The sequence below is a fragment of the Streptomyces sp. NPDC046727 genome, from assembly GCF_040645635.1.
Taxonomy (GTDB): Bacteria; Actinomycetota; Actinomycetes; order Streptomycetales; family Streptomycetaceae; genus Streptomyces.
This window is the reverse complement of record NZ_JBEYYR010000020.1, coordinates 1-57,671: the sequence shown is the minus strand read 5'-3', so window position 1 is coordinate 57,671 and position 57,671 is coordinate 1. Positions and strand designations below refer to the sequence as shown.

Genomic DNA, 57,671 nt, shown 5'->3' with positions numbered 1-57,671 from the left:
CCTTCACCCGTATCGTCCTGGACGACGACCCGAGTGCCGGCGTCCCGGACACCCCCGTCGGCGACGACGAGCGGCACGGCACCCTGCTGCCCGGCCACCCGGCCTATGTCATCCACACCTCCGGCTCGACCGGCCGCCCCAAGGGCGTGGTCGTCAGCCACGCCTCCGTACTGGCCCTGACCGACTGGGCGGCGGCCGAGTTCACCGGCCGCGGACTGGCCCACGTGGTGGCCTCCACCTCGCTCAACTTCGACGTGTCGGTCTTCGAGATCTTCTCGCCGCTGCTGGCCGGCGGCTGCGTGGAGGTCGTCCGGGACCTGTTGGCCCTCGCCGAGCGCCCCGGGCCCTGGCGGGCCGGACTGCTCAGCGCGGTGCCCTCGGCCCTGGACCGGCTGCTAGCCGAGGACGCCGTGCGGATCACCGCGGACACCGTCGTCCTCGCGGGAGAGGGGCTGCCCGCCCGGACGGTACGCCGGGTCCGCGCGGCCGTCCCCGGATGCGCGGTGCGGAACATCTACGGCCCCACCGAGGCCACCGTCTACGCCACCGCGTTCACCTGCGACCCGGCCGACCCCGACCGCGACCCTCCGATCGGCCGGCCGCTCGGCGGCGCCCGCGCCTACGTCCTGGACGAGCGCATGCGCCCGGTGCCCGTCGGCGCGCCCGGCGAGCTGTTCCTCGCCGGAACCGGCGTGGCCCGCGGCTATCTGCGCCGGCCCGGCCTCACCGCGAGCCGCTTCCTGCCCGACCCGTTCGGCCCGCCCGGCAGCCGCATGTACCGCACCGGCGACCTCGTCCGCTGGACCGCCGACGGCGACCTCGTCTACCTCGGGCGCGGCGACGACCAGGTGAAGGTACGCGGCTTCCGCATCGAACTGGGCGAGGTGGAAGCCGCACTGGCCCGCCACCCGTCCGTCGCCGCGGCGGCGGCCCGAGTGGTCGACCACTCCGGCCACCGCCGCCTGATCGGGTACGTGGTGCCCCACGCGCGGGACTCCGCCGGTGATGTGGTGCCCCGCCCGGGCGGCCTTCCCGACCCCGCCGAGCTGCGTGACTTCCTGGGCCGCAGTCTCCCCGACCATCTCGTCCCCGCCCTGATCGTGCCGTTGGAGCGGCTGCCGCTCGGGGCCACCGGCAAGCTCGACCGACGGGCGCTGCCCGCACCGGAGTGGGCCGTGCCCGCCGTGGGGGAGGCTGGCCGGCCGCCGCGTACCGAGGCCGAGCAGGTCCTCGCGGCCATCTGGTCCGAGGTGCTCGGTGTGCCCGAAGTCGGTATCGATGACAACTACTTCACGCTCGGCGGCGACTCCATCCTCGGCATCCAGATCGTCTCGGCGGCCCGCCGGGCCGGGCTCGCCCTGACCCCCCGGCACCTGTTCACGCACCAGACCCTCGCCGAACTGGCCTGCGCCGCCGAGCGGTTGCCGGTGGCCGCCGTGACCGCCGAGCAGGGCCCGGTGACCGGCGACGCCCCGCTCACCCCCGTACAGCACTGGCTCCTCGACACCCTCGCCGGTGATCCCGCGCACTTCAGCCAGACGGTCTCCTTCGAGCTGGCGGCGGAGCCCGACGAGTCGCTGCTGCGGGCCGCCCTGGCAGCCGTACTGGAGCACCACGACGCGCTGCGGCTGCGCTTCGAGCAGGCCGGTGACGGGCGCTGGCGGCAGTACGGCACCGCGCCCGACGGCACCCCGCACCTGGAGGTGCATGCGCAGGCGGCGCCCGGCGAGGTGGCCGACGCCCTCGCCGCGGGCTTCGACCTGGCCGCCGGACCGCTGCTGCGGGCCGCGCTGTGCCGGCCGGCCGACGGCGGGCGGCCGGTGCTGCTGCTGGCCGCCCACCACCTGGTCGTGGACGCCGTGTCCTGGCGGCTCGTCCTGGAGGACCTGGACACCGCCTACCGCGCCCTGCGGCACGGCGAGCGACCCGCCCTCGCCCCCAAGAGCACCTCGTTCCGGGCCTGGGCCCGGCGGCTCGCCGCGCACACCGCGGCGGGCGGCTTCGACGGCGAACTCGCTCACTGGCGGAGCCTGGACGCCGGCACCGACCTGCCGGCCGACCACACCGGCGGCGCGAACACCGTCGCCGTCGAGGAGACCCTGACCGTCGGACTCGACGCCGAGGAGACCCGCCGGCTCCTCCAGGACGTGCCGGACGCCTACCGCACCCGGGTCAACGACGTCCTGCTGTGCGCCCTGGGGCGGGTCCTGGCCCGCTGGACCGGCCGGGACCGGGTGGCGGTGACCCTGGAGGGCCACGGCCGCGAGGAGCTGTTCGAGGACGCCGACCTCGCCCGGACCGTCGGCTGGTTCACCACCCTGTACCCGGTCGTCCTGGACGTGCCCCGGGACGCGGATACAAGCACGGCGCTGAAGGCCGTCAAGGAGAACCTGCGGGCCGTACCGCACGGCGGACTCGGCTACGGCGCGCTGCGCCACCTGCACCCCACGGCCGGCTCCGAACTGCCCGCCCTGCCGCCGGTCTGCTTCAACTACCTGGGCCGGCCGGACGCGACACCCGCCCCGGGCGGACTGCTGCACGCGCCCCTCGGCGGCCTCACCGGCGGCATGGACCGCTCGGCGGAGCGCCCGCACCTCCTCGACGTGCTCGGCCGGGTCATCGACAACCGGCTGGAGTTCACCTGGTCGTACTCCCGTGAGGTGCACCGGCGGGAGACCGTCGCCCGGCTGGCGGCCGAGCTGGCCGACGAACTCCGCGCGATCGTCCGGCACTGCGCGGAACCCGGCGCCGGCGGCCGTACCCCCTCCGACTTCCCGCTCGCGCCGCTGGACCAGACGGCCGTCGACCGGCTCGTCGGCGGCGGAGGGGACGTCACGGACGTGTATCCGCTCACGCCCACCCAGACGGGCATGGTGATGCACGGCCTGGACGAGGCCGCACACGGCCTGTACGTCGAGCAGATCACCTTCGTGGCGGACGGCGCCCGTGATCCGCGGACCCTGGCCGCCGCCTGGCGGCACGTCGTGGACCGCACGCCCGTACTGCGTACGTCCGTCGCCCTGCACGGCGTACCCGTGCCGCTCCAGGTCGTCCACCGGGACGTGACCCTGCCGGTCACCGAACACGACTGGAGCGGGATCCCGGCGGACCGGCGCGACGCGGAGCTGGAGCGGCTGCTCGCCGACGAGCGGGCCCGGGGCCTCGCCCTGGACCGGGCCCCGCTGCTGCGGCTCGCCCTGGTCCGGCTCGGCCCGGACGCGGTCCGTGTGGTGTGGACGTTCCATCACGTCCTGCTGGACGGCTGGAGCGTCTTCCACGTCCTGTCCGACGTCATGGCCGCGCACGCCGCCCTGGCCCGAGGCGAGCGGCCCCGGCTGCCCGAGCGCAGGCCGTTCGCGGACTACGCCGCCTGGCTGGCCGCCCGCGACACCGGCCGGGCGGAGGAGCACTGGCGCGCCGTCCTGGCCGGCCTGAGCAGCCCGACCCCGCTGCCGTACGACCGACGGCCCGCCCCTGACGCCACGGCCCGCTCCGGCACCTGGCTGTCGCGGCGGCTCGGCGCCGACGAGACACGGCGGCTCCAGGAGTTCGCCCGCCGGCACCGGCTCACCCTCAACACCCTGGTGCAGGGCGCCTGGGCGCTGCTGCTGGCGCGGTGGAGCGGGGAGCGGGAGGTGTGCTTCGGCACCACCGTCTCCGGGCGGCCCGCCGACCTGCCCGGCGCCGACACCATCACCGGCCTGTTCATCACCACGCTGCCCGCCCGGATAGACGTCGACGGCGCGGCCCGCTGCGACACCTGGCTGCGCGCGGTGCAGGAGGCCCGGGCAGAGGACCGCCGGCACGACCACATGCCCCTCAACGCGCTGCACTCGTTCAGCCAACTCCCGGCGGGTACACCGCTTTTCGGCAGTCTGGTGGTCTTCGAGAACTACCCGGTCGGCGACGCCACCGCGGGCGCGCACGGCCTCGCCCTGCGGGACCTGGACGCGCGGGAGGCCACCAACTACCCGCTCACCGTCGTCGTCTCGCCCGGCGACCGGCTCGCCGTCGAACTCGGCCACGACCCGCGGTACTTCGACCGGGCCACCGCCGAATCCCTGGCCGACCGGCTGCTGCACACCCTGCACACCCTGGCCGCCTCGGACGGCACCGCCCGTCTCGACGACATCGACGTACTGCCGCCCGCGCAACGGGACCGGCTGCTGCGCGGCCCGGCCCGGCCCCCGCTCGGCCCGGTGCCCGCCGCCCCCCTGCCCGCCCTCGTCGAAGCCGCCGTGGACCGGTGGCCGGACGCCCCCGCGCTCGACGCGGCCGGAACGACGACCGGCTTCGCGGAGGTGGAGGACCGGGCCAACCGGCTCGCGCACCGGCTCATCGCCCGGGGCGCCGGACCCGGCGACCTCGTCGCGCTGCTGCTGCCCCGCTCGGCGGACATGGTGCTGGCCCAGCTCGCGGTGGCGAAGACCGGCGCCGCGTTCCTGCCCGTCGACCCCGCCCACCCCGAGGAGCGGATCGCGCTGATGCTGCGCGACGCGGCCCCCGCCCTCACCCTCGACGCCAAGGAGATCGCCGGCCTGCTCGCCGCCCCGCCGGACGACGTCCCCGGACACCGGCCCACCGACGCCGACCGGACCCGCCCGCTCGACCTGGACGACCCGGCGTACGTCATCTACACCTCCGGCTCCACCGGCACCCCCAAGGGCGTCGTCGTCACCCACCGCGGGCTCGCCGCGTTCTCCGCCGCCGAGGCCGCCCACTACCAAGTGGCCGCGGGCGACCGGGTGCTGGCGTTCGCCACGCCCAGCTTCGACGCCTCCGTGCTGGAGCTGTGCATGTCCCTGCCGCACGGCGCCCGGCTCGTCGTACCCCGCCCGGGCCCGCTGCTCGGCGCCGAACTGGCCGACACGCTGCGGGCCGAGCGCATCACGCACACCCTGCTGCCGCCGGCCGCGCTCGCCACCCTGCCCGCCGACACGCCCGGCACGCTGCCGGACCTGAAGACGCTGATCGTCGGCGCCGACGTGTGCGGGGCCGAACTCGTCGCCCGCTGGGCCCCGCACCACCGCATGGTCAACTCCTACGGCCCCACCGAGGCCACTGTCGTCGCCACCTGGTCCGCGCCCCTGGAGGCGGACGGCACCGCACCGCCCATCGGGCGCCCGCTGCCCGCCACCGGCGCCCACGTCCTCGACGCCCGGCTGCGGCCGGTCCCCGACGGCGCCACCGGCGAACTGTGGCTGAGCGGACCGGCGCTGGCCCGCGGCTACCTCGGCCGGCCCGGACTGACCGCGTCCCGGTTCCGCGCCGACCCGTTCGGGCCGCCCGGCACCCGCATGTACCGCACCGGCGACCTGGTGCGCCGCGACAGCGGCGGCGAGCTGCACTACCTGGGCCGCACCGACCACCAGCTGAAGCTGCACGGCCACCGCATCGAGGCGGGCGAGGTCGAGACGACCCTGGTCCGCCACCCTGGGGTGCTGGACGCCGTGGTGACCGTACGCGAGGACGAACCGGGCCTGCCGCGCCTGGTCGCCCACCTGCTCACGGCCCCCGGCGCCGAACCGCCCACCGCCGACGGACTGCGGGCGCTGGCCGCCCGCTCGCTGCCGGTCGCCATGGTGCCGACGGCGTTCGTGGTGCTGGACCGCTTCCCGCTCACCGAGAACGGCAAGACCGACCGGGCCGCCCTGCCCGCACCGGAACCCGCCGAGGAGCGGGAACGGCCCCAGTACGTGGCACCCCGCACGCCCACCGAGGAGGCGCTGGCGGCCATCTGGGAAGAGAACCTCCAGACGGCCGTGGGCGCCGAGGACGACTACTTCCTGCTCGGCGGCGACTCCCTGCGCGCCCTGCTCATCGCCTCCCGCGCCGGCGACGCGTTCGGCGTCACGCTCACCCCCCGCGACGTCCTCGTCTCCCGGACCGTCGCCGCGCTCGCGGAACTCGTCGAGGAACAGGTGCTGAGCGAACTCGAAGACGCCGCGTACGGCGGCCACGACCACGAACGGTGAGGATCCGACGACCATGACGTCTTCGACCCCTTCGAACCCCTCCGGCCCCGCGCGGCCCTCCAGGCGGGACCGCGCCGAGGCGCTGCCCGAGGAACTGCGGGAGGCGCTGCGGCGGCGACTGGCCGGACGGGCCGGCGGCGCGGACCCGGCCGCCCGGCCGGGCATCCCGCGCGCCGACCGGGACCGCCCGCTGCCGCTGTCCTTCGCGCAGCAGCGCCTGTGGTTCCTGGACCGGCTGCGGCCCGGTGACGCCCGCTACAACAGCGCGGTCGCGGTCCGCCTCACCGGCACGCCGGACCGGGAGGCCCTGCACGCGGCCCTGGCCGCCGTCGTGGCCCGGCACGAGGCCCTGCGCACCACCTTCGAGGAGACCGACGGCCGGCCTGTGCAGCGGGTGCACCCGGCGGGCCCGGTGCCGCTGCCGGTCCGGGACGCCGGTGACCTGGACGCGGACCTGCTGGCCGAGTACGCCCGCCCCTTCGACCTGCGGCACGGCCCCCTGCTGCGCGCCCTGCTGCTGCGCGAGTCGGCCACGTCGCACGTCCTGCTGCTGACGGCGCATCACATCGTCACGGACGGCTGGTCGATGGGCGTGGTGCTGGACGAGCTGTGCACCGCCTACGACGCCCTCGCCCAGGGTGCCGCACCCGAACTGCCCCCGGTGGCCACGCAGTACCCGGACTTCGCGGTGTGGCAGCGCGCACAGCTCTCCGGGCCCCGCCTCGAACGGCAGCTCGCCCACTGGAAGGAGCGGCTGGCCGGAGCGGTGGCGCCCGAGCTGCCCCTGGACCGGCCGCGGCGCGGCGAGGAGGCGGGCGAGGGCGCCGTGCACACCTTCACCGTCCCCGCCCGGCTCACCCAGCGGCTGCGCGACCTCGCCCGGGAGCACCACAGCACGCTGCACACCGCCCTGGTCGCCGCCACCCAGGCGCTGCTGGCCCGCTGGTCCGGCCAGGACGACATCACCGTCGGCTCCCTCACCCCCGGCCGGTCCCGCACCGACCTCGAACGGACCGTCGGCTTCTTCGTGAGCACCGTCGTGCTGCGGACCCGGGTGGACACGTCCGGATCCTTCCGCGAGCTGCTGGCGACGGCGGCCGACACGGTCAACGACGCCTTCGCGCACGGCGACACACCGTTCGAGCGCATCGTGGAGGCGGTCGGCGCACCCCGCGAGGCGGGCCGCAACCCGCTGTTCGACGTGCTGGTCCTGCTGCACCCCGACCCGCCCGCCGCGACCGCCCCGCGCGGGCTCGCCACCACCCCGGTCTCCGTGCCCCGGCAGGCGGCCACCTTCGACCTGAGCGTCGAGTTCGTCCCGGACGGCACGGCGCTGACCGGTCTGCTGGAGTACCGCACCGACCTGTTCGACGCGGCCACGGCCGAGCGGCTGGCCGGGCAGCTGCTGCGCCTGCTGGAGGGCGCCGCCGACGCCCCGGACCGCCCGCTGGGCGCCCTGCCCCTGCTGTCGCGGGAGGAGGCACGGCGCGTCGTCCACGACTGGAACACCACCGGGCACCACCCCGTGGCCGACACCACCCACCCCGAGATCTTCGAGCGCCGCGCGGCCCTGACCCCCGAGGCCCTCGCCCTCGTCGCGGGCGGCGAACGGCTGGACTACGCCACGCTCAACGCCCGCGCCAACCGGCTCGCCCACCACCTCATAGCCCGCGGCGCCGGTCCCGAACGGCTGGTCGCGCTCGCGCTGCCGCGCACCGCCGACATGATCGTCGCGATCCTCGCCGTCTGGAAGTCCGGCGCCGGCTATCTGCCGCTGGACCCGGCCCTGCCCGAGGAACGGGTCCGCTTCCTGCTGGAGGACGCCCGCCCCGCCCTGGTCCTGGACGAGGACGCCCTGCGCGCCGTACCCGCGACCGCCCCGGACACCGACCCCACCGACGCCGACCGGCGCGCCCCCCGGCACCCGGAGCACATCGCCTACGTCATCCACACCTCCGGCTCCACCGGCCTCCCCAAGGGCGTGGCCGTCTCCCACCGCTCGGCGGCGCACCTGCTCGCCGCCCACCGGGCCGGCTTCGTCGCCGAGGCGGGCGGCGGCCCGCTGCGGGTCGCGCTCACCGCGTCCTTCTCCTTCGACACCTCCCTCGAAGGCGTGCTGCTGATGGCCGACGGCCACCCGCTGCACCTGGTCGACGAGGTGACCCGGATGGACCCGGCCGCCCTGGTCGAGTACGTCGTCGAGCACCGGGTCGACTTCCTCGACGTCACCCCCTCCTACCTGCGGCAGCTGCTGCCCGCCGGACTGCTCACCGACCCCCGGCACCGCCCCCGGGTCCTCATGCTCGGCGGCGAGCCGGTCGGCCCCGCGCTCTGGCGCGAGCTGGCCGCCCACCCGGACGTGGCCGCCCACAACTTCTACGGCCCCACCGAGTGCACGGTCGACGCGCTGTCCTGCCGTATCGACGGCGGCGACCGCCCGCTGGTGGGCCGCCCCCTGCCCGCCGTACGGGCCTACGTCCTGGACGACCGGCTCCAGCCGGTGCCGCCCGGAGTCGGCGGCGAGCTGTATCTCGCGGGCGCGCAGCTGGCCCGGGGCTACGCCGGCCGGCCGGGCCCGACCGCGGCCCGCTTCCTCCCGGACCCGTTCGGGGCACCGGGCGAGCGGATGTACCGCACCGGCGACCTGGCCCGGTGGACCGCCGACGGCCGCCTCGACTTCCTCGGACGCGCCGACGACCAGGTCAAGGTGCGCGGCCACCGCATCGAGCCCGGCGAGATCGAGGCCGCCCTGCTCTCGCTGCCGCGGATCGCCGCCGCCGCGGTCGTCGCCGTACCCGACGCGCACGGCCACGCCCGCCTCGCCGCGTACGTGGTCCCCGCGCCCGGCGCACCCCGGCCCGCCCCGGCCGACCTGCGCGCGGCCCTGCGCCGCGTCCTGCCCGACGCGCTGGTGCCGTCCTCCTTCACCCCGCTCGACGCGCTGCCGCTGACCACCAGCGGCAAGCTGGACCGCCGTGCCCTGCCCGCCCCCGACCTCGAAGGCGGCGGGAGAGAACGGGAGTTCGTGGCCCCGCGCACGCCCGGCGAGGAGACCCTGGCCGGCATCTGGGCCGAGGTGCTCGGTGTGGCCCGGGTCGGTGTCACGGACAACTTCTTCGAGCTGGGCGGCGACTCGATCCTGAGCATCCAGGCCGTCTCCCGGGCCCGCGCCGCCGGTCTGCGGATCGCCTCCCAGGACGTCTTCCGGCACCAGACCGTCGCCGACCTGGCCGCCGCCGCGTCCCGCCGCACCGCCACTGTGCCCGCGCCCCGGCGCCCGCACGAGGACGGGCCCGCCCCGCTCACCCCGGTCCAGGAGTGGTTCTTCGCCACGCACGGCCCGCTGCGGCACTTCAGCATGTCGATGCTGCTCGACCTGCCGTACGACCTCGACGAGCGGGCACTGGAACGGGCGCTGGACGTCCTGGTGGCCCGGCACCCCGCCCTGCGCACCCGCTTCACCCGCACCGGGGACACCTGGCGGCAGCACCCCGGCACCGGACCGGGCACCGGACTGCTGACCCGTCACGGCCCCGAGACCTCACCCGCCGAGGCCGCCGAGGCCGCCCGCGCGGCCCTCGATCCGGCCACCGGAGCCCTGCTCCGCGCGGCCCTGCTCACCGGCCGCGAGCGCCCCCGACTGTTCCTGACCGCCCACCACCTGGCCGTCGACAGCGTCTCCTGGCGGGTGCTGCTCGCCGGCCTGGAGCAGGCCTACCGGCAGGCCGCGGCGGGCGAGGAACCCCAAGGGGAGCCCGAGCACACCCGGTTCGCCGACTGGGCGCGCGGCCTGGCCGAACGGGTCCGGGCCGGCGACCTGGACGACGACCTGCCCCACTGGACGGCCGAGGCCGCGCTGCCGCGCACCCAGCTCCCCGTCGACCTCCCCGGCACCCCGCTCGCCGGGTCCGTGCGCACCGTCCGCACCCGGGTGGACCGCGCCACCACCGAGGCGCTGCTGCGGCGGGTGCCCGGCGTGTACCGCACCCAGGTCAACGACGTGCTGCTGAGCGCGCTGGGCCGGGTGCTGGCCGACTGGACGGGCGCGGACCGGGTGACGGTCGCCCTGGAGGGCCACGGCCGCGAGGAGGAGCTGGCCGAGGGCGCCGACCTGTCCCGCACGGTCGGCTGGTTCACCACCCAGTACCCGGTCACGCTGACCCCGGCCGCCCCGGACGACTGGGGCGCCACGCTGAAGGCCGTAAAGGAACGCCTGCGGGCGGTGCCCCGACGCGGCCTGAGCTACCAGGCCCTGGGCCACCTCGGCTCGCCCCAGGCCGCCGCGAAGGGCCTCGGCGAACTTCCGCTGCCCCAGGTGTGCTTCACCTACCACGGCCAGTGGGAGGCGCCCGAGGGGCGGGACTTCGCGCCCGTCGCCGACGTACCCGGCCGGGACATGGACCCCGGCGCGCCGCTCGACCACCTCCTGGACGTGTCCGCCCTGGTGACCGATGGCGAACTGGAGATCACCTGGCACTACAGCGACCAGGTGCACCGGGCCGGCACCGTCCGGGCGCTGGCCGAGGGCATGGTGCGAGCGCTCGGGGCCATCGCCGAGCACTGCGCGCGGCCCGGCGCGGGCGGCCGTACCCCCTCCGACTTCCCGTTGGCCGGCCTGGACCAGGCCGGTGTCGACCGCCTCGCCGGCGACGGCCGGGACGTGGCGGACCTGCTGCCGCTCACCCCGCTCCAGGAGGGCATGCTCTTCCACCGGCTGGTCGGCGGACCGGACGACGTGTACGTCGACCAGGCCGCGCTGCTGCTGGAAGGCGTCACCGACCCCGACGCCCTCGCCCTGGCCTGGCAACGCGTGACCGACCGCACCCCCGCCCTGCGCACCTCGGTCGTGTGGGAGGGCGTACCCGTCCCGCTCCAGGTCGTGCACCGCCAAGTCCCGTTGCCCGTCGAGCAGTTGGACTGGCGGCAGCTGGACGCGGGGGAGCGGGCCGAGCGGCTGGACCGGCTGCGCGCCGACGATCTCGCGCGCGGCCTCGACCTCGGCACGGCACCCCTGACCCGGCTCACCCTCGTCCGGCTGCCCGACGCACGGCTGCACCTGCTGTGGACCTCCCACCACCTGATCCTGGACGGCTGGAGCCTGGCCCAGGTGCTCACCGAGGTGTTCGAGGAGTACACGGCACTCACCACCGGCGCGACGCCCCGGCCCCCGGCGCGCCGGCCGTTCGGCGACTACGTGCGCTGGCTGGCCGGGCAGGACGACGGCGCCGCCCGCGCGCACTGGCGGGCCGCCCTCGCCGGGTTCGCCACGCCCACCCCGCTGCCCGTCGACCGCGTCCGCCGCCCGGGGCACGAGACCCGTTCCGCGGGCGTGCACACGGCCGGGCTGTCCGACGAGGTCTCCGCGCGGCTGGCCCGTACCGCCCGGGCGGCCGGGCTCACCCTGGGCACCGTGGTGCAGGGCGCCTGGGCGCTGCTGCTGTCCCGCTCCAGCGGCGAGCGGGACGTGCTGTTCGGGACCACCGTCTCCGGGCGCCCCGACGACCTGCCCGGTGTCGAGTCGATGGTGGGCATGTTCATCAACACCCTGCCCACCCGGGTCCGCGTGGACGGCCGCCGCAGCGCCGCCGACTGGCTCAGAGAGCTGCAGGAGGCGCAGGCCGAGGCGCGCCGGTTCGCCGCGGTGTCCCTCGCCGAGCTGACCTCACTGAGCGACGTGCCGGCCGGCAGTCCGCTGTTCGACAGCATGGTGGCCTTCGAGAACTACCCCTTCGACCAGGCCCGTTCGGCCGGATCCGGGATACGCCTCGCGGACGTCTCCGCCCGCGACGCCACCAACTACGCCCTCGTGCTGCGCGCCTACCAGGGCGAGCGGTTCGGCTTCGACCTCGCCTATGACCCGGAGCTGTTCGACGCCCCGACCGTACGCGGCCTCGCCGACCGGCTGTGCCTGCTGCTCACCGAGCTGGCCGACGACCCGGACCGGCCCGTGCGCGCCCTCGCCCGGCCCACCGCCGAGGAGCGGCGGCGGATGCTGGTCGACTGGAACGGCACCGAGGAGGGCCGGCCCGCCGACACCCTGGACGCCCTCTTCGCGGCCCAGGCCGCCCGCACCCCCGACGCCGAGGCCGTCACCTGCGGCGACGACCGGCTCGACTACGCCACCCTGGACGCGCGCTCGGGGCAGCTCGCGCACCTGCTCGCCGGACTCGGCGCCGGACCCGAGACGTTCGTGGCGCTCGCGCTGCCCCGCTCCACCGACCTCGTCGTCGCCGTACTCGCCGTCCTCAAGGCCGGCGCCGCCTACCTGCCCATCGACCCCGCCCTGCCCGCGGAACGCGTCCGGCAGCTGCTCGCCGACGCCGCGCCGGTGGCGCTGGTGACCACCGCGCCGGCCGCGCCCGACACGACCGTGCCGCTCCTGCTGCTGGACGACCCCGGTGTCCGGGCCGACCTGGCCCGGCGTCCGGCCGCCGGACCGGCCCGCCGGGCGCTGCCCGAGAGCCCCGCCTACGCCATCTTCACCTCCGGCTCCACCGGCCGCCCCAAGGGCGTGGTCGTGCCGCACGCGAGCGTGGTCCGGCTGTTCACCCGCACCCGGCACTGGTTCGGCTTCGGCCCCGACGACGTGTGGACCCTGTTCCACTCCTACGCCTTCGACTTCTCGGTGTGGGAGCTGTGGGGCCCGCTGCTGCACGGCGGCCGGCTCGTCGTCGTCCCCGAGGACACCGCCCGCTCCCCGGAGGACTTCCTGCGCCTCCTCGCCGACGAGCGGGTCACCGTCCTCAACCAGACCCCGTCCGCCTTCTACCCGCTGAGCCGCGCGGACGCCGAACTGCCCGACGTCAGCGCCCGGCTGGCGCTGCGCACGGTGATCTTCGGCGGGGAGGCGCTGGACGTGACCCGGCTCGCCGACTGGTACGCCCGCCACCCGGACACCGCGCCCCGCCTGGTGAACATGTACGGCATCACCGAGACCACCGTGCACGTCACCTACGCCGCTCTCGACCGCTCGACGGCCCGCCCCGGCACCGCGAGCCCCATCGGCACCGGCATCCCCGACCTGCGGCTCTACGTCCTCGACGACACCCTGCAGCCGGTGCCGCCCGGCGCCGTCGGCGAGCTGTTCGTCGCCGGCAAGGGCCTGGCCCGCGGCTATCTGAACCGGCCCGGCCTCACCGCGACCCGGTTCCCCGCCGACCCGTTCGGGCGGCCCGGCACCCGCATGTACCGCACCGGGGACCGGGCCCGCCGACGGGCCGACGGCACCCTCGAGTACCTGGGCCGCGCCGACCAGCAGGTCAAGATCCGCGGCTACCGCATCGAGCCCGGCGAGATCGAGGCCGCCCTGCACAGCCACCCGGGCGTGGGCGCGGCCGCCGTCGGCGTGTACGAGGACACTGCGGGGACGCGCCGCCTGGTCGCCCACGTCGTCGGCACCGGCACCGGCGACCGCGGCACCCCGCCCCCGTCCGCCGCCGAACTCCGCGCCCATCTGGCGGGGCTGCTGCCCGCGCACATGGTGCCGGCCGCCTATGTGCCGATGCCGGCGCTGCCGCTCACCGTCAACGGCAAGCTCGACCGGCGCGCCCTGCCCGCGCCCGGCCCCGACGGCTTCGCCGCCGACAGCTCCCGGACCCCGCCGCGCACCCCCGCCGAACGGCTGGTCGCCGCCGCGTGGACGGACGTCCTGGACACCGACGAGGTCGGCGCCGACGACGACTTCTTCGCCCTCGGCGGCGACTCCATCCTCGCCGTCCGTGTCACCTCCCGGCTGCGCGCCGCCTTCGGCACGGACGTGACGCCCCGGCTGCTGTTCACCCACTCCACGCTGGCCGACCTCGCGACCGCGCTGGGCGAGCCGAGGCCCGGGAGCGGCGCCGACAGCATCCCGGCCGCCGCCCCGGACGCCCCGGCGCCCCTCTCGTACGCCCAGCAACGCCTGTGGTTCCTGGACCGGTTCGAGCCGGGCGGCACCGCGTACACGACCCTGTCCGTGCTGCGGCTGCGCGGCCCGCTCGACACCCCCGCGCTGGGCGCCGCCCTGGACGGACTGGTCGCCCGGCACGAGGCCCTGCGCACCACGTTCGCCGAACACGACGGCCAGGCGCGGCAGATCGTCCACCCGCCGCGGCCCGTGGACCTCCCGGTGGAGGAACTCGCGGACACCGGCGCCCTGGACGGCCTCCTGGACCGGGAGGCCGCCACCCCCTTCGACCTGGCCGCCGGGCCCCTGCTGCGCGCCCGGCTGGCCCGGCTCTCCGCCGAGGAGCACGTCCTCGTCCTGGCCGTGCACCACATCGTCACCGACGGCTGGTCCGTCGGCGTACTCGCCCGGGACCTGGGCGAGCTGTACGCGGCGGCCCTTGAGCACCGCCGCCCCGCATTGCCCGCACTGCCCGTCCGCTACACCGACTACGCCGCCTGGCAGCGCACCCGGGCCGAACGCGCCGAGACCGAACTCGCCCACTGGCGGCGGGCCCTGGACGGCGTGACCCCCCTTGAACTGCCCACCGACCGGCCGCGTCCCGCCGTACGCACCGGCGACGGGGCCCTGGTCACCTTCACCCTGCCCGCCGCCCTGACCGAGCGGCTGCGCGAGCGGGGGCGGGAGGCCGACGCCACCCTCTACATGACCCTGGTGACCGCCTGCCAGATCCTGCTCGCGCGCTGGACCGGCCAGGAGGACGTCACCGTGGGCACCGTCACCGCCGGCCGCGAAAGGCCCGAACTGCACGACGTCGTCGGCATGTTCGTCAACACACTGGTGCTGCGCGCCCGCATCCGCCCCGAACTGCCCTTCCGGGAGCTGCTGGCCGAGGTACGCGCCACCGTCCTGGACGCGTTCGCCCACCAGGAGGTGCCCTTCGAACGCGTGGTGGACGCCCTCCAGCCCGAGCGGGACACCAGCCGCACCCCGCTGTTCCAGGTCATGGTCGCCCTGCACAACCTGGACACCGAGCCGCCCCGGCTGCCCGGCCTGGCGGTGGAGCCGGTGACCCCGCCGGTCCGCACCGCCACCTTCGACCTCGCCTTCGACTTCGTGGCGGGCGACGACGGCCTGACCGGATACCTGGAGTACGACACCGGCCTGTTCGACGCCGACACCGCCGAACGCCTCGCCGCCCGGCTGCGCATCCTGCTGGGGGCCGCCGCCGGGGACCCGGAGCAGGCCGTGGGCCGCCTGCCGCTGATGACCGACGCCGAGCGACGGCAGGTACTCCGCCACGGGACGGGCGCCCGGCTGCCCGAGCCGGACACCACCTTCCCCGCCCTGTTCGAGTCCCGGGCCGCCCGCGCACCGCACCGCACCGCGCTGGTGGCGCGCGACACCACCCTGGACTTCGCCGCGCTCAACCAGCGGGCCAACCGGCTCGCCCACCACCTCATCGCCCAGGGCGCCGGCCCCGAGGACGTCGTCGCCGTACGGCTCCCGCGCACCTCCGAGCTGGTGGTGGCGCTGTTCGCCGTCCTCAAGGCGGGCGCCACCCTGCTCTGCCTGGACCCCGAACTCCCTCGGGAGCGCACCGACCTCCTTCTTGCCGACGCCCGGCCGCACACCCTGCTCACCGACCTCGGCACGGTGCCCTGGGACCGGCTGCCCGGCCACGATCCGACCGACGCCGACCGGATCCGGCCCCTGCTGCCCCGGCACACCGCCTACATCGTCTACACCTCCGGCTCCACCGGCCGCCCCAAGGGCGTCGCCGTCGAACACCGGCAGCTGGTCAACCTCTGCCACGACCACCGCGCGGGCCTGCTCGCCCCGCACACCCCCGGCGGGCGGCGGCTGCGGGCCGCGCTCAGCGCCTCCTTCTCCTTCGACACCTCCTGGGAAGGACCGCTGCTCCTCGCCCTCGGCCACGAGGTCCACCTGATCGACGAGGACGTACGCCTGGACCCGCGGGCGTTCTGCGCCCAGATCGCCGAACACCGCCTGGACCTGGTGAACGTCACCCCGTCCTACCTGCGCGAACTGACCTCGGCCGGGCTGCTCGCGGCGGGCCGCCACCGGCCGCGCCTGCTGCTCGTCGGCGGCGAGGCCGTCACCCCGGCCGACTGGATCGACCTCGTGCGCGCCGAACGCGAGCTGGGCGTGGCCGTCTACAACATGTACGGGCCCACCGAGTGCACCGTCGACGCCGTCTACGGCCGGTGCGCCGACCGGCCCGACCGCCCGGTCATCGGCCGCCCCGGCGGCAACCTGCGCGCCTACGTCCTGGACGACGCCCTGCGCCCGGTGCCGCCCGGGACGCCCGGCGAGCTGTACCTGGCCGGGGCGCAGGTGGCCCGCGGCTACCTCAACCGGCCCGGACTCACCGCCGCCCGCTTCCTCGCCGACCCGTTCGGGGCGCCGGGGGAGCGGATGTACCGCACCGGGGACCGCGCCCGCTGGGACCGTGACGGGCGGCTGGAGTTCCTGGGCCGGGTGGACGAGCAGGTCAAGATCCGCGGGTTCCGCATCGAGCCCGGCGAGGTGGAGGCCGCCCTCCTGGGCCACCCGGACGTCGCCGACGCCGCGGTCACCGCACGCGAACACGCCGGCCGGCGCATGCTCGTCGGCTACGTGGTGCCCGCCGCCGGCCGCGCGCCGTCCGCCGACGCCCTGCGCCTGGCACTGCGCCGTACCCTGCCCGACCACATGGTGCCCGCCACGTTCGTCCCGCTGGCCCGCATCCCCCGCACCACCAGCGGCAAGACCGACCGGCGCGCCCTGCCCGCCCCGCCCGCGCAGCCCGACAGCGCCACCCCGTACGTCGCCCCCCGGCCCGGCACGGAGGAACGCCTCGCCGCGATCTGGGCCGACGTGCTCGGCGTCGAACGGGTCGGCACGCGCGACAACTTCTTCACGCTCGGCGGCGACTCCATCCTGAGCATCCAGATCGTCTCCCGCGCCCGGCAGACCGGAATCGCCCTCACCACCAAGGACGTCTTCCGCCACCAGACGGTCGCCGAACTCGCCCTCCGCGCGAAGGAGTCCGCACCGCGCCCGGCCGCCGCCGAAGAGCCGGCCGAGGCGCCGCTCACCCCGATCCAGCACTGGTACCTGGACGGCCGCGACCCCGGACAGCCGCTCCGCTTCACCATGACCCAGCGCCTGGAACTCGCCCCGGACACGGACCGCCGGGCACTCCAGGACGCCACCGACGCCCTCGTACGCCACCACGCCGCCCTGCGCACCCGCTTTCGCCGCACCGCCGACGGCTGGCGCCAGGAGGTCCTGCCCGAGGCACCGGACGGCGTCCTCACCCGCCACGAGGTGGCCGGCCTGGACGACACGGCCCTGGAGACCGAGGTCCAGCGACGCACGGACGAGGCCCAGGCCGCCCTGGATCCCGCCGAGGGCCGGGTCGTACGCGTCCTGCTCTTCGACCGCGGCCCGCACCGGCCCGGACAACTCGTCGTCACCGCACACCACCTGGTGATCGACGGCGTCTCCTGGCGCATCCTGCTCGCCGACCTGGAGACCGCCCACCGCGCCGCCGCGGCCGGCCGGCCCGCGAGGCTGCCCGCCACGGGCACCTCCTACGGCCACTGGGCCGCCCGCCTCGAACAGCACACCCGCTCCGGGGCCCTGGACGCCGACCTCCCGTACTGGACCCGCACCGGCGCGGCCCCGGCCGACCTGCCCGCCGGGCGGCCCGGCCCGAACACCCACGGCACCGCCGCCACCCTCACGGTCACGCTGGACGCGGAGACGACCGACGCCCTGCTGCGCAAGGTCCCCGAGGCCTACCGCACCCAGGTCAACGACGTCCTGCTCAGCGCCCTCGGCCGGACCCTGGCCCGCTGGTGCGGGCGCGACACGGTCCTGCTGGGCGTGGAGGGGCACGGCAGGGAGGACCTGTTCGAGGACGTGGACCTGTCGCGGACCGTCGGCTGGTTCACCGCCGAGTTCCCGCTCGCGCTGCGCACCGACCCGGACGCCGGCTGGCACGACACCCTCCGCTCCGTCAAGGAGCAGCTGCGGGCGGTGCCGCTGCACGGGCTGAGCCACGGCGCCCTGCGGCACCTCGTGCCCGGCAGCCCGCTCGCCGGAGCGCCGGCTCCGCAGATCGGCTTCAACTACCACGGCCAGTGGGACTCCGGCGCCGCCGACGGCCCCTTCCGCGGCTCCCTGCCCCCGGCCGGCCGGGACACCGACCCGGACGAACCCCGCCCCTACCTCCTGGACATCACCGGCGTCGTCCAGCAGGGCCGCCTCGAACTCGGCTGGACCTACCCCGCGCAGGTCTACGACCCGGCCACCGTCCGCCGACTCGCCGAGGAGACCCTCGCGGCCCTGCGGGAGATCGTGGCCCACTGCGCCCGCCCCGCGGCGGGCGGCCGTACCCCCTCCGACTTCCCCCTGGCCGGCCTCGGCCAGGACCAGCTGGACCGGCTCGTCGGCACCGGCCGGCACATCGAGGACGTCCTGCCGCTCACCCCGCTCCAGTCCGGCATGCTCTTCCACGGCCTCGTCGACACCGAGCACGCCTACTTCGACCGCACGGCGGTACGGCTGTCCGGCGTGGCCGACCCGCGCGCCTTCGCCGCCGCCTGGCAGCAGGTCGCCGACCGCACCCCGGCGCTGCGCACCAGCGTCCACTGGCACGGCCTGCCCCACCCGGTCCAACTGGTCCACCGGCACGCCGAGCTGCCCGTCACGCACCTCGACTGGCGGGCCCTGACCCCCGAGCGGCGGGCGGAGGCCACCGAGCGGCTGCTCGCCGAGGACCGCGCGGCCGGCATGGACCTCACCACCGCGCCGCTCACCCGGCTCGCCCTGGCCGCCCTGCCCGGCGACGAGGTGCTGCTGGTGTGGTCCACCCACCACATCGTCCTCGACGGCTGGAGCACCGGGCAGCTGCTCACCGAGGTGTGCGAGCGCTACGCCGCGCTCACCGGCGGCCCGGACCAGGCACCCCCCGCACGGCGGCCCTTCGCGGACTTCCTGCACTGGCTGCGCGCACAGGACGAGACGGCGGCCGAACGGCACTGGGCCGACGCCCTGGCCGGATTCACCGCCCGCACCCCGCTGCCGTACGACCGCACGCCCGCCGAGGCCCACCGCGCCCGGTCCGCCGCCGCCGTCCACCACGAGCTGGACCCGGAGACCTCGCGGCGGCTGCGGGAGACCGCCGCCCGCGCCGGAATCACCGTCAACACCGTGGTGGAGGGCGCCTGGGCGCTGCTGCTGGCCCGCTCCAGCGGCCGGGACGACGTGGTGTTCGGCACCACCGTCTCCGGACGCCCGGCCGAACTGCCCGGCGTCGAAGGCATGATCGGCATGTTCATCAACACCGTGCCGACCCGCGTCCGGGTCCCCGCCGGGCCGGTGCTGCCCTGGCTGCGCGGGCTCCAGGAACGGCAGAGCGACGCCCGCCGCTTCGACTTCCTCGCCCTGCCCCGCATCCAGGCCGTCAGCGACGTCCCGTCCGGGGAGGCGCTGTTCGACAGCATGGTGGTGTTCGAGAACTACCCCGTGGACGAGTCGGCGACGGCCCGCACCGGCGTCCGGGTCGAGGAGGTGCGCGCCGACGACGCCACCACCTTCCCGTGGTGCCTGCGCGCCCACCTGGCCGAACGGCTCGGCTTCGACCTGGCCTACGACCCCGCCCTGTTCGACCCGGCCACCGCCGAGCGCGCCGCGGACCGGCTGACCGCCCTGCTCGCCGCCCTCGCCGACGGGTTCGACACCGACCTGGCCGGACTGGACCCGCTCACCGCGGCCGACCACGACCTGCTGGCCGCCTGGAACACCACCGCCCGACCGGCCGTCCCGCGCAGCCCCGTGGACCTGTTCACCGAGCGGGCCCGCCGCACCCCGGACGCCCTCGCGGTCCACGACGGCGACACCCGGCTGACGTACCGTCAACTGCACGACTGGGCCCGCTCCCTGGCCGGGCGGCTGACGGCCGACGGGCTGGTGGCGGAGGACCGGGTGGCCCTCCTGATGGACCGCTCCGCCGAACTCGTCGTCGCCCAGCTCGCCGTGCTCATGGCCGGCGGCGCCTATGTCCCCGTCGACACCCGGGCCCCCGAGGAACGCCGCCGCACCCTGCTCGCCCAGGCGGGCGCGACCCTGCGGCTGACCGCCGCCGAGGTGGCCGCCGCTCACGCCCATGGCGCGGCTGCCGACTTCGACCGGGCGGGCCATGGCGCGGGCGCGGCGGCGGAGGTACCGGCTGCCGACTGCGATCGGTCGGCGTATGGCATGGCCGACGTGGAGGGGCAGGCGCCAGCGGCTGACCGTGATGGGCCGGCCCGTGGCGCGGGCGTGGCGGGAGAGCAGCTATCGGCTGCCGACTTCGACCGGGCGGACCATGGCGCGGGCGCGGCGGCGGAGGTACCGGCTGCCGACTGCGATCGGTCGGCGTATGGCATGGCCGACGTGGAGGGGCAGGCGCCGGCGGCTGACCGTGATGGGCCGGCCCGTGGCGCGGGCGTGGCGGGAGAGCCGGTATCGGCTGTCGACTTCGACCGGGCGGGCCATGGCGCGGGTGCTCCGACGGAGTCGGCGCCGGTCGCCGACCCCGATCGGCTGGCCTATGTGATGTTCACCTCCGGTTCCACGGGCCTGCCCAAGGCGGTCGCGGTGCGGCACCGGGACATCGCGGCGCTGGCCACCGACAGCCGCTTCGCCGACGGCGTGGCCGACCGGGTGCTGCTGCACTCGCCGGTGGCCTTCGACGCCGCCACCTTCGAGGTGTGGGCGCCGCTCCTCAACGGTGGCTGCGTGGTCGTGGCCCCGGGCGGCGACGTCGACGCGGCCCTGCTGCGCCGGCTCGCCGCCGACGGCCTGACCGCACTGTGGCTGACCGCCGGACTGTTCCGGCTGCTCGCACAGGACGCGCCCGACTGCTTCCGGGGCCTCAGGCAGGTGTGGACCGGCGGTGACGTCGTCCCCGCCCAGGCCGTGCGCCGGGTGCTGGCCGCCTGCCCCGGCCTGACCGTCGTGGACGGCTACGGGCCTACCGAGACCACCACCTTCGCGACCGCCTGCGCCCTCACCGACCCCACCGCGGTACCGGACACCGTCCCCATCGGCCGGCCGCTGGACGACATGCGGGTGCACATCCTCGACGCCCGGCTGCGGCCCGTACCGCCGGGCTGCGCGGGCGAGCTGCACCTGGCCGGGGAAGGCGTCGCCCGCGGCTACCTGGGCCGCCCCGGCGACACCGCCGCCCGCTTCCTCGCCGACCCCTACGGCCCGCCCGGCACCCGCATGTACCGCACGGGCGACCTGGCCCGGCGGCGGCCCGACGGCACCGTCGAGTTCCTCGGCCGCGCCGACGACCAGGTGAAGATCCGGGGCTTCCGGGTGGAGCCCGGCGAGGCCGAGGCCGCGCTCGCCGCCCACCCGGACGTCGTCGACGTGGCCGTCGTGGCCCGCGAGGACCGGCCGGGCGCCAAGCGGCTCGTTGCCTACGTCGTCGGACCGGCCGGAGAGGACGACGAGGAGCTGCGGGCCTTCGCCGCCCGCACCCTGCCCGACTACCTCGTCCCCACCGCCTTCGTCCCGCTCGCCGCCCTCCCGCTCAGCCGCAACGGCAAGGTCGACCGGGCGGCCCTGCCCGCGCCGGAGGCGTCGCCGGGGCGCCCGCGGATCGAACCCCGCACCGAGGCCGAGCGCCGCACGGCGGCCGTCTTCGCCGAGGTGCTCGGCAGCGAACCGCCCGGCGCGGAGGACGACTTCTTCCAGCTCGGCGGCGACTCGATCCTCAGCATCCGGCTCGCCTCCCGCCTCGCCGAGTCCTTCGACACCGACCTCACCCCGCGCGCGGTGTTCACGCACCCCACACCGGCCGCGCTGGCCCGCCTGCTCGACGCCCGGCAGGGCTCCGGCCGCCCCGCGATCGTCCCGGCCGGCCGGGACGCGGTCGCGCCGATGTCCCACGCCCAGCAACGCCTCTGGTTCCTCCAGGAGTTCGAGCCCGGTGGCGCCGAGTACGTCACCGCGCTCGCCCTCCGGCTGCGCGGCACCCTGGACACCGGCGCGCTCCGCGCGGCCCTCGGCGCCGTGGTCGCCCGGCACGAGTCGCTGCGCACCACCTTCGACAGCGTCGACGGACACGGCGTACAGATCGTCCACCCGCCGCGGGACGTGCCGCTGCCCGTGCGCGACCTGTCCCGGCGTGCCGAGTCCGACCGGGAGCCGGAACTGCGCCGGCTGCTCGCCGAGGAGCGCACCCGGCCCTTCGACCTCCGTGAGGGACCGCTGCTGCGCGCCGGTCTGGTCCGGCTCGCCGAGCACGACCACGTGCTCACCCTCGCCCTGCACCACATCGTCACCGACGGCTGGTCCACCGCCGTCCTGCTCGGCGACCTCGCCCACCACTACCGCGTCGAACTCGGCTCGGAGGAGCCCCCGTTGGCGCCGCTGCCGGTCCAGTACGCCGACTACGCGCACTGGCAGCGCACCGCCGGGGACACCGGGGCGGACGAGCACCTCGCCCACTGGAAGGAGCGCCTGGCCGGCATCGCACCGCTGGAACTGCCCACCGACCGGCCCCGGCCACCGGTGCGCACCAGCGCCGGCGCGACCACCCGGCTGGTGGTGCCCGCCCGGACCGCCCGGCGGCTCGGCCGGCTCGCCCGGGACCACGGGACCACCCTGTTCACCACGCTCGTCGCCGCTGCCCAGGCCTACCTCGCCCGGGTCTCCGGCGCCGAGGACATCGCCGTCGGCACCGTCACCTCGGGCCGCGACCGGCCCGAGACCCAGGCCCTCGTCGGGTTCTTCGTCAACACCCTGGTGCTGCGCTCCCGGGCCGAGGCCGGGCGGCCGTTCACCGGGTTCCTCACCGACGTACGGCAGACGGTCCTCGACGCCTTCGCCCACCAGGACGTGCCGTTCGAGCGGGTCGTGGACGAGGTGCAGCCCGTCCGCGACACCAGCCGCACCCCGCTCTTCCAGGTCATGGTCGTCCTGCAGAACACTCCCGCCGCCGGTCTCGACCTGCCCGGCCTGGAGATCAGCGACGTCGAAGCCGAGTCGGAGCAGGCCGCGTTCGACCTCACCCTGGAGTTCGCCGAGACCGGCTCCGGAGCGCTGCACGGCCTGCTCACCTACAACACCGACCTGTTCGACGCGGCCACCGCCGAACGGATGGCCGGACAGCTCGCCGCCCTGCTGCACGCCGTCGCCGAGGACCCGGACCGTGCGCTCGGCGCGCTGCCGCTGACCTCCGACGACGAGCTGAAGACCTTGCTGGAACAGGGCCGGGGCACCTTCCGCCCGGTGCCCGAGGCCACCCTGCCGGCCCTGTTCGAACAGCAGGCGGCCCGTACCCCCGACGCGGTGGCGCTGGTGGACGGCGACCGGGAGCTGACCTACGCGGAGGTCGACCGGGCCGCCAACCGGCTGGCCCACCGGCTCGTCCGGGACGGCGTCGGACCGGAGCGCGTGGTGGCCCTCGCGCTGCCCCGCTCCGCGGCGACCGTCGTGGCCCAGCTCGCCGTCACCAAGGCCGGCGGCGCCTTCCTGCCCGTGGACCCCGACTACCCGCCGCACCGCCGGGAGTTCATGATCCGGGACGCGGGCGCCCACCTCGTCCTCGGCGACCCGGCCGAGGTGTGGGCCGCCGACGGTCCCCGGACGGCGCCCACGGACGCCGACCGCACCGCCCCGCTCACCCCCGCCCACCCCGCCTACGTCATCTACACCTCCGGCTCCACCGGCACCCCCAAGGGCGTCATGGTCACCCACCGGGGCCTCGCCTCCTTCGCCGCGGCAGCCGCCGAACAGTACGCGGCGGGTCCCGGCGACCGGGTGCTGCAGTTCGCCTCGCCCAGCTTCGACGCCTCCGTGCTGGAGCTGTGCGTCTCCCTGCTCAGCGGGGCCGCGCTGATCACCGGCGAGGAAGGGCCGCTGGTCGGGGAGCGGCTGGCCGAGGTGCTCGCCGACCAGCGCATCAGCCACACCCTGATCCCCCCGGCTGCCCTGGCCACCGTCCCCCCGGAGACCGCCGCCGCCCTGCCTCACCTGCGCACCCTCATCGTGGGCGCCGAGGCCTGCCCGGCCGACCTGGTCGACACCTGGGCCCCCGGCCGCCGGATGATCAACTCCTACGGGCCCACCGAGGCCACCGTGGTCGCCAGCTGGACCGGACCGCTGACCCCCGGCACCGGCGCCCCCTCCATCGGCTGCCCCTCCGGCAGCACCCGCGTCCATGTGCTCGACGCCGCCCTGCGCCCCGTACCGCCCGGCGTCACCGGCGAGCTGTACATCGCGGGGCCCGGCCTCGCCCGCGGCTACCGGGGCCGGCCGGGACTGACCGCCCAGCGGTTCGTCGCCGACCCGTTCGGCGCGCCGGGGGAGCGGATGTACCGCACCGGGGACCTGGTCCGGTGGACCGCCGACGGCCGGCTCCGGTTCGCCGGACGCGCCGACGACCAGGTCAAACTGCGCGGCTTCCGCATCGAGCCCGGCGAGATCGAGAGCGCGCTGCGCCGCAGCCCCCTGGTCCGGGACGCGGTCGTCGCCGTACGCGCGGAGGAGACCCCCGGCGCGCCCGCCCGGCTCGTCGCCTACGTCGTCCCGGCCGAACCCTCCGGAGCCGGGCTGCCCGTCGGCGAGCTGCGGCTGCACCTGGCCGGGCTGCTGCCCCCGCACATGGTGCCGGCGCTCTTCGTGCCGCTCGACCGGCTGCCGCTCACCCCGAACGGCAAGACCGACCGGCGGGCCCTGCCCGCACCCGGGCCCGCACCGGCCGCCGACGGCCCGCGGACCGCGCCGCGCACCGACACCGAACGCCGCATCGCCCGCATCTGGGCCGATGTGCTGGGCATCGAGGAGGTCGGCGCCGACGACAACTTCTTCGCGCTCGGCGGCGACTCCGTCCTGAGCATGCAGGTCGTGTCCCGGCTGCGCCGCGACGGCCTGCACGTCGCCACCCGCGACCTGTTCACCCACCAGACCGTGGCCGAACTCGCCACCGTGGTCCGCGCCGCGCCCCGCCGGACCGGCGACGGCCCGGTCACCGGCGAGGTGCCGCTCACCCCGATCCAGGAGTGGTTCCTGACCACCCCCCGCGCGGCCCACCACCACTTCAACCAGTCCGCGCTGCTGGAACTCGACGGCACCCCCGACCCGCGGGCCCTGCGCGTCGCGCTCGACGCGCTGCTCGACCACCACGACGCCCTGCGCATGCAGTTCACCCGGGACGCGGACGGCTGGCGGCAGTTCAACCCGCCGCCCGCCACCGGCCACGACATCCTCGTACGGCACGACCTGACCGGGCTGTCCGCCGAGGAGGCCGACGCGGCCATGGCCAAGGCCGCCGACGAACTGCACACCGGCTTCGACCTGGCCCACGGACCCCAGCTGCGGGCCGCCCTGTTCACCGCGGACCCCGGCCGGCCGGCGTTCCTCCTCCTCGTCGCCCACCACCTGGTGGTGGACGCCGTCTCCTGGCGCATCCTCCGCGACGACCTGGAGACCGCCTACCGGCAGGCCCTCCAGGGCGACCCGGTCACGCTGGGGGAGCGCGGCACCAGCTTCCGCGAGTGGTCCCGCAGACTCGCCGCGCACGTCGCCGAGGGCGGCCTCGACCACGAACTCCCGTACTGGGAGCAGGCCGTGCACACCGAAGCCGACCCGGCCCCCGACGCGGCGGGACCGGCCGCCACGGTGAGCGTGGAACTCGGCGAGGACGACACCACGGCCCTGCTCCGCTCCGCGCCCACCGCCTACCGCACCCGCGTGAACGACGTGCTGCTCGCCGCCCTCTCCCTGGCGCTGGCTCGCTGGACCGGACACGACCGGGTCCGCCTGGACCTGGAGGGCCACGGCCGCGAGGACCTGCTCGACGGCGTCGACCTGTCCCGCACCGTCGGCTGGTTCACCACCGTGTACCCGGTCGCCGTCCAGGTGCCCGACCCCGGCGACCTCGGCCCGGACCGCGACTGGCGCTCCCTGGTGAAACAGGTGCGCCGCCAGCTGCGCGCCGTACCCGGCAACGGCATCGGCTTCGGCGCGCTGCGCACCTACGGCCCGCCCGACGTCCGCGAACGCCTCGGCGCCCACGCCCACGGACAGGTGGTGTTCAACTACCTCGGCCAGTGGGACGCCCGCCCCGAGACCACGGACGGCGGCCTGGTCCGCGCCGAACACGGCTCCTTCGGGCAGGACCACGACCCCCGGGACCCCGGCTCGCACCTGGTGGAGGTGGTCGGCGCGGTGCAGCACGGCCGGCTCGCCTTCACCTGGCACCACCGGCCCGGCGTCCACGACACGGCGACCGTCCGCCGGGTGGCCGAGGAGTTCGCCGAGGCCCTGCGCCACCTCGCCCGGCATGCCCGGGGAGGCCGATGACCGCACCCCGCCCCCGCGCGGCGCCGCCCCGCCCGGCCGCCCGGCACGGCCCCCGCCGGCCCCGCGCCCCGACCGCTCACCGCCACCGCACCGCCCACCCGAACGAGACGACGGAGGAACACCACATGGACGAGAACACCCGCTACCAGGTGCTGCGCAACGACGAGGAGCAGTACTCCCTCTGGCCCGTCGACATCGAGGTGCCCGCGGGCTGGCAGCCCGTCGGCAAGGAGGGCACCGAGGCCGAGTGCTCCGCCTACGTCGACGAGGTCTGGACCGACATGCGCCCGAAGAGCCTGCGCGAGCGCATGGAGAACGCCGGCGCCTGACCGGCCGCGCCCCCACCACCACGCCGGGCCGGCCGCCCACGCCGGCCCGGCATCCCTCCCGACGCGTCGCCGTCCCGACGCGTCGCCGTCCCGGCGCCCCACCGCCCTCGGCCCCCGCCGCACCGCATCACTCCCGAGGAGCCCGCCATGACCCCCGTCCTGCGTACCGAACGCCTGGAGTTCCTCCCCTACCGGCCCGAGCACGAGGACGTCTTCGTCGCCCTGCTGCGCGACGCGGAGGTGTGCCGCTGGATGGGGCAGGACCTCGTGCCCGAACCGCGGATCCGCGAGCTGTTCCGCGCCATCCTCACCGACGTCTACCCCCAGCAGCGCTTCGACGTGTGGGGCCTCTGGCTCGCCGGCGGCTACGTCGGCCACGCCGAGGTGAAGCCGACCGGCAACGTCGACGGCCACGAACTCGTCACCGCCCTCGCCCCGCGGTACTGGGGGCGCGGCCTGGGCGGCGAGGCGGTACGCGGCCTGCTCCGGCACGCCGCCGACAACCTCGGCCTCACCGAGGCCTACGGCATGGTGGGCGCCGAGAACACCGCCAGCCTGGCCCTGTGCCGCCGCCTGGGCTTCCGGCACGTCCGCGACGTCGTCGGCGAGGACGGCACCGTGACCAGACTGCTGGTCGTTTCCACCAGGGCCCGGGCGGGCGAGCCGACGGCCAAGGACCCCGTATGACCCGGCCCGGGCGGCGCCCTGGTGGAACTCGCGCTGCCCCTGCTGGCGCTCCAGCAGACCGGGTCGCCGACGCGGGCGACTGCCCGCCGGTGTCCTCGCCGCCCCGGCGGTCCAGCGGCGGCTGCGGCTGCCCGCCCTGATCACCCCGCTGTGCTGGGCGACCGTGATGATGGCGGTCGGCGCGATGCTGTCCGGCACGGTCCTGGCCGCCGTACCGCCGCCCGCCGCCCTCTTCGGCCACCAGGCCGCCGTCACCCCGGACCGGTTGCAGGGCCGCGCGGTCAGCGGGGTGCTGCTCGCCGCCGGCTCGGCCGGCGCGCTGCCGGCCCGCTGGAGCATGGCACCGGCCCCGCTGGTCCTCCCCCTGCTGGTGACCGCCGCCGCGGTGACGGCCACCCGCAGCAAGGCCCTGCGGACGGTGGCCGCACAGCCCATGGCCACAGGGGCTGCGCAGGAGGCTCACACGCGCTGTAATGGCGACGTGGTGAGTGAGGGTGCTGCGATCAGCAGGACGAGAGCGGAGCGTGCCGAAGTCGCCCTCGCCTCGCTGATGGCGTCGCCGGCCACCCCCGACAGGCTCCGCCGGATCCTCGAACAGGCACTGGTGTTCGCCGGGGCGTCCTTCGTCGCGGTGTACATGCCCGGCGGGGACCCCGGGCTGCTCTGCCTCGCCGAGTCGGCCGGCCTGCCGCACACCCTGTACGGCCTGCGCGACGGCTACCCGGCCGCCGGTGCCTCCCCGGTCGCCGAGGCCCACCGCACGGGAGTGCCGCAGTGGCTCGGCCCCGCCGAGCCGGCCGGCTGCCCGGACGAGCGCCGCACCCCGACCCCGGACTTCTCCCTCGCCGCCCTGCCCCTCGGCCCCGCGGGCGGCGGCTGCCTGCTGGCCGTCGGCGAGCACCCCGGCGGCTTCGGCACCGACGACCGGGCCTGCCTGGAGCTGATCGCCCGCACGATCGCCGTCCCCGCACCGATCGCCGCCGGTGACACCGGCGAGCTGCCCGAGGACGCCTTCAGCCTGGCCATGGACACCGGCCGGGTGGAGGTCGGCGAGGCGATCCTGCGGCTGTTCGGGATCGGCCGGGAGAGCTTCGACGGCCGCGTGGAGACCCTGCTGGGCCACACGGTGCCCGAGGACCTGCCCGCCCTGATGTCCGTGGTCGAGGCCGACCACATGTCCATCGGCGACCGCGAGCTGGAGTTCCGCATCCTGCAGCGCGACGGCCCGCCCAAGTGGCTGCGGCTGCGCGGCCGGCTGCTGCCCGGCGGCGAAGGCCGCTCCGCCCGGCTCGTCGGCACCGTCGCCGACGCCTCCACCCTGCGCTCCGACGTCACCGACGTGGCCCGGGTGCAGCGCCTGGCCGCCGCCCTCGCCACCGCCGGCACCGTCAAGGACGTCGGCCAGGCAGTCGTCGCCGCCCTGCGTACACCCCTGAAGGCCGACCGGATCGCCCTGGCCGAACTGGAGAACGACCGGCTCGTCGTCACCGTCCTCGACCCGCCCGAACCCGAGGCCTGGCCCGACGTGTGGCGCAGCGAATGGCGCACCGAGTGGCCCGACGCGCCGGTGCGCGCCATGCCCACCCTGGCCGCCGCGCTGCGCGATGGCCGGGCCAGGATCTGGCCCGCCGGCTCGCGGCTGGAGCCCGGCCTCGGCGAGGTCGGCCCCGGCGGTCTCGCGGTCCTGCCGCTGCCCGCCGGCGGTCGCATGGCCGGCGCCTGCCTGATCGGCTGGGACGAGCCGCACGACTTCGCGCCCGACGAACGCGCCCTGCTCACCGCCGCCGCCGGCCTCACCGGGGAGGCCCTGCTGCGCGCCCACGCCTTCGACGCCGAGCACGAACTCGTCGGCATGCTCCAGCGCACCCTGCTGCCCCGCCGGCTGCCCCGGCTGCCCGGCGGGGTCGCCGTCGCCCGCTACCTGCCCACGACGGCCGGCCTGGAGGTCGGCGGCGACTGGTACGACGTGATCCCGCTCGCCGAACACCACGTCGCCCTCGTCATCGGCGACGTCCAGGGCCACAACGCGGGCGCCGCCACCCTGATGGGCCAGATGCGCACCGCGCTGCGCGCCTACGCCGCCGAGGGCCACGCCCCGGACGTGGTCGTCGCGCACGCCAACCGGCTGCTCCTGGACATGGAGACCGACCTGTTCGCCACCTGCGCCTACGTCGACGTCGACATGGAGCAGGGCACCGCCTGGTGCGTCCGCGCCGGGCATCTGCAGCCGGTGCTGCGCCACCCGGACGGCACCACCGAGATCGTCCAGGCCGAGGGCGGTCCCCCGCTCGGCGTGCTCGACCGGGCCGACTTCCCGATGACCCCGCTGCGGCTGCAGCCCGGCACCGTGCTCGCGCTGACCACCGACGGCCTGGTGGAGTCCGCCGACTCCGACCTCGACGCCGGCATGGACCGGCTGGCCCGCGAACTGGCCGCCGCCGACCCCGCCCACCTCGGCCTGGTCGCCGACGCCCTGCTCACCGGCGCCCACCGCGGCGACGACGTCGCCCTGCTGCTGATGCGCTACGACGGCATGGCCGTACGGCCGCTGCGGGAGACCTGGACGGTGTGGCGGGTGCCCGAGGCGGTCCGGCACGCCCGCCGCTTCACCCGGCGCACCCTGCGCGCCTGGGGCATCCCCCGGGACATGCTCGACACGGCCCTGCTGGTCGTCTCCGAACTCGTCACCAACGCCCTCGTGCACACCGGCGGCCCGGTCCGGCTCGACATGAGCCTGGTCAACCACCGGCTGCGGCTCGCCGTCGCCGACTCCTCGCCGCGCAGCCCCGTGAAGCCCGCCAGCATCGGCTGGGAGGCCACCGGCGGCCGGGGCATCCTGCTGGTCGAGGCCGTGTCGGTGGCCTGGGGGACGGTCCCGGTCAGCGGCGGCAAACTGGTGTGGGCGGACCTCGTCCCCGACGGCTGACCCGCCACTCGGGTACGGGTCGGGGCGCCCCCGGCAGGTCGGCGCGGGCCCGCCCGCCGCACCTGCCTAGGGTCGGTTGGCGTGTCACACACCTTCGAAGAACTGGTCGCGAAGCAGCGCGCGGCCGACGCCGCCCAGACCCAGGTCCAGGAACTGCGGGACGCCTACGGGCCGCCTGCCGAGCGGCGGATGACGGGCGCCCAGTCGGGCACCTACGAGACCGCCCTGCGCGCCTGGCGGGACCTGGCCCGGGACGTGCAGACCGCGATCAGCGAATACGCCAAGGACACGGGCCGGCCGCGGGCCGAGGTGGAGGCCGAGGTGGAGCGGGCCGCCGCGGCGGAGGACACATGAGCCGAGCCGGCCGACATGCCGAGCGGCTCGTGGACGCGGCCGACGCGCGACTGCCCGTCCTGGAGGGCGGCTCGCTGCTGCGCAAGGCGTTCCCCCACCACTGGTCCTTCTTCCTCGGCGAACTCGCCCTGTACAGCCTGCTCGTGCTGATCCTGACCGGCGTGTGGCTGACGTTCTTCTTCCAGCCGGAGATGCGCGAGGTCGTCTACGCGGGCCCCTACGCACCGCTGCGCGGCGTGCGCATGTCGGCCGCGTTCGACTCCACCCTGCGCATCAGTTTCGACGTGCGCGGCGGACTGCTGATGCGGCAGGCCCACCACTGGGCCGCGCTCGTCTTCGTCGCCGCGATCGGCCTGCACATGCTGCGGATCTTCTTCACCGGCGCCTTCCGCCGGCCCCGGGAGCTGAACTGGGCCATCGGGCTGACCCTGTTCGTGGTCTCCCTCGCCGAGGGATTCGCCGGCTACTCCCTCCCCGACGACCTGCTCTCCGGGACCGGGCTGCGCATCGCGCAGGGCATCATGCTCTCCATCCCCGTGGTGGGCACGTACGTGGCCTTCTTCGCGTTCGGCGGCCAGTTCCCGGCCCACGACATCATCACCCGCCTCTACCCGCTGCACGTCCTGCTGCTCCCGGGCGCCCTCATCGGCCTGGTGACGGTGCATCTGATCCTGGTCTTCCACCTGAAGCACACCCAGTGGCGCGGCCCCGGCCGCACCCGCCGCAACGTCCTCGGCAAACCCCTCTTCCCGCAGTTCGCCGCCTCCTCCGCCGGCCTGTCCCTGACCGTCTTCGGCGTACTGGTCCTGCTGTCCGCCGTGGCCCAGATCAACCCGATCTGGAACTACGGGCCCTACCGCCCCGACGTGGTCTCCAGCGGCTCCCAGCCCGACTGGTACGTCGGCTTCATGGAGGGCGCGCTCCGGCTCGTACCGCCGTGGGAGACGAACGTCGCCGGGCACACCCTCATGTGGAACGTGCTGCTCCCGGCCGTCGTCCTGCCCGGCCTGCTGTTCGCCGTGCTCTACGCCTACCCGTTCGTGGAGCAGCGTCTGACGGGGGAGTGGCACCGCGAGCAGCACCTGTGCGACCGGCCGCGCGAGCGTCCCGTACGCACCGGCCTCGGCGTCGCGGGCACCGTCTTCTACGCCGTGCTGCTGCTGGCCGGCGGCAACGACATCATCGCCCTGACCTTCCGGATCTCCATCGAGGCCCTCACCTGGGCGCTGCGTGTCGCCCTCGTGGTGGCACCCGTCCTCGCGTTCCTGGTGACCCGGTGGCTGTGCCGGGCCCTGACGGCGGCCGAGCGGGAGCGCCTCGCCGAGGGCGTGCCCACCGGCGAGATCCGCCAGAGCGTCACCGGCGGCTACGACAGCGACCGCGAACCCGTCGCGGCGTTCCGGCCCGGCGCCCCCCGCAGGCCCCTCACCGGTGCCCGTACTGGAACACCATCCCGAACACGGCGCGCGCCAGAACGCCGAGCCCGATGAGGAACAGCCACAGCCCGTAGACGACGCCGGTCGCCGTCACCGCGACGCCGAGCGCGGTGACGACCGGCCACAGGCTCTCGTCCGGGAAGAACGCCACCGGCCCGGCCGCGTCCGCCACTTCCGCGTCGGTGCGGTCCTGCGCGCGGGTGCCCCGGCGCCGGTACTGGATCAGGCAGAAGAAGGCGACCAGCGCCGCCATCCCGAACGCGACGACCAGCGCGGTCGTGCCCGTCTCGTCCCGCGACCACACCCCGTACAGGGCGGCGCAGCCACCGAAGAACAGCGCCACCCCGCCGAACAGCATCGCCTCCGTCTTCATCGCAGTCCCTCCTCCTCGGCCATCCGAACGACCTGCGGATGGTGCAGGTCGAACGCGGGTGACTCGGACCGGACGCGGGGCAGCGCGACGAAGTTGTGCCGGGGCGGCGGGCAGGACGTCGCCCACTCCAGACCCCGCCCCCACCCCCAGGGATCGTCCAGGGTGACCCTGACGCCCTTGGCCGCGGTGCGCCACACGTTGTAGAGGAACGGCAGCGTGGACACGCCCAGCAGGAACGCGCCCGCCGACGACAGCGTGTTGAGCAGCGTGAAGCCGTCCCCGGGCAGGTAGTCGGCGTACCGGCGCGGCATCCCCTGCTCGCCGAGCCAGTGCTGCACCAGGAAGGTCAGCTGGAACCCCGGGAACAGCAGCCAGAAGTGCACCTTGCCGAGCCGCTCGTCCAGCATCTTCCCGGTGAACTTGGGCCACCAGAAGTAGAACCCGGCGAACATCGCGAACACCACCGTGCCGAACAGCACGTAGTGCAGGTGCGCCACGATGAAGTACGAGTCGGTCAGGTGGAAGTCGAGCGGCGGTGAGGCGATCAGCACCCCGCTGAGCCCGCCCAGCAGGAACGACACCAGGAAGCCCAGCGACCACAGCATCGGCGTCTCGAACGAGACCGACCCGCGCACCATCGTCCCGATCCACGCGAAGAACTTGATGCCCGTGGGCACCGCGATCAGGAACGACATGATCGAGAAGAAGGGCAGCAACACCGCACCGGTGGCGAACATGTGGTGCGCCCACACCACCGCCGACAGCATGGTGATCGTGGTCGTCGCCCCGATCATCGGCAGATAGCCGAAGAGCGGCTTGCGGGAGAAGACCGGGATGATCTCCGAGATGATCCCGAAGAACGGCAGGGCCACGATGTAGACCTCGGGATGCCCGAAGAACCAGAACAGGTGCTGCCACAGCAGCGCGCCGCCGTTCGCCGCGTCGAAGACGTGCGCCCCGAACTTCCGGTCCGCCTCCAGCGCCAGCAGCGCCGCCGTGAGCACCGGGAACGCGGGCAGGATCAGGATCGACGTGAACAGCACGTTCCAGGTGAACATCGGCATCCGGAACATGGTCATGCCCGGCGCGCGCAGACACATGATCGTGGCGATGAAGTTCACCGCGGTCAGCGTCGTCGACACACCCGACACGACCAGCCCCATGGCCCACAGGTCACCGCCGGCGCCGGGGGAGAAGTAGGCACTGTTCAGGGGCGCGTAGGCGAACCAGCCGAACGCCGCCGCCCCGCCCGGCACCAGGAACCCCGACACCACGATCAGACCGCCGAACAGGTACATCCAGTACGACAGCGCGTTCAGCCGAGGGAAGGCGAGGTCGGGGGCGCCGATCTGCAGCGGCATCACGGCGTTGGCGAACCCGGCGAACATCGGCGTCGCGAACAGCAGCATCATGATCGTGCCGTGGATGGTGAAGAACTGGTCGTAGCCCTGCCGGCTCAGGAACTGCATGCCCGGCCGGGCCAGTTCGGCGCGCATCGCTAGGGCCAGCAGCCCGGCCAGCAGGAAGAAGCAGAACGCCGTGACCATGTAGAGGCGGCCGATCACCTTGTGGTCGGTCGTGGAGACCCAGCGCAGCAGGGTCCGGCCCGGGCGTGGAGCGGGCGCCGTGTACCGGGCGGTGATCTCCAGGATTTCTGACATCTGCGGCGATTCGGTCATCGCGGGTGACGCTACTCCCGGCAGCCGGAGGCCCGCCCGCGCCACGCCCTGCGCGTCCACGGCGGTGTGCGCCGCCGGTTGCGCCGATCGGCTGACGGTCACCGCGCCGGGCATTCCCGGCCCGCCCCCGGGTACCCGGCGCCCATGGACACCGCCATGTACCAAGCAGCTTCCGGCGTACAGGTCTTCGGGTACGTCGTCCTTCTCGTCGCGGGCGTGGCCTGCGCAGGCGGGCTGATCTGGGCCTTCCGGCTGGGCAACACGGTGCGCCGGCGCGAACCGCGCCCGCCCCGCCCCGACGAGCAGCCCCGTATGCCGCCGTCCGGGCCCGTCCGTGAGATCCGTGAGATGCGCGAGCCCGACGAGGTGCCCCGGGCCGCCGACGACAGCGAACGCCTCACCCCGTACCGGCTCGGCACCCTCCGCACCAAGCGCGCCGGCGACCAGCGCCGCCCGCGCTGGTCCCCCGGTTCGAGCGGGTCCTTCGGCGGAGGTGGCGGCGGCCGGACCTGACCGCCGCCGCCCGCCAGGGTTTGCCCGCACCCGGGGGAGGGGACCCGGGCACGACATGCAGAAGTGCAGAAGGAAGATGACGGACGTGACCGCGCACAGCAGTGAGAAGCCCGCCCTGCCCTACTCCGAGACCGGATGGGCGAAGGCCCGCCGTCGGCGGGGCCGTGGGATGCGCACCTGCCTCCCCGCCGTCGAGGACCGGGCGTCCGCCGAGCGGCGCGGCGCCCCGGCCGAGGACAACATCGTCCGGGGCGAGGACTGACCGGCCCTCGTCCGCCGGTCAGGCGCGGGTCTTGGCGAGCAGCTCCAGGATCTCGGCGGTCGTGCCGGACTCGCCGAGCCGCGGGAAGATCCGCTCGACGCTGTTGGCGTGCGCCTCGGCGTCGGCGTCGGCCATGGCGTCCGTGGCGAGGGTGACGTGGTAGCCGTGCGCGTAGGCGTCACGGGCGGTGGACTCGACGCCGATGCTGGTGGCGATCCCGGTCAGCACGATCTGCGTGATGCCCCGGCGGCGCAGCTGGACGTCCAGGTCGGTGCCGTGGAAGGCGCTCCAGTTGTGCTTGGTGACGCGGATGTCGCCGGGGTGGCCGGACAGTTCGCCGACGATGACGTCCCAGCCCTCCGGGAAGGCGAGCCCGCGCGGCCCGCGCTCGACGCGGCCGGGGACGGCGTCCGCGCCGTCGGCGGCGAAGGAGACCCGGACGAGGACCACGGGCAACCCGTGGGAGCGGAACGCGCCGGCCAGTTCGGCGGTGCGGGACACGACGTCCGGGCCCGGGTACGGCTGGGTGGGCATGGCCACGATGCCGTGCTGCAGATCGATCGCGACGAGGGCGGTGCGGGCGTCGAGCGTGGTGAGCGACATGGGTCGGTCAGACCTTTCGAGTGGTTCGGGAGGTGCGCCGGCCGAGGGAACGGCCGGGCGGGATCGTCGCCGGCAGCAGCGCGGAGCCGACGAGCGTGAACAGGGCCGGGCTCGAGGAGTCGACCGGGTTCCGGACCGAGCCGAGGGCCATCGGCGGCACGAGCCGCCGGTCGGACCCGGCGGGGGACGGGCCGCCGGTGCCCGTGCGGGCGCCGGGCCTCGGTATCACTGTCGGGAGAGCCGTTCCATCAGCTCCAGCGCCGCGAGGACCGTCTGCCGCTCCTCCTCGGTGTAGCGGTCCTGGAAGGCGCGGGCCAGCCATTCCTCGCGCACCTGCCGGTTCCCCGCGATCCGGGCCCGGCCGCCGTCGGTCAGGGTGACCAGCTGGCGGCGGCCGTCGTCGGGGTCGGGGGCGCGGCGGATCAGCCCGTGCTGGTCCAGGGCGGCCAGCGTGGTGGCCATGGACTGCGGGCGCACGCCCTCGGCGGCGGCGAGCGCGCTGGCCGTGGCCGCGCCGTGCTTGCCGACCAGGGTGAGCGCCGACTCCTGCGAGGGACTGAGGTCGGCGTCCTGCGCCACCTCCCGGATGCGGCGTCGCAGCCTGCTGAACACCACGCGCAGATCGCGTGCGGCACGGGCGGCGGAGTCGGAGATGTCGGCCATGGCGCCACGCTACGACCGACAGGCCAGACTGTCCAGCCAAGGCTGTTCAGTTTTGACTGTCCATTTGCCCGGGTACTCGCCCGGCCTCGGACCGGGCAGCACGTCGGTGAAGCGAAGGAGCCCAGATGACCTCTCCGGACAGCTCCGGCCTCCAGGCGGCCCTCCGCGCCGAGGTGGACGGCGAGGTCCGCTTCGACGCGGGCAGCCGCGGCGCCTACGCCACGGACGGATCCAACTACCGGCAGGTCCCGCTGGGCGTCGTCGTCCCCCGCACCGTGGAGGCGGGCGCCCGGGCACTGTCGGTGTGCGCGCGCTTCGCCGCACCCGTCCTCTCCCGGGGCGGCGGCACCAGCCTGGCCGGCCAGTCGACCAACACCGCCGTGGTGATCGACTGGAGCAAGTACTGCACCGCCCTGCTCTCCGTCGACCCGGAGCGGCGCACCTGCGTCGTGGAGCCCGGCATCGTCCTGGACGAACTCAACCGGCAACTCGCCCGGCACCGGCTCCAGTTCGGGCCGAAACCGTCGACCCACAGCCACTGCGCGCTCGGCGGCATGATCGGCAACAACTCCTGCGGCGGCTCCGCCCAGGCGTACGGCAAGACCGTCGACAACGTCCGGCGCCTGGAGATCCTCACCTACGACGGGCAGCGCGCCTGGGTCGGCCCCACCCCGCCCGACGAGCGCGCCCGGATCATCGCCGGCGGCGGCCGGCTCGCCGAGATCCACGCCGGCCTGGACCGCATCGCCACCGAGTACCTGGCCGACATCCGCCGCGGCTACCCCAAGATCCCGCGCCGCGTCTCCGGCTACAACCTGGACTCCCTGCTGCCCGAGAACGGCTTCGACGTGGCCAAGGCGCTCGTCGGCAGCGAGGGCACCCTGGTGACCGTGCTGCGCGCCGAACTCGACCTGGTGCCCGTGCCGCCGTACGAGTCCCTGCTCGTCCTCGGCTACGACGACATCTGTGCCGCCGCCGACGACGTCCCCCGCCTCCTGGAGCACAGCGCCCCCACCCAGCTGGAGGCCCTCGACGGGCGCATGGCCCAGCTGATGCGCGAGGAGGGCGCCTACCTGGACTCGCTCGCCGTCCTTCCCGAGGGCGACAGCTGGCTGATGGTGCAGTACGGCGGCGACAGCCAGGAGGACGTCGACGGACAGGCGCACGCGCTGCTGCGAGCCCTCGGCCGGGGCGAGCGGGACCCGCGCGTCGCCTTCTCCGACGAGCCCGCCCGCGAGCACAGGATGCTCCGGGCCCGGGAGGCCGGGCTCGGCGTGACCGCCCGCCCGCCGGACGACCGGGAGACCTGGGAGGGCTGGGAGGACTCCGCCGTACCGCCCGAACGCCTCGGCGACTATCTGCGTGACCTCAAGCGGCTGTTCGAGGAGTTCGGCTACGACCATCCGTCCCTGTACGGCCACTTCGGGCAGGGCTGCGTCCACACCCGCATCCCCTTCGGCCTGAAGACCGCCCAGGGCGTGGCCGACTTCCGCCGCTTCGTGGAACGCGCCGCCGACCTCGTCACCTCCTACGGCGGCTCCCTCTCCGGGGAGCACGGGGACGGCCAGTCACGGGGCGAGCTGCTCACCCGGATGTTCGGCGAACGGCTCGTCACCGCGTTCGGCGAGCTGAAGGCGGTCTTCGACCCCGGCAACCGGATGAACCCCGGCAAGATCGTCCACCCCAACCCCGTCGACGGCCAGCTGCGGCTCGGCCCGGACTGGCGGCCCGCCACCCCGGCGACCCACTTCGGCTTCCCCGAGGACGACCACTCCTTCAACCGCGCGGTGATGCGCTGCGTCGGCATCGGCAACTGCCGTGGCCACTCGGGCGGCGTCATGTGCCCCTCGTACCGGGCCACGATGGAGGAGGAGCACTCCACCCGAGGCCGGGCCCGGCTGCTGTTCGAGATGCTCGACGGGCACGCCGACTCCGCGATCAAGGACGGCTGGCGCTCCACCGCCGTACGCGACGCGCTCGACCTCTGCCTGGCCTGCAAGGGCTGCAAGTCCGACTGCCCGACCGGCGTCGACATGGCCACCCTCAAGGCGGAGTTCCTCTCCCACCACTACGCGGGCCGCGTCCGCCCCGCCGCGCACTACGCCCTGGGCTGGCTGCCGGTGTGGGCGCGGCTCTCCCGCCTCGCCCCCGCGCTGGTCAACTCCGCGCTGCACGCCCCCGGTCCGGCGCGCGCGGGCAAGCTGCTGGCCGGCATCGACCCCGCCCGCCCGGCACCCGTGTTCGCCGCGGAGTCCTTCCTCCAGTGGTGGCGGGCGCGCGGCCCGGACGAGCCCGACCCGGCCGACCCGCGCACGGTCGTCCTGTGGCCCGACACCTTCAGCACCTACTTCCACCCCTCGGTCGCCCGGTCGGCCGTCCGGGTCCTGGAGGACGCGGGCTTTCGCGTCGCCGTCCCCTCCCGGCCGGTGTGCTGCGGTCTGACCTGGATCTCCACCGGCCAACTCCCCACCGCCAAAAGGGTGCTGCGCCACTCCCTCGGCGTGCTGAGCCCCTACCTGGAGGCCGGCACCCCGGTGATCGGCCTGGAGCCCTCCTGCACGGCCGTGTTCCGCGCCGACGCCCCGGAGCTGCTGTCCGGCGACCAGGACGTCCAGCGGCTCGCCGGCCAGACCCGCACCCTCGCCGAACAGCTCGTCCACCACGCCCCCGACGGCTGGCGGCCACCGTGGCTCGCCCGGCAGGCGACCGTGCAGACCCACTGCCACCAGCACGCCGTCATGAAGTTCGACGCCGACCGCGAACTGATGCGCCGCGCCCATCTCGACGCCGAGGTGCTCGACGAGGGCTGCTGCGGCCTGGCCGGCAACTTCGGCTTCGAACGCGGCCACCACGAAGTGTCCCTGGCCGTCGCCGAACTGGGCGTCCTGCCCGCCGTCCGCGGCGCCGCCCCGGACAGCCTGATCCTCGCCGACGGCTTCAGCTGCCGCACCCAGATCGAACAGGGCAACACCGGCCGCCGCGCCCTCCACCTCGCCGAGGCCCTCGCGTTCGCCCTCGACGGCAACCTGCCCAGCGACCACCCGGAGCGCCTGGCCGACCGCCCGCCCGAGCCGTCCCGCACGGCCCGCTGGGCGACGACCGCCTCCGTGGCCGCCCTCGCCGCCGGCGCCGTGGGCGGGATGCGGCGGCTGAGGAGGTGACCGTGAGCGACCAGCCGGCCGTCGACGCGGTCGACACCGCCGTCTACACCGTCCCCACGGACGCCCCCGAGGCCGACGGCACCCTCGCCTGGGACCGGACCACCCTCGTCCTGGTCACCGTCCACGCCGGCACCACCACCGGACTCGGCTACACCTACGCGCCCGCCGCCACCGCCCACATCGTCCGCGAACTCCTCGCCGGCACCGTCACCGGCCTCACCGCCCACGACGTCCCGCGCGCCAACGAGCGCATGTGCCGTGCCGTGCGCAACGCCGGACTGCCCGGCGTGGCCGCCCAGGCGATCGCCGCCGTCGACATCGCCCTGTGGGACCTCAAGGCCCGCCTGCTCGGCCTGCCCCTCGTCCGCCTGCTGGGCGCCGCCCGCGACGACGTGCCCGTCTACGGCAGCGGGGGCTTCACCACCTACGACACCGCCCGGCAGGAGCGCCAACTGCGCGACTGGACCGAGGAGCAGGGCATCCCCCGCGTCAAGATCAAGATCGGGGAGTCGTGGGGCACCCGGGAGGACCGCGACCTGCAACGCGTCGCCCGCGCGCGCACCGCCATCGGCGACACGGCCGAGCTGTACGTGGACGCCAACGGCGCCTACACCGGCGGCCAGGCGGTACGCGTCGCGGGCCGGCTCACCGACCAGGGCGTGACCTGGTTCGAGGAACCCGTCTCCTCCGACCACCTCACCACCCTCGCGGACATCCGCGGCCGGGTCCCGATGGACGTCACCGCCGGCGAATACGGCTACACCCTCCCGTACTTCGCGCACATGCTGGCCGCCGGGGCCGTCGACTGTCTCCAGGCCGACGTCACCCGGTGCGGGGGCATCACCGTGTGGCTGCGCGCCGCCGCCCTCGCCCACGCGCACGGGCTCGACGTCTCCGGGCACTGCGCGCCCCACGCCCACGCCCATGTCGCCGCCGCCGTGCCCAACCTGCGCCATCTGGAGTGGTTCCACGACCACGTCCGCATCGAACGGCTCCTGTTCGACGGCGTCCTCGACCCGGTCGGCGGCACCCTCACCCCGGGCGCCGACGGGGCACCCGGCCTCGGCCTCACGCTCGTGGAGGAGCGGGCGGCGCCCTACCGGGTGGAATGAGACGACCGCTGCGCAACTTTCGGAGAGAGCCTTGGCAGAGGAGAGGACCATGCCCCCCACCGTCGTCATCACCGGTGCCAGCGCCGGCATCGGCCGCGCCACCGCCCGCCTGTACGCCCGGCGCGGCGCCGACGTCGTCCTGGTCGCGCGCGGCGAGGGCGGCCTGGCGGCGGCGGCCGACGAGGTCGCGGCGCTCGGCGGCCGGCCCCTGGTGCAGCGCGCCGACGTGGCCGACCCGGCCCAGACGGAGGCCGTCGCCGAGGCCGCGGAGAAGGAGTTCGGCCCGGTCGACATCTGGATCAACTGCGCCTTCGCCAGCGTGTTCGCCCCGTTCGACGAGATCACGCCCGAGGAGTACCGGCGGATCACGGACGTGACCTATCTCGGCTTCGTCAACGGCACCCGCTCCGCCCTGAAACGCATGCTGCCCCGCGACCGGGGCACGATCGTGCAGGTCGGCTCCGCGCTCGGCGAGCGGTCGATCCCGCTGCAGTCGGCGTACTGCGGAGCCAAGCACGCCATCAACGGCTTCACCTCCTCGCTGCGCACGGAACTGCTGCACCGCGGCAGCAACGTGCACGTCACCGTCGCCCAGCTGCCCGCCGTCAACACCCCCCAGTTCGAGTGGGTCCGCTCCCGGCTCGCCCGGCACCCCATGCCCGTCCCGCCGATCTACCAGCCCGAGGTCGCCGCCCGGGGCGTGCTCCACGCCGCCGACCATCCGGGCCGCAAGCAGTACTACATCGGCGCCACCACCGTCGCCACGATCTGGGCCAACCGGCTCGCCCCCGCGCTGCTCGACCGCTATCTGGCCCGCACCGGCTTCGACTCCCAGCAGACCGACCGCATCCCGCCCACCGGCCTGGACAACCTCTTCACGCCGGCCGACCGGGAACCCGCCGACGACCAGGGCGCCCACGGCTCCTTCGACGACAGCGCACACGCCCGTTCCTGGCAGGAGACCCTGGCCCGGCACCCCGCCGCCACGGCCCTCGGCGCGGGCGCCGCCCTGCTGGGCACCGTACGCGCCCTGCGTCACCTCACACCCCGGTCCGCATAGCCCGGCTACGGCCGGGCCCGGTCAGGCGGCGACGTCGAACCCGTGCAGCAGGCCGAGCCGCTTGAGTGTCGTCATGCCGGGGGTGCCGTCGGCGTCGCCGCCCGGCTCGGTTCCGTGGAACCCGCACCGCTCCTGCCAGAGGCTGTAGGCGCTGCGCGTGGCCGATCCGGCGTGCCCGTCGGCGTACTGCTTGGCGAGCAGTTTCTCGGCGACGAGGGCGTTCTCGACGTAGATCGTCGGCTTGTACGAGACCGGCGTGCCCTCGCGGGGCGCGTCCTTCTCGAACGCTGCGACCAGCTTCGAGAGGGACACGACCGGACGCTTCGAGCCCGTGCCGCCGCCCGTGTCGGGCGTCTTCGGAGATCTCTTGTACTCGGGGCGGCCGAACCCGGCGATGTCGTGCACGTCCCTCGCGCGCCTCGCGCACACGTCCGCGGTGTTGCCCTCGATCGTGAACACGTGCCGGTGGTCGGCCGAGACGCCCGTGACGATACCGACGTGATCGATCCTCGCGATCTCGGAACTGCCGTCCCAGTCGAAGAAGATGACGTCGCCACGGCGTATCCCGCTCGCCTTGATGCCGTCCGTCATGGCGTGCCACCGGCCGGCCGCCTTGAACCGGGCGGCGTGCGCCACGGTGTACGCGAAGTCGTGCCCGAACAGTACGGCGTCGCGTTCGTCGGCCCGCGTCGCCCAGTAGGACACCGCGGCGTCGCACCAGGCGAAGTTGCCGTTGTAGTCGGCGCCGTTCCGTTCGCGGTACCACTGCTGGATCGCGTTCGGCTCGCCGGTTCCGATCCACTTCTCGGCGGCTGCGATCATCGCGTCGACGCTCATGCCGACGTGCCTCCCTCCGTGGTGTCGCCGTGGCCGACGGGCTGTTCGGGGGCGGAGTGGAACCCGGCCCCGTCCGCCGGGCCGTACTGCTCGGCGAGCAGCTGTGCCTCGTTCGCGACGGTCGGGCCGTTGCCGGTCTGGCTGAGGTGCCGCGCCTGTTCGTGCTGATCGCCGAGCCGCTCGGGGATCGGCCGTGCTGTGTCACCCATGGATGAGCCCCTTCTGCGCGGGCATGGGAAACGCCCCGGCCGGGTCGGCTCGGGGCGTGGGAATGCGGCAGTCGCGCCGCTCGTGTCACTGGCGTCGTCCAGCCACGTTGGCGTCCGACCTGGTGCGTACCTGCAAGTATACCCAGTCGCCCTCGCCGTCGCCCGCGTTGTTGCGCGTAGCCTGGCCCCATGGGGATCTCCCTCCTGCTGATGTCCGACACGCACCTGCCCAAGCGCGCCAAGCGGCTCCCGGAGCAGCTGCTCGCCGAACTCCCGGACGCGGACGTCGTGTTCCACGCCGGGGACTGGGTCGACACGGCCACCCTGGACCTGCTGGAGAGCCGCAGCCGCCGGCTGATCGGCGTGTACGGCAACAACGACGGCCCCGACCTGCGCGCCCGGCTCCCCGAGGTGGCCTACGCCGGACTGGGCGGCCTGCGCTTCGCGGTCGTCCACGAGACCGGACCCGCCCAGGGTCGCGAGGCCCGCTGCGCCGCCCGCTTCCCCGACCTGGACGTGCTGGTCTTCGGGCACAGCCACATCCCCTGGGACACCACCGCGCCCGGCGGACTGCGCCTGCTCAACCCCGGTTCCCCGACCGACCGCCGCCGCCAGCCCCACTGCACCTACCTCACGGCGACCGTCGCCGACGGGGCACTGACCGATGTGACGCTGCACCGGTTGCCGCAGCGCGGGTGAGCACCTGTGCGAGGATGCCGGAATGATCTCCAGCGCCGGCATACCCGACGTCGTCCCCGCAGGTCGCATGGCCGACCACGAGCAGCCCGTCCTCGACCTGCCGGGCGGCCTGGAACTGCGGCCCTGGCGGACGGGCGACGCCGATGCCCTGCTCAGCGCCGGGCTGGACCCCGCGATCCGGCAGTGGAACCTGTTCACCGTGGCCGACCACGCCGAGGCCCGCGCCCGGATCGCGCGCATGCACGAGCGGTGGCGGGCCGAGACCGGCGCGGTGTGGGCCGTGGCCCGGCCCGGCGGCCCGGCGGCCGGCCTCATCGGGCTCAACGACGTCGATCTCGCGGGCGGTGGCGCGGAGATCGTCTACTGGCTGCTGCCCGCGGCACGCGGCGGCGGAGTCGCCGTCGCCGCGACCCGGCGGCTCGCCCGCTGGGCCCTCGCCGACCTGGGCCTGCACCGCCTGCGGCTGTGCCACTCCACGGCCAATCCCGCGTCCTGCCGGGTGGCCCAGAAGGCCGGATTCACCTTCGAGGGCACCCAGCGCAGCGCCCTGTTGCACGCCGACGGCTGGCACGACCAGCACCTGCACGCGCGCGTCGCGGGAGACCCCGAGTAGCACACGGGGAGGGGCGACAGATCCGTGGACACCGGGCGGCCCGACTCGCTGTGATGGCAGGGGTGCTGATCGACGCCGACCTCGTACGCACGCTGCTCGCCGCCCGGTTCCCGCGGTGGGCCGGTCTGCCCGTCCGCCCGGTGCCGCGCTCCGGCATGGACAACGCCACGTTCCGGCTCGGCGGTGAACTCGCCGTGCGGCTGCCGGGGTACGCCCACCGGGCCGGCCAAGTCGCCCGGGGAGAGCCGGCGGAGGGGTACCCGTACCCGTGGGCGGTGTCCCGTTGGCCGGACGGCGAGACGGTCACCGCCGGCTCCCTCGCCGAAGCATGCCGCTCGGCGGCGCCGGGGACTTCATCGCCGCCGAGGCCCGGGCCCGCCCCGAGATCGAGGCGCTGAAGCGGGCCGGGCTGGTCACGGAGGTCTGGGACGCGGCGCTCGCCGCACCGCCCTGGGACCGGCCGCCGGTGTGGATCCACGGCGACCTCGACTCCGCGAACGGGACGGCACACTGAGCGGAGTCATCGACTTCGGCACGCTCGCGGTGGCCGACCCCGCGGTGGACCTGGTCCCCGCCTGGGGGGTCCTGCGCGGATCCGTCCCGGGTGACGGTGGCACTGGGCCGCCTGGAGCAGATCCTCGCCGACCGTCGTGCGGAGGCGGGCTGGGCGGACGCCTCCGGTCCCTCTTCGCTCAGACCACTCCCCGGGGATGGATCGCCCCGCTCGTCGTGCTGAGCGGTGCCCCGGTGCCGCCCCACCGCAGGGCCACGATCTCCGCCGCCACCGACACCGCCACCTCCTCCGGCGTACGGGCGCCGAGGTCCAGGCCGAGCGGGGAGCGCAGGCGGACCAGTTCCGGGTCGGTGAGGCCGGACTCGACCAGGCGGCGGAGCCGGTCGTCGTGGGTGCGCCGGCTGCCCATCGCGCCGATGTACGCGGCCGGCCGCCGCAGTGCCTCCCGCAGCACCGGCACGTCGAACTTCGGGTCGTGGGTGAGGACGCAGATCACCGTCCGCTCGTCGGTGCGTGTGCCGCGCAGATACCGGTGCGGCCAGTCCACGACGACCTCCACGCCCTCCGGGAACCGGCTGGGCGTGGCGAACACCGGCCGGGCGTCGCACACGGTGACCCGGTAGCCGAGGAAGTGCCCGATCCGGGCCACGGCGGCGGCGTAGTCGATGGCGCCGAACACCAGCATGCGCGGCGGCGGCGCGAAGGACTGCAGGAACACCGTGACGGTGTCCTGGCGCCGCTCCCCGTGCGGGCCGTAGTGCCTCAGGCCCGTCACGCCGAGGGAGAGTTCGCCGCGCGCGTCGGCGGCGACGGCCGCGTCGAGTCCCCGAGTGCCCAGGCTTCCGGCGATCGTGTCCGGCCACACCGCGAGGGTCGAACCGCGCGCCGCCGGTCCGTCGACCACGATGGCCGAGGTGACCGGCTCGCCGCCCGCCACGGACGCGGCGACCGCGCCGAACACCGGATCCCGGGCCGGGGTCACCGACCGTACCAGGACGGTGATCTCACCGCCGCAGGTGAGCCCGACCGCGAAGGCGTCGTCGTCGCTGTAGCCGAACGTCTCCAGCCGTGCCACGCCGGTCGCGACGACCTCCTGGGCCAGCTCGAACACCGCGCCCTCCACGCAGCCGCCGGACACGCTGCCGACCACCTCGCCGTCCGGGCCGACCGCCAGCGCGGCGCCGGGCCCGCGGGGCGCGCTGTGGCTCACCGAGACGACCGTGGCCAGCCCGAAAGGCAGCCGGGCGGCGTACCACCGGTCCAGGACCCCGAGAATCTCGCGCATCGTCCGCTCCTCGGCCCGCGCTGACCCGACAGCGCATTCAGTTGAACGTTAATCCGTTGAGGGTGCCGTCGCCGTTCTGCTGCACTGCACCGGTCGAGTTCCCGAGAGAACCCAGGAGCGATCATGCGAGCAGCGTTCATGTCCCGCCCGGAAGGAATCGCCCGCTCTCAAGGACATGACGCTTCGTGCCTATGCTCAATCTGGGAATCCTCGCGCACGTCGACGCAGGTAAGACCAGCCTGACCGAACGGCTGCTGCACAGCGCCGGAGTGATCGACGAGATCGGCAGCGTCGACGCCGGCAGCACCACCACCGACACCCTCGCGCTGGAGCGGCAGCGCGGTATCACCATCAAGTCCGCCGTCGTGTCGTTCCCGCTCGACGGGGTCACCGTCAACCTCATCGACACCCCCGGTCACCCGGACTTCATCGCCGAGGTGGAGCGCGTGCTCGGCGTGCTGGACGGCGCCGTGCTGGTCGTCTCCGCCGTCGAGGGCGTCCAGGCGCAGACCCGCGTCCTCATGCGCACCCTGCGCCGGCTGCGCATCCCCACCCTGGTCTTCGTCAACAAGATCGACCGGCGCGGCGCCCGGGACACGGCCGTGCTCCGCCAGATGGCGCACCGGCTGGCCGTACCGCTCGTCCCGATGGGGACCGCCTGCGGGCTCGGCACACGCACCGCCCGCTTCGTCCCCGGCCTCGGCCCGGCCGCGCTGGAGGTGCTGGCGGACCGGGACGACAGCCTGCTCGCCGCCTACCTCGACGGCGGTGTGCCCGAGGCCCGGCTGCGCCGCGCCCTGGCCGCCCAGACCCGGAGCGCGTCGGTCCACCCGGTGTACTTCGGCTCCGCCATCACCGGCGCCGGTGTGCCCGAGCTGATCGGCGGCGTGGAGCGGCTGCTGCCCGCCGCCGCCGGCGACCCGGACGGCCCCCTGTCGGGCACGGTCTTCAAGGTCGAGCGGGGTCCGGCGGGGGAGAAGGTGGCCTACGCCCGCCTCTTCTCCGGCACCCTGCGCGTCCGCGACCGGATCCCCTTCGGCGACGGCCGGCGGGACACCGGCACCGGCCCCGGAGGGGGAGGCCGGGTCACCGGGCTCACCGTCTTCGAGCGGGGCACGGACACCCGGGCGGACAGCGCCGGCGCGGGCCGGATCGTCAAGGTGCGGGGCCTCGGCGGCATCCGGATCGGCGACGCCCTCGGCGAGCCCGTACGGGCGTACGCGCACCACTTCGCGCCGCCCACCCTGGAGACGGTCGTCGTCCCCGGCCCCGGCACGGACCGGCGCGCCCTGCACCTGGCGCTCACCCAGCTCGCCGAGCAGGACCCGCTCATCGGCGTGCGCCACGACGACGTGCGCGGGGAGACCTCCGTGTCCCTCTACGGCGAGGTGCAGAAGGAGGTCGTCCAGGCCACCCTCGCCGACGAGTACGGCCTGGACGTCGGCTTCCGTGGGACGACGACCCTGTGCATCGAGCGGCCGGTCGGCACCGGGCACGCCGTCGAGTTCAACAAGAAGGACGCGAACCCCTTCCTCGCCACGGTCGGCCTGCGCGTCGACCCCGCCCCGCCCGGCTCGGGCGTGGACTTCCGGCTGGAGGTGGAGCTGGGCTCGATGCCGTACGCCTTCTTCAAGGCCGTCGAGGACACGGTCCGCGAGACGCTCGGCCAGGGGCTGCACGGCTGGCAGGTCCCCGACTGCACCGTCACCATGACCCACTCCGGCTACTCGCCCCGGCAGAGCCACGCGCACCAGGGCTTCGACAAGAGCATGTCGAGCACCGGCTACGACTTCCGGGGCCTGACCCCGCTGGTCCTGATCGACGCGCTGCGCGGGGCCGGCACCCTGGTGCACGAGCCGATGCACCGCTTCCGGCTGGAGGCGCCGGCCGACACGCTCGGCGCGCTGCTGCCGGTGCTGGCCCGGCTCGGCGCCGTACCGGAGAGCACCGGCACGCACGCCCTGACCTGTGTGCTGGAGGGCGCGGTGCCGGCCGCCCGGGTGCACGCGCTGGAGCAGCGGCTGCCGGGGCTGACCCGGGGCGAGGGCGAGCTGGAGACGGCCTTCGACCACTACGCGCCGGTGACCGGCGGCGCGGTCCCGGAGCGTCCGCGCACCGACCACAACCCGCTGAACCGGAAGGAGTACCTGCTCAACGTGACCCGTCGCACGAGGGAGTGACCGATCGGGCTGACTGATAGTCAACTTACTGATGAGTCAGAAGCTATTGACGCTGTCCCGGCGGCGCCGGACTGTGGTGAACATGTCGAAAATCCGGGTGCGCCTGCTGACTGCTCTGGTCGTCCTCTGCGGATCCCTGACGGTGGCGGGCATCCCGCCCGCCACCGCCGCCACCCCGTCCGACTCCCTCTGGTTCGACGGCGCCCCGCTCACCGTGCGGGGCGGCCGGTTCGCCGACGGCCAGGGCCGCGAGATCGTGCTGCGCGGCTACAACGTCTCCGGCGAGACCAAACTGGAGGAGAACGGCGGCCTGCCCTTCGCCTCGGTCGCCGACGCCCGGAAGTCCGCGACCGCGCTGCGCGCCCTCGGCGGCGGCAACGCGGTCCGCTTCCTGCTCTCCTGGTCGCACGCCGAGCCCGTGCGCGGCCAGGTCGACACCGCCTATCTGGCCGCCGCAACCGAGCAGATGCGCGCGTTCCTGGACGCGGGCGTCCGCGTCTACCCCGATTTCCACCAGGACCTGTACTCCCGCCACCTGTTCGGCACGGGCAGCTGGTACACCGGCGACGGCGCCCCCAAGTGGGCCGTGGACGCGGGGAGTTACCCGAAGGAATCCTGCGGCATCTGCCTCTTCTGGGGTCAGAACATCACCCAGAACGCGGCCGTGCAGAAGGCGCAGTACGACTTCTGGCACAACGCCCACGGCCTCCAGGACGCCTTCCTGGCCACCGCCCAGACCACCATGGCCCATCTGCGGCAGCACCTGAGCGCCGAGGAGTTCGCGGGGATCGCGGGCTTCGACCCGTACAACGAGCCGTACGCGGGCAGCTACGACTCCGGGCAGACCTCCCGCACCTGGGAACGCGATCTGCTCTGGCCGTTCTACGGGAGGTTCCGCGCCCGCATGGACGCCGCCGGCTGGGCGGACAAGCCCGCCTTCGTCGAGCCGAACCTCTTCTGGAACGCCAACATCTCCACCCAGAAGCAGGAGGGCGGTCTGCTGGACGCCGGCACGCTCGGCCCGGGCTACGTCCTCAACACCCACTTCTACGACCAGAAGGCCATCTCCGGCATCCTGATGTGGGGCAAGGCGGCCGACGGCCAGTACGCCGCCGACTTCGCCGGCGTCCGCGACCGCGCCTCGGCCGCCGGCACCGCGGCCGTGGTCAGCGAGTTCGGCCACCCCCTCGCCGGCACGGTGGCCGACAAGGCGCCGACCGTCCTGAAGGCCATGTACCAGGCCCTCGACTCCCGCCGGAGCGGGGCGGGCTGGTGGACGAACCCGGCATCCTCCGGCCCGGTGCTGTCCGGCACCCAGTGGCAGTGGGACCTCTACAACGGCCGGCACAAAGAGCTGATGAACGGCAACCCCGACAAGGTGCTCACCTCCGGGGACGCCTGGAACGACGAGGACCTGTCGGCCGTAGGGCTCGACGACTCCGGGAACGCCGTCCTGCGCCAGGACGCCCGCCTCCTGGACCGCGTCTACCCGAGCGCCACCGCCGGCACCGCCCTCGCCTTCACCTACGAGGACCGCTCCCGGGACGGCTCCACCGTCCTCACCTGGAACCCGGTGCCGGGTTCCCTGCCGAACGTGGCGAAGCTGGTGGGCTCCGGCCAGTACGGGGTGCTCGTGTGGCGCTCCGGCGACGGCACCGCCCCCACCGAACTGCATCTGCCGGCGTCCTTCCCCACCGCCGCCACGACGGTCGTCTCCGACCTCGGCACGGTCCACGCCCCACCCGTGTACGGCGCGGCCACCCCGGTCGCCGTGGCCGCGGAGCCGGGCGGCACGGGCAGCCGCCGGCTCCTGCTGACCGACACGGACTCCGGGACGCTGCACTACGCGCTGGTCACCAACGGCGCCACGGCGCCCACGGCGGACCTGCTGAGCGCCGCGAGGGCCGAGCTGGCCGCGTGGGCGGCGGCGCGCTTCTGACGGCGGCATGGCCTCCGGAGTGAGTGGGGGCACCCCGGAGGCCACGGTCCGGTGGCCGTCAGCTGCCGCCCGGACCCGTCCAGCCGGCCTGCACATGCCCCAGCCGGACGCGCTGCGGATGGTCGCCGACCGGGACCGACGCCACCTTCCGGCCGGTGGCGAAGTCGATCGCCGTCACCTGGTCGGCGCCGCTCTCGGAGACGATGCAGTCCTTGCCGTCCCCGCTGACCGTGGCCCAGTACGGCTTGGACGTCGTGACCAGCGGGCCCTCCTGGAGCGAGGCACGGTCGACCACGGCCGCGTAGTCGTCCATGGTGCCCGCGACGCACAGCTTGGTGCCCTCGGGATTCATCGAGATGCCGTGGTGACGCGAGTCGTTGACCCAGGTGGTGCGGTCCTCGCTGGTCGCCGGGTTCTTCGGCAGGGTCTTCATCCGGGTGATCCTGTCGGTGGCGATGTCGTACTCGAGGAAGCCGTTGAAGAACGACACCTGGAAGTACAGCTTGGACTCGTCCGGGGAGAACACGGCCGGGCGGACCGCGTCGGAGAAGTCCTTCAGCCCGAACGCGTCCAGCCGCTGCCGCATGTCGATGACCTTGACCTGCTTGTACGTCGTCGCGTCCACGACCGTGATGTGCCGGTCGCCCTTGGTCCAGTCCCAGCCCGGGGCGTCCAGCGCGGTGTTGACGTCGCCGATGGACATGTTCCAGATGTACTTGCCGTCCTTGGTGAAGATGTTCTCGTGCGGCTTGTCGCCGGTCGCGAACGACCCCAGCTGCTTACCGGTATCGATGTCCAGGACGTGCACGGTGTTGGCGGTCGAGGCGGAGACGGCCACCCGGGTGCCGTCCGGGGAGACCGCCATGTGGTCGGCGCGGTAACCGGACACCGGGAAGCGCCAGTTGACCTTCCCGCTGGCCAGGTCGATGGAGACGACATCGGCGAAACTCGGCCGGGACACCACCACCGATGTGCCGTCCGGGGTCGTGTACATGTCGTCGGCGAACTGGTCGTGACCCTCGCCGACGCTGTTGCGGATCGCCTGGAAGTAGATCCACTTGATCGGGTCCGCGTTGATCTCCGCCATCCGCGCGTTCTTGTCCGGGACTACGTCGATCCGGCCGATCTTCGCGAAGTCGCCGGAGGAGCGGATGACATCGGCGGTGCCGTCCCAGTTGTTGCCGACGAACAGCACCTCGCGCAGCCCGTCGGGGGCGGCGGACGCTGCGGAGGCGGCGGTCGCCGAGCCGGCGACGGTCAGGACGAGGGCGGCGGCCACGGAGCACAGGTGCCGGGTTCTGGAGGCGGCCATGACGGCTCTCTTTCCTCGGGGGAATCTGAACACGGGCGCATTCACAGTGAACTTACTGAAAAGTAAGGAGGGGGCGCCCTTCTCGACAAGATGTGTGCACGACAAGATTGGTGATCGGCGGGGTGACGGGAGGGGGACGCGTGGGGGGAAGGCTCAAGGCGCCGACAGGGCGCTACGGCGGCCGGTCGGCCGAGGAACGGCAGGCCGAGCGGCGCCGGCGCTTCCTGGACGCGGCACTGCGGCTGTTCGGCGACACCCCCGGCTACCGGGGGACGACGGTCGCCGCGCTGAGCCAGGCCGCCGGCCTGTCCACGCGCCAGTTCTACGAGGAGTTCCGCACCCTGGAGGACGTCCTCGCGGCCCTGCACCTCCAGGTCAACGGCTGGGCCGAGCAGGCCGTCGTGGACGCGCTCGCCGACGCGGACGGCCTGCCGCTGGCCGACCGCGCCACCGTGCTCTTCCGCGCCTACGCCCGCGATGTCACGTCCGACCCGCGCCGCATCCGTATCGCCTTCGTGGAGATCATCGGCGTCAGCCCCCGCCTGGAGGAGCAGCGCCTGGCCCGCCGGGCACGCTGGGTCGACCTCATCCGCGCCGAGGCGGACGCGGCCGTGACCCGCGGGGAGGCGGCGCCGCGCGACTACCGGCTCGCGGCCACGGCGTTCATCGGCAGCGTCAACGGCCTGCTGCACGACTGGACCGCCGGCTGGCTGGACGCCACGCTGGACGAGGTGGTGGACGAACTGGTCCGGCTGCTGCTGGCGATGCTCCGGCCGGAGGACTGGCGGCCGAAGATCCCGTGACACGGGCCTGGTCGGGGTGGTCCGCCCAGGTCAGCGGGGTGCGGCTCGGTTCGGCGCGCGGGATCGGGCCGGAACTGGTCTGCTGGTGCGGGGGGCCGTCGTACCCGTACTCCGGAGAGACCCATGAGCACCTATCGAGTCGCGCAGGTGACGGCGCCGGGTGGCGCGTTCGAGCTGGTCGAGCGCGAGGTGCCGCGGCCGGGACCCGGGCATGTGCGGATCGCCGTCGAGGCGTGCGGGATCTGCCACAGTGACGCCCTCTTCGTCAACGGCGGGGTGCCGGGGGTCACGTTCCCGGTGGTTCCCGGGCACGAGATCGCCGGACGCGTGGACGAGCTGGGCGAGGGCGCGCAGGAGTGGGGATACCGGGCCGGCGACCGGGTGGCGGTCGGCTGGTTCGGCGGCAGCTGCGGCCACTGCACCGCCTGCCGCCAGGGCGACTTCATCTCGTGCTCCGACCTCAAGGTGCCCGGCTGGGCCTACGACGGAGGCTTCGCCGACACGGTGATCGCACCGGTCGACGCGCTGGCCCGGATTCCCGACGCGGTGTCGCCGAGCGACGCGGGCCCCATGGCCTGCGCGGGCGTGACCACGTACAACGGGCTGCGGCGCAGCTCCGCCGAGCCGGGCGACCGGGTCGCGGTACTCGGCATCGGCGGCCTCGGCCATCTCGGGGTGCAGTACGCGGTCGCGATGGGCTTCGAGACCGTGGCGATCGCCCGGGGGCCGGAGAAGGCCGACTTCGCCAAGCGGCTCGGCGCCCACCACTACGTGGACAGCACGTCCGGCACCCCGGTCGCCGAGGCCCTGCAGTCCCTCGGCGGTGTCAAGGTCGTGCTGGCCACGGCCGGGAACTCCGAGGCCATCTCGGCCACCGCGGACGGCCTGACCCATCGCGGGGAGCTGGTCGTCATCGGAGCGGACGCCGAGCCGCTGGGCGTCAGCCCGTTCCAGCTGATCATGGGAAGCCGCGTCGTCCGCGGGCACGCCTCCGGCACCTCGCAGGACCTGGAGGACGCCATGGCGTTCAGCGCCCTGCACGGCATCCGCCCGATGACCGAGACAGTGCCGCTGGAGCAGGCCGGAGAGGCGTACGACAAGATGCTCGCCGGCGCCGCCCGCTTCCGCATGGTGCTCACCACGGGCTGACGCGGTTCAGTCGCTCCAGTGCTGCCAGTACCGGGGCGGTGCCGTCCTCGGTGCGGACGCGGGCGCCCAAGGACTGCGCGTGGTCCCGGTATGCGGTGTCCTGGGTGGCCCGCACCAGCGCCGAGGCCAGCGTGTCCACGGTCAGGCGGCGCAGCGGGACGGCGGTGGGGGCGACGCCCAGGGCGACCAGCCGGGCGGACCAGAAACCGGCGTCGAACTGGACCGGGACGGCACCGTCGGCACGCAGTCCCGCCGCCCGCTTCCGCATGGTGCTCACCACGGGCTGACGCGGTTCAGTCGCTCCAGTGCTGCCAGTACCGGGGCGGTGCCGTCCTCGGTGCGGACGCGGGCGCCCAGGGACTGCGCGTGGTCCCGGTATGCGGTGTCCCGGGTGGCCCGCACCAGCGCCGAGGCCAGCGTGTCCATGGTCAGGCGGCGCAGCGGGACGGCGGCCGGGGCGACGCCCAGGGCGACCAGCCGGGCGGACCAGAAACCGGCGTCGAACTGGACCGGGACCGGCACCGCTGGCACCCCGGCACGCAGTCCCGCCGCCGTGGTGCCCGCGCCCGCGTGGTGGACCACGGCGGCCATCCGAGGGAAGAGCGCCGAGTGCGGCACCTCGCCGATGCCCAGCATGTCGTCCCCCTCGGCCGTGAGCCCGCCCCAGCCGCGCTGGATCACCCCGCGCAGCCCGGCCCGCCGCAGCGCCGCCACCACCTGAGCGCTGAGCCGCCCGGCGTCCAGCACGGTGGCGCTGCCCAGCCCGACGAACACCGGCGGCGGACCGGCGTCGAGGAACTCCCGTACCGCCTGCGGGAGTTCCGGCTCGGCGTCGTACGGCCACCAGTAGCCGCCCACCTCCAGGCCCGCCCGCCAGTCGCCCGGCCGGGGCACCACCAGGGGGCTGAAGCCGTGGAGCACCGGCCAGTCGCGCCGCTCCCGCGCCCGCCGCGCGGCACCGGTGCGCTGCCGGGGGAGGCCGAGCCGCTCGCGCACGGCCGGCACGGCACCGGCGAAGACATGCTCCACGGCCAGGCTCACGCCCTGCCCGGCCAGCCGGTTGACCGGTCCTCCCCAGGTGCCGCCGCCGAGCACCGGCGGGGCGAACTCCCGGGTGGCCGCGAGGGGTTGCAGATAGACGCCGAGGCTCGGCAGCCGCAGTCCCTCGGCGATCGTGTGCCCGAGCGGGGCCAGGGAGGCGGACAGCAGCAGGACGTCGCTGCGGCGGGCCGCGCCGAGCAGGTCCTCGGTCAGCTCTCCGACCAGGCGCCGCGCCAGGTCCACCACCCGCAGCAGCTTGCCGGCGCCGCCGGCGCTGCGGTGCAGCCCCTGGCCCCGCGGTGACTCCAGTTCGGCCCGCGGATCCACCGGCAGTGCGTGGAACCGCACCCCGGAGCCCGCCACCAGCGGTTCGAAGCGGCCGTGGGTGACGAGGGTGACCTCGTGGCCGGCCAGGGCGAGACGGTGCCCGAGCCCGGTGTAGGGGGCGGCATCGCCCCGGGATCCAGCCGTCATGATGGCAACGCGCACGACGGCCAGTATGGCCGGACCGGGCGGCCCGTACGACCTCAACGGCCCGTTCCCCACGGCTGGTTCACGCCTGCCGCAGCCGTTGACTTCACCCCCTCGCGGCTCTACGGTCGGCGCGCAGCCGTTCGGTCCACCGATCTTCGTTCGATATGTCGACCAGTTGTTCTGTGTGCGGAGGCGCCGATGTACCCCCCACTCCGTCCGACCGCCGCGGGCTTCGCACGGCGGTGCGGAGCCGTCGTCGTACGCCTGCTCGTGCCGGCCCTCGCGGCCGCCGCCGCGCTGCTGTTCACCCAGCCGGCTCCGGCCCGGGCGGCGACCGTCCGTCAGATACCGGTACCCGCCGCCCCCATGGGCTGGGCGTCCTGGAACAGCTTCGCCGCCAAGATCGACCACAACGTCATCCGGCGGCAGACCGACGCCCTCGTGGCCGCCGGACTCCCCGACGCCGGCTACCGGTACGTCAACATCGACGAGGGCTGGTGGCAGGGCACCCGCGACAGCGCCGGCAACATCACCGTCGACACCGCCGAGTGGCCCGGCGGCATGAGCGCCATCGCCAACTACATCCACAGCAAGGGCCTGAAGGCGGGCATCTACACCGACGCCGGCAAGAACGGCTGCGGCTACTACTACCCCACCGGCCGCCCCGCCGCCCCGAACACCGGCAGCGAGGGCCACTACGAGCAGGACATGCTCCAGTTCTCCAGGTGGGGCTTCGACTTCGTCAAGGTCGACTGGTGCGGCGGCGACGCCGAAGGACTGGACGCGGCGACGACGTACAAGGCGATCAGCTCCGCCGTCGCCAAGGCCGCTGCCGCCACCGGCCGCCCGCTCACCCTCTCCGTCTGCAACTGGGGCAAGCAGAACCCCTGGAACTGGGCCCCCGGCCCCGCCCCCCTGTGGCGCACCAGCACCGACATCATCTACTACGGCGACACGCCCTCCCAGAGCAGCATGCTCGCCAACTTCGACCAGGCGCTGCACCCCGCCGCCCAGCACACCGGGTACTACAACGACCCCGACATGCTGATGGTCGGCATGCCCGGCCTCACCGCGTCGCAGAACCGCACCCACATGGCCCTCTGGGCGATCTCCGGCGCCCCGCTGCCGGCCGGCAACGACCTCACCACCCTGTCCGGTGAGACGGCCGCCATCCTGAAGAACCCCGAGGTCATCGCCGTGGACCAGGACCCGCGCGGTCTCCAGGGCGTGAAGGTCGCCGAGGACACGACCGGCCTCCAGGTGTACGGCAAGGTCCTCTCCGGCACCGCCGTCGTCCTCCTCAACCGCACCTCCTCCGCGAAGGACGTCACCGTCCGCTGGTCCGACCTCGGCCTGACCGGCGCCACGGCCACCGTCCGGGACCTGTGGGCACGACAGGACGTCGGCGCCCACGCCACCGGGTACACCACCGGCGTCCCGGCGGGCGGCTCGGTCCTGCTCAAGGTCAGCGGCACGGACGCGGCGAGCGGCAGCGCCACCGCGGTCTCCGCCGGCCGGTACACCGGCGTCACCGCCGCGCGCACGGGCCTCGACGTCGTCGACATCACCTACACCAACACCGGCTCCACCGCCGTCACCGGCACCCTCCAGGTGAACGGCCAGACCCCGACCACCGTGTCCTTCCCGCCCACCGGCGCCGCCCAGGGCACCGTCTCGGTGCAGGCACACCTGACCAAGGGCTCCGCCAACTCCCTGGTGTTCACCGGCGGTCCCGCCCTCGGCACCCTCACCGTGCGCCCCGTGCCCGGCACCGACGCCACCCTGCTCACCGGCCGCCGGTCCGGCCGCTGCGCCGACCTCTACGACAACACGATCACCAACGGCACCCAGGCCGAGCTGTGGGACTGCAACGGCGGCGCCAACCAGGCCTGGACGTACACCGCCCGCAAGGAACTCGTCGTCTACGGCGACAAGTGCCTCGACGCCTACAACCTCGGCACCACCAACGGCACCAAGGTCGTCATCTGGGACTGCAACGGCCAGGACAACCAGAAGTGGACCCTGGGCGCCGACGGGACCGTCACCAACGTCCACGCGGGGCTGTGCCTCGACGCGTACGGCGCCGGTACCGGCAACGGCACCCCCCTGCTGCTGTGGACCTGCAACGGCGGCGCCAACCAGAAGTGGGACCGGACCTGACAGCCCGGCCCTACGCGGTGGCGGACACCACCATCAGGACCGCCGCCAGCACCGCGCACGCCAGCACACCGCATGCCAGCAGCCGCCGGCGGAGCGCCCGGTAACGCGACTCGTACGCCTGCCGCAGCTCCTCGGCGCGCTCGGCCGTGCGCTGCCACGAGAGCCGGGCCAGCACGAGGTACGCGGCCTCGAACTGACCCTCCACGTCCTCCCGTTGGGTGTCGGTGAGCCAGCCCAGCCGGGAGCTGAGCCGCGCCGCCGCGGTACGGCCCTCCTCCCGTGCCGCGGCCAGCAGCAGATGGCCCTCGATCTGCCGGACCAGGTCCCGCTCGTCGTGGGCCGTCACCGCGCGGTCAACTCCCGCTCCCGCACCTCGGGGTGGTGCAGGTCGAACGCCGGGGACTCACTGCGGATCCTCGGCAGGACACGGAAGTTGTGCCGCGGCGGCGGGCAGGACGTCGCCCACTCCAGCGAGCGGCCGTAGCCCCACGGGTCGTCCACGCCGACCGGCCTGCCGTACCTGGCCGTCTTCCAGACGTTGTAGAAGAAGGGGAGCATCGACGCGCCGAGCAGGAACGAGGAGATCGAAGAGACCGTGTTGAGCGTCGTGAACCCTTCCGCCGCCAGATAGTCGGGGATCCGCCGCTGCATGCCCTGGGCACCCAGCCAGTGCTGGACCAGGAAGGTGCCGTGGAAGCCGGTGAACAGCGTCCAGAAGGTGATCTTGCCGAGGCGCTCGTCCAGCATCTTGCCGGTCCACTTCGGCCACCAGAAGTGGAAGCCGGCGAACATCGCGAAGACGACCGTACCGAAGACCACGTAGTGGAAGTGCGCCACCACGAAGTACGAGTCGGAGACGTGCAAGTCGATCGGCGGCGAGGCGAGCATGACGCCCGTCAGCCCGCCGAAGACGAACGTGATGAGGAAGCCCATCACCCACAGCATCGGCGTCTCGAAGGACAGACTTCCCCTCCACATCGTGCCGATCCAGTTGAAGAACTTCACACCGGTCGGTACGGCGATCAGGAAGGTCATGAAGGAGAAGAACGGCAGCAGCACACCGCCG

Annotated in this window: 32 protein-coding genes and 1 pseudogene (1 of these 33 running past the window's edge); 20 read left to right on the top strand and 13 right to left on the bottom strand. The window is 74.6% G+C overall.

The window, feature by feature from the left end:
• The 7 genes from ABZ937_RS24120 to ABZ937_RS24090 form a co-directional block, all read left to right on the top strand.
• Positions 1-5,975, top strand: the 3' portion of a protein-coding gene (locus ABZ937_RS24120; RefSeq protein ID WP_361695093.1) for a non-ribosomal peptide synthase/polyketide synthase. Its footprint begins 12,580 nt before the window's first position; only the last 5,975 of its 18,555 coding nucleotides appear in the window; the start codon falls outside the window, past its left edge; it ends in the stop codon at positions 5,973-5,975.
• Positions 5,976-5,988: 13 nt separating this feature from the next.
• Entirely contained in the window at positions 5,989-26,232 is a 20,244-nt protein-coding gene (locus ABZ937_RS24115; RefSeq protein ID WP_361695091.1) for a non-ribosomal peptide synthase/polyketide synthase, read from the top strand.
• A 125-nt stretch (positions 26,233-26,357) separates the two neighbouring features.
• Positions 26,358-26,561 carry an MbtH family NRPS accessory protein gene (locus ABZ937_RS24110; RefSeq protein ID WP_014676677.1) on the top strand — a complete coding sequence of 68 codons (204 nt, stop codon included), beginning with the start codon at positions 26,358-26,360 and terminating at the stop codon, positions 26,559-26,561.
• A 147-nt stretch (positions 26,562-26,708) separates the two neighbouring features.
• Positions 26,709-27,248 carry a GNAT family N-acetyltransferase gene (locus ABZ937_RS24105; protein ID WP_361695089.1) on the top strand — a complete coding sequence of 180 codons (540 nt, stop codon included), beginning with the start codon at positions 26,709-26,711 and terminating at the stop codon, positions 27,246-27,248.
• A 433-nt stretch (positions 27,249-27,681) separates the two neighbouring features.
• Positions 27,682-30,174 (top strand): SpoIIE family protein phosphatase, encoded by a 2,493-nt coding sequence (locus tag ABZ937_RS24100; protein WP_361695232.1) that lies wholly within the window; start codon positions 27,682-27,684, stop codon positions 30,172-30,174.
• 81 nt (positions 30,175-30,255) lie between these two features.
• Positions 30,256-30,528, top strand: coding sequence for a hypothetical protein (locus tag ABZ937_RS24095; protein ID WP_361695087.1), 273 nt, complete (start codon positions 30,256-30,258; stop codon positions 30,526-30,528).
• Positions 30,525-32,018: a ubiquinol-cytochrome c reductase cytochrome b subunit gene (locus ABZ937_RS24090; RefSeq protein WP_361695085.1), complete on the top strand. Its 1,494-nt coding sequence runs from the start codon at positions 30,525-30,527 to the stop codon at positions 32,016-32,018. Before ABZ937_RS24095 ends, ABZ937_RS24090 begins: the two co-directional genes overlap by 4 nt.
• Here the strand turns inward: ABZ937_RS24090 and ABZ937_RS24085 are convergent.
• Positions 31,954-32,337 carry a cytochrome c oxidase subunit 4 gene (locus ABZ937_RS24085; RefSeq protein ID WP_361695083.1) on the bottom strand — a complete coding sequence of 128 codons (384 nt, stop codon included), beginning with the start codon at positions 32,335-32,337 and terminating at the stop codon, positions 31,954-31,956. The two genes, ABZ937_RS24090 and ABZ937_RS24085, sit on opposite strands and share 65 nt — an antisense overlap.
• The gene (gene ctaD, locus ABZ937_RS24080; RefSeq protein ID WP_361695230.1) at positions 32,334-33,998 is read right to left on the bottom strand and encodes a cytochrome c oxidase subunit I; all 1,665 of its coding nucleotides are present in this window, start codon (positions 33,996-33,998) and stop codon (positions 32,334-32,336) included. The genes ABZ937_RS24085 and ctaD overlap by 4 nt, the downstream gene beginning before the upstream one ends.
• 174 nt (positions 33,999-34,172) lie before the next feature.
• On the opposite strand from ctaD, the gene ABZ937_RS24075 reads away from it, so the two are divergent.
• Positions 34,173-34,529 (top strand): DUF6479 family protein, encoded by a 357-nt coding sequence (locus tag ABZ937_RS24075; protein WP_361695081.1) that lies wholly within the window; start codon positions 34,173-34,175, stop codon positions 34,527-34,529.
• A gap of 76 nt (positions 34,530-34,605) precedes the next feature.
• Entirely contained in the window at positions 34,606-34,791 is a 186-nt protein-coding gene (locus ABZ937_RS24070; RefSeq protein WP_361695244.1) for a hypothetical protein, read from the top strand.
• Positions 34,792-34,809: 18 nt separating this feature from the next.
• On the opposite strand, the gene ABZ937_RS24065 is transcribed toward ABZ937_RS24070, so the two are convergent.
• The 3 genes from ABZ937_RS24065 to ABZ937_RS24055 are packed head-to-tail and all read right to left on the bottom strand — an operon-like array spanning position 34,810 to position 36,057.
• Complete coding sequence (locus tag ABZ937_RS24065; protein WP_361695080.1) at positions 34,810-35,394, bottom strand: hydrolase; 585 nt, start codon at positions 35,392-35,394, stop codon at positions 34,810-34,812.
• Between the two features lie 7 nt (positions 35,395-35,401).
• On the bottom strand, positions 35,402-35,623 hold the full coding sequence (locus tag ABZ937_RS24060) for a hypothetical protein (protein ID WP_361695078.1): 222 nt from the start codon (positions 35,621-35,623) through the stop codon (positions 35,402-35,404).
• Positions 35,620-36,057, bottom strand: coding sequence for a MarR family transcriptional regulator (locus ABZ937_RS24055; protein ID WP_361695076.1), 438 nt, complete (start codon positions 36,055-36,057; stop codon positions 35,620-35,622). The genes ABZ937_RS24060 and ABZ937_RS24055 overlap by 4 nt, the downstream gene beginning before the upstream one ends.
• A 125-nt stretch (positions 36,058-36,182) precedes the next feature.
• On the opposite strand from ABZ937_RS24055, the gene ABZ937_RS24050 reads away from it, so the two are divergent.
• Genes ABZ937_RS24050 through ABZ937_RS24040 form a run of 3 tightly spaced genes read left to right on the top strand, consistent with a single transcriptional unit; the run spans position 36,183 to position 41,390 of the window.
• A complete protein-coding gene (locus tag ABZ937_RS24050) occupies positions 36,183-39,218 on the top strand; it encodes an FAD-linked oxidase C-terminal domain-containing protein (protein ID WP_361695074.1) in 3,036 nt (1,011 codons plus the stop codon).
• 2 nt (positions 39,219-39,220) lie between these two features.
• Positions 39,221-40,330, top strand: a complete 1,110-nt coding sequence (locus ABZ937_RS24045; RefSeq protein ID WP_361695072.1) for an enolase C-terminal domain-like protein — start codon at positions 39,221-39,223, stop codon at positions 40,328-40,330.
• A gap of 49 nt (positions 40,331-40,379) precedes the next feature.
• Entirely contained in the window at positions 40,380-41,390 is a 1,011-nt protein-coding gene (locus ABZ937_RS24040; RefSeq protein WP_361695070.1) for an SDR family oxidoreductase, read from the top strand.
• A gap of 21 nt (positions 41,391-41,411) precedes the next feature.
• Here the strand turns inward: ABZ937_RS24040 and ABZ937_RS24035 are convergent, their stop codons facing one another.
• Positions 41,412-42,227: a CHAP domain-containing protein gene (locus tag ABZ937_RS24035; RefSeq protein ID WP_361695068.1), complete on the bottom strand. Its 816-nt coding sequence runs from the start codon at positions 42,225-42,227 to the stop codon at positions 41,412-41,414.
• Entirely contained in the window at positions 42,224-42,436 is a 213-nt protein-coding gene (locus ABZ937_RS24030) for a hypothetical protein (protein ID WP_361695066.1), read from the bottom strand. Before ABZ937_RS24030 ends, ABZ937_RS24035 begins: the two co-directional genes overlap by 4 nt.
• Positions 42,437-42,631: 195 nt before the next feature.
• Between ABZ937_RS24030 and ABZ937_RS24025 the strand changes: the two genes are divergently transcribed.
• The 3 genes from ABZ937_RS24025 (at position 42,632) to ABZ937_RS24015 (ending at position 44,262) form a co-directional block, all read left to right on the top strand.
• Complete coding sequence (locus ABZ937_RS24025) at positions 42,632-43,135, top strand: metallophosphoesterase (protein WP_361695228.1); 504 nt, start codon at positions 42,632-42,634, stop codon at positions 43,133-43,135.
• A gap of 22 nt (positions 43,136-43,157) precedes the next feature.
• Complete coding sequence (locus ABZ937_RS24020; RefSeq protein WP_361695064.1) at positions 43,158-43,748, top strand: GNAT family N-acetyltransferase; 591 nt, start codon at positions 43,158-43,160, stop codon at positions 43,746-43,748.
• Between the two features lie 328 nt (positions 43,749-44,076).
• Positions 44,077-44,262 (top strand): hypothetical protein, encoded by a 186-nt coding sequence (locus ABZ937_RS24015; RefSeq protein ID WP_361695062.1) that lies wholly within the window; start codon positions 44,077-44,079, stop codon positions 44,260-44,262.
• Between the two features lie 178 nt (positions 44,263-44,440).
• Here ABZ937_RS24015 and ABZ937_RS24010 read toward each other — a convergent pair whose 3' ends face one another.
• On the bottom strand, positions 44,441-45,547 hold the full coding sequence (locus tag ABZ937_RS24010; RefSeq protein WP_361695060.1) for an XdhC/CoxI family protein: 1,107 nt from the start codon (positions 45,545-45,547) through the stop codon (positions 44,441-44,443).
• 185 nt (positions 45,548-45,732) lie between these two features.
• Between ABZ937_RS24010 and ABZ937_RS24005 the strand changes: the two genes are divergently transcribed.
• Entirely contained in the window at positions 45,733-47,727 is a 1,995-nt protein-coding gene (locus ABZ937_RS24005; RefSeq protein ID WP_361695058.1) for a translation factor GTPase family protein, read from the top strand.
• 82 nt (positions 47,728-47,809) lie between these two features.
• A complete protein-coding gene (locus ABZ937_RS24000; RefSeq protein WP_361695056.1) occupies positions 47,810-49,666 on the top strand; it encodes an endoglycosylceramidase in 1,857 nt (618 codons plus the stop codon).
• Between the two features lie 58 nt (positions 49,667-49,724).
• Here the strand turns inward: ABZ937_RS24000 and ABZ937_RS23995 are convergent, their stop codons facing one another.
• On the bottom strand, positions 49,725-50,978 hold the full coding sequence (locus ABZ937_RS23995) for a YncE family protein (RefSeq protein ID WP_361695054.1): 1,254 nt from the start codon (positions 50,976-50,978) through the stop codon (positions 49,725-49,727).
• Between the two features lie 140 nt (positions 50,979-51,118).
• Here ABZ937_RS23995 and ABZ937_RS23990 point away from each other — a divergent pair, with 140 nt between their 5' ends.
• Positions 51,119-51,781 carry a TetR/AcrR family transcriptional regulator gene (locus ABZ937_RS23990; RefSeq protein WP_361695052.1) on the top strand — a complete coding sequence of 221 codons (663 nt, stop codon included), beginning with the start codon at positions 51,119-51,121 and terminating at the stop codon, positions 51,779-51,781.
• A gap of 123 nt (positions 51,782-51,904) precedes the next feature.
• Positions 51,905-52,930 (top strand): alcohol dehydrogenase, encoded by a 1,026-nt coding sequence (locus tag ABZ937_RS23985; RefSeq protein ID WP_361695050.1) that lies wholly within the window; start codon positions 51,905-51,907, stop codon positions 52,928-52,930.
• Here ABZ937_RS23985 and ABZ937_RS23980 read toward each other — a convergent pair.
• Positions 52,917-53,186, bottom strand: a pseudogene (locus tag ABZ937_RS23980) (glycosyltransferase); the annotation flags it as partial. The gene ABZ937_RS23985 and the pseudogene ABZ937_RS23980 overlap by 14 nt on opposite strands.
• 17 nt (positions 53,187-53,203) lie before the next feature.
• A complete protein-coding gene (locus ABZ937_RS23975) occupies positions 53,204-54,445 on the bottom strand; it encodes a glycosyltransferase (RefSeq protein WP_361695226.1) in 1,242 nt (413 codons plus the stop codon).
• 198 nt (positions 54,446-54,643) lie between these two features.
• Between ABZ937_RS23975 and ABZ937_RS23970 the strand changes: the two genes are divergently transcribed.
• The gene (locus tag ABZ937_RS23970) at positions 54,644-56,605 is read left to right on the top strand and encodes a ricin-type beta-trefoil lectin domain protein (protein ID WP_361695048.1); all 1,962 of its coding nucleotides are present in this window, start codon (positions 54,644-54,646) and stop codon (positions 56,603-56,605) included.
• 10 nt (positions 56,606-56,615) lie between these two features.
• On the opposite strand, the gene ABZ937_RS23965 is transcribed toward ABZ937_RS23970, so the two are convergent.
• The gene (locus ABZ937_RS23965; RefSeq protein WP_361695046.1) at positions 56,616-56,951 is read right to left on the bottom strand and encodes a hypothetical protein; all 336 of its coding nucleotides are present in this window, start codon (positions 56,949-56,951) and stop codon (positions 56,616-56,618) included.
• Positions 56,948-57,671, bottom strand: a 724-nt coding sequence (locus tag ABZ937_RS23960; protein ID WP_361695044.1) for a cbb3-type cytochrome c oxidase subunit I, incomplete at its 5' end; no start/stop codon positions are given. The genes ABZ937_RS23960 and ABZ937_RS23965, both read right to left, overlap by 4 nt.

What these genes read in the sequence shown, in the direction of transcription:
- ABZ937_RS24115 (WP_361695091.1), top strand. Translation starts at nt 5,989, where the DNA reads ATGACGTCTTCGACCCCTTCGAACCCCTCCGGCCCCGCGCGGCCCTCC.
- ABZ937_RS24110 (WP_014676677.1), top strand. Translation starts at nt 26,358, where the DNA reads ATGGACGAGAACACCCGCTACCAGGTGCTGCGCAACGACGAGGAGCAG.
- ABZ937_RS24105 (WP_361695089.1), top strand. Translation starts at nt 26,709, where the DNA reads ATGACCCCCGTCCTGCGTACCGAACGCCTGGAGTTCCTCCCCTACCGG.
- ABZ937_RS24100 (WP_361695232.1), top strand. Translation starts at nt 27,682, where the DNA reads ATGGCCACAGGGGCTGCGCAGGAGGCTCACACGCGCTGTAATGGCGAC.
- ABZ937_RS24090 (WP_361695085.1), top strand. Translation starts at nt 30,525, where the DNA reads ATGAGCCGAGCCGGCCGACATGCCGAGCGGCTCGTGGACGCGGCCGAC.
- ABZ937_RS24085 (WP_361695083.1), bottom strand. Translation starts at nt 32,337, where the DNA reads ATGAAGACGGAGGCGATGCTGTTCGGCGGGGTGGCGCTGTTCTTCGGT.
- ctaD (WP_361695230.1), bottom strand. Translation starts at nt 33,998, where the DNA reads ATGTCAGAAATCCTGGAGATCACCGCCCGGTACACGGCGCCCGCTCCA.
- ABZ937_RS24075 (WP_361695081.1), top strand. Translation starts at nt 34,173, where the DNA reads ATGTACCAAGCAGCTTCCGGCGTACAGGTCTTCGGGTACGTCGTCCTT.
- ABZ937_RS24070 (WP_361695244.1), top strand. Translation starts at nt 34,606, where the DNA reads ATGACGGACGTGACCGCGCACAGCAGTGAGAAGCCCGCCCTGCCCTAC.
- ABZ937_RS24065 (WP_361695080.1), bottom strand. Translation starts at nt 35,394, where the DNA reads ATGTCGCTCACCACGCTCGACGCCCGCACCGCCCTCGTCGCGATCGAT.
- ABZ937_RS24055 (WP_361695076.1), bottom strand. Translation starts at nt 36,057, where the DNA reads ATGGCCGACATCTCCGACTCCGCCGCCCGTGCCGCACGCGATCTGCGC.
- ABZ937_RS24050 (WP_361695074.1), top strand. Translation starts at nt 36,183, where the DNA reads ATGACCTCTCCGGACAGCTCCGGCCTCCAGGCGGCCCTCCGCGCCGAG.
- ABZ937_RS24040 (WP_361695070.1), top strand. Translation starts at nt 40,380, where the DNA reads ATGCCCCCCACCGTCGTCATCACCGGTGCCAGCGCCGGCATCGGCCGC.
- ABZ937_RS24035 (WP_361695068.1), bottom strand. Translation starts at nt 42,227, where the DNA reads ATGAGCGTCGACGCGATGATCGCAGCCGCCGAGAAGTGGATCGGAACC.
- ABZ937_RS24030 (WP_361695066.1), bottom strand. Translation starts at nt 42,436, where the DNA reads ATGGGTGACACAGCACGGCCGATCCCCGAGCGGCTCGGCGATCAGCAC.
- ABZ937_RS24020 (WP_361695064.1), top strand. Translation starts at nt 43,158, where the DNA reads ATGATCTCCAGCGCCGGCATACCCGACGTCGTCCCCGCAGGTCGCATG.
- ABZ937_RS24015 (WP_361695062.1), top strand. Translation starts at nt 44,077, where the DNA reads ATGCCGCTCGGCGGCGCCGGGGACTTCATCGCCGCCGAGGCCCGGGCC.
- ABZ937_RS24010 (WP_361695060.1), bottom strand. Translation starts at nt 45,547, where the DNA reads ATGCGCGAGATTCTCGGGGTCCTGGACCGGTGGTACGCCGCCCGGCTG.
- ABZ937_RS24000 (WP_361695056.1), top strand. Translation starts at nt 47,810, where the DNA reads ATGTCGAAAATCCGGGTGCGCCTGCTGACTGCTCTGGTCGTCCTCTGC.
- ABZ937_RS23995 (WP_361695054.1), bottom strand. Translation starts at nt 50,978, where the DNA reads ATGGCCGCCTCCAGAACCCGGCACCTGTGCTCCGTGGCCGCCGCCCTC.
- ABZ937_RS23985 (WP_361695050.1), top strand. Translation starts at nt 51,905, where the DNA reads ATGAGCACCTATCGAGTCGCGCAGGTGACGGCGCCGGGTGGCGCGTTC.
- ABZ937_RS23975 (WP_361695226.1), bottom strand. Translation starts at nt 54,445, where the DNA reads ATGACGGCTGGATCCCGGGGCGATGCCGCCCCCTACACCGGGCTCGGG.
- ABZ937_RS23970 (WP_361695048.1), top strand. Translation starts at nt 54,644, where the DNA reads ATGTACCCCCCACTCCGTCCGACCGCCGCGGGCTTCGCACGGCGGTGC.